General features: G+C 68.6%; 40 protein-coding genes. 25 read left to right on the top strand and 15 right to left on the bottom strand.

The window, feature by feature from the left end:
• Positions 1–78 precede the first annotated feature (78 nt).
• From surE to FCU40_RS12550, 3 genes are all read left to right on the top strand, one after another.
• Entirely contained in the window at positions 79–885 is an 807-nt protein-coding gene (gene surE / locus FCU40_RS12560; RefSeq protein WP_168075355.1) for a 5'/3'-nucleotidase SurE, read from the top strand.
• A complete protein-coding gene (locus FCU40_RS12555) occupies positions 882–1,550 on the top strand; it encodes a protein-L-isoaspartate(D-aspartate) O-methyltransferase (protein WP_004622941.1) in 669 nt (222 codons plus the stop codon). Before surE ends, FCU40_RS12555 begins: the two co-directional genes overlap by 4 nt.
• Before the next feature lie 95 nt (positions 1,551–1,645).
• Entirely contained in the window at positions 1,646–3,541 is a 1,896-nt protein-coding gene (locus FCU40_RS12550; protein ID WP_168075353.1) for a LysM peptidoglycan-binding domain-containing M23 family metallopeptidase, read from the top strand.
• A gap of 32 nt (positions 3,542–3,573) precedes the next feature.
• Here FCU40_RS12550 and FCU40_RS12545 read toward each other — a convergent pair whose 3' ends face one another.
• Together FCU40_RS12545 and FCU40_RS12540 are read right to left on the bottom strand one after the other, a co-directional pair.
• Positions 3,574–4,506: a retropepsin-like aspartic protease gene (locus FCU40_RS12545; protein ID WP_168075351.1), complete on the bottom strand. Its 933-nt coding sequence runs from the start codon at positions 4,504–4,506 to the stop codon at positions 3,574–3,576.
• Positions 4,507–4,535: 29 nt separating this feature from the next.
• Positions 4,536–5,375 carry an ATP-binding protein gene (locus FCU40_RS12540; RefSeq protein ID WP_168075349.1) on the bottom strand — a complete coding sequence of 280 codons (840 nt, stop codon included), beginning with the start codon at positions 5,373–5,375 and terminating at the stop codon, positions 4,536–4,538.
• A gap of 117 nt (positions 5,376–5,492) precedes the next feature.
• On the opposite strand from FCU40_RS12540, the gene yajC reads away from it, so the two are divergent.
• Genes yajC through FCU40_RS12510 form a run of 6 tightly spaced genes read left to right on the top strand, consistent with a single transcriptional unit; the run spans position 5,493 to position 10,205 of the window.
• Complete coding sequence (gene yajC, locus FCU40_RS12535) at positions 5,493–5,798, top strand: preprotein translocase subunit YajC (protein ID WP_004622945.1); 306 nt, start codon at positions 5,493–5,495, stop codon at positions 5,796–5,798.
• A 59-nt stretch (positions 5,799–5,857) separates the two neighbouring features.
• Positions 5,858–7,453: a protein translocase subunit SecD gene (secD, locus tag FCU40_RS12530; protein ID WP_168075347.1), complete on the top strand. Its 1,596-nt coding sequence runs from the start codon at positions 5,858–5,860 to the stop codon at positions 7,451–7,453.
• Between the two features lie 11 nt (positions 7,454–7,464).
• On the top strand, positions 7,465–8,412 hold the full coding sequence (gene secF, locus FCU40_RS12525; protein WP_004622950.1) for a protein translocase subunit SecF: 948 nt from the start codon (positions 7,465–7,467) through the stop codon (positions 8,410–8,412).
• The gene (locus FCU40_RS12520) at positions 8,412–8,765 is read left to right on the top strand and encodes an MTH938/NDUFAF3 family protein (protein ID WP_004622952.1); all 354 of its coding nucleotides are present in this window, start codon (positions 8,412–8,414) and stop codon (positions 8,763–8,765) included. Before secF ends, FCU40_RS12520 begins: the two co-directional genes overlap by 1 nt.
• Positions 8,766–8,825: 60 nt before the next feature.
• The gene (locus tag FCU40_RS12515) at positions 8,826–9,440 is read left to right on the top strand and encodes a urate hydroxylase PuuD (RefSeq protein ID WP_168075345.1); all 615 of its coding nucleotides are present in this window, start codon (positions 8,826–8,828) and stop codon (positions 9,438–9,440) included.
• Between the two features lie 51 nt (positions 9,441–9,491).
• Positions 9,492–10,205 (top strand): squalene/phytoene synthase family protein, encoded by a 714-nt coding sequence (locus tag FCU40_RS12510; RefSeq protein ID WP_168075343.1) that lies wholly within the window; start codon positions 9,492–9,494, stop codon positions 10,203–10,205.
• Positions 10,206–10,319: 114 nt separating this feature from the next.
• Here FCU40_RS12510 and FCU40_RS12505 read toward each other — a convergent pair whose 3' ends face one another.
• The gene (locus FCU40_RS12505; RefSeq protein WP_168075341.1) at positions 10,320–12,410 is read right to left on the bottom strand and encodes a S9 family peptidase; all 2,091 of its coding nucleotides are present in this window, start codon (positions 12,408–12,410) and stop codon (positions 10,320–10,322) included.
• Positions 12,411–12,697: 287 nt separating this feature from the next.
• Here FCU40_RS12505 and lpxC point away from each other — a divergent pair, with 287 nt between their 5' ends.
• From lpxC to FCU40_RS12480, 5 genes are all read left to right on the top strand, one after another.
• Positions 12,698–13,594, top strand: a complete 897-nt coding sequence (gene lpxC, locus FCU40_RS12500) for a UDP-3-O-acyl-N-acetylglucosamine deacetylase (RefSeq protein ID WP_168075339.1) — start codon at positions 12,698–12,700, stop codon at positions 13,592–13,594.
• 99 nt (positions 13,595–13,693) lie between these two features.
• Positions 13,694–14,626: an outer membrane protein assembly factor BamD gene (locus FCU40_RS12495; RefSeq protein ID WP_081612986.1), complete on the top strand. Its 933-nt coding sequence runs from the start codon at positions 13,694–13,696 to the stop codon at positions 14,624–14,626.
• 83 nt (positions 14,627–14,709) lie between these two features.
• Positions 14,710–16,407 (top strand): DNA repair protein RecN, encoded by a 1,698-nt coding sequence (gene recN, locus FCU40_RS12490; RefSeq protein WP_168075337.1) that lies wholly within the window; start codon positions 14,710–14,712, stop codon positions 16,405–16,407.
• 80 nt (positions 16,408–16,487) lie between these two features.
• On the top strand, positions 16,488–18,839 hold the full coding sequence (gene ligA, locus FCU40_RS12485) for an NAD-dependent DNA ligase LigA (protein ID WP_168075335.1): 2,352 nt from the start codon (positions 16,488–16,490) through the stop codon (positions 18,837–18,839).
• Positions 18,840–18,970: 131 nt separating this feature from the next.
• A complete protein-coding gene (locus FCU40_RS12480) occupies positions 18,971–19,390 on the top strand; it encodes a DUF2147 domain-containing protein (protein ID WP_004622968.1) in 420 nt (139 codons plus the stop codon).
• 6 nt (positions 19,391–19,396) lie between these two features.
• Here FCU40_RS12480 and FCU40_RS12475 read toward each other — a convergent pair whose 3' ends face one another.
• Entirely contained in the window at positions 19,397–19,870 is a 474-nt protein-coding gene (locus FCU40_RS12475) for a MarR family transcriptional regulator (protein ID WP_168075333.1), read from the bottom strand.
• A 127-nt stretch (positions 19,871–19,997) separates the two neighbouring features.
• Here FCU40_RS12475 and FCU40_RS12470 point away from each other — a divergent pair, with 127 nt between their 5' ends.
• Positions 19,998–21,338: a chloride channel protein gene (locus FCU40_RS12470; RefSeq protein ID WP_168075331.1), complete on the top strand. Its 1,341-nt coding sequence runs from the start codon at positions 19,998–20,000 to the stop codon at positions 21,336–21,338.
• Here the strand turns inward: FCU40_RS12470 and FCU40_RS12465 are convergent.
• From FCU40_RS12465 to FCU40_RS12455, 3 genes are read right to left on the bottom strand one after another with little or no spacing between them, the layout of a single operon-like run.
• On the bottom strand, positions 21,335–23,146 hold the full coding sequence (locus FCU40_RS12465; protein WP_168075329.1) for an aminopeptidase P family protein: 1,812 nt from the start codon (positions 23,144–23,146) through the stop codon (positions 21,335–21,337). The two genes, FCU40_RS12470 and FCU40_RS12465, sit on opposite strands and share 4 nt — an antisense overlap.
• 51 nt (positions 23,147–23,197) lie before the next feature.
• Entirely contained in the window at positions 23,198–24,064 is an 867-nt protein-coding gene (locus FCU40_RS12460) for a 50S ribosomal protein L11 methyltransferase (RefSeq protein ID WP_004622972.1), read from the bottom strand.
• Between the two features lie 40 nt (positions 24,065–24,104).
• On the bottom strand, positions 24,105–24,602 hold the full coding sequence (locus FCU40_RS12455; RefSeq protein ID WP_168075327.1) for a hypothetical protein: 498 nt from the start codon (positions 24,600–24,602) through the stop codon (positions 24,105–24,107).
• 66 nt (positions 24,603–24,668) lie between these two features.
• On the opposite strand from FCU40_RS12455, the gene FCU40_RS12450 reads away from it, so the two are divergent.
• Both FCU40_RS12450 and FCU40_RS12445 read left to right on the top strand, forming a co-directional pair.
• Entirely contained in the window at positions 24,669–25,838 is a 1,170-nt protein-coding gene (locus FCU40_RS12450; protein ID WP_168075325.1) for a low temperature requirement protein A, read from the top strand.
• Positions 25,835–26,428, top strand: coding sequence for a hypothetical protein (locus FCU40_RS12445; RefSeq protein WP_168075323.1), 594 nt, complete (start codon positions 25,835–25,837; stop codon positions 26,426–26,428). The genes FCU40_RS12450 and FCU40_RS12445 overlap by 4 nt, the downstream gene beginning before the upstream one ends.
• Before the next feature lie 28 nt (positions 26,429–26,456).
• Here the strand turns inward: FCU40_RS12445 and FCU40_RS12440 are convergent, their stop codons facing one another.
• Entirely contained in the window at positions 26,457–28,880 is a 2,424-nt protein-coding gene (locus tag FCU40_RS12440) for a UvrD-helicase domain-containing protein (RefSeq protein ID WP_168075322.1), read from the bottom strand.
• A 144-nt stretch (positions 28,881–29,024) separates the two neighbouring features.
• On the opposite strand from FCU40_RS12440, the gene FCU40_RS12435 reads away from it, so the two are divergent.
• Together FCU40_RS12435 and FCU40_RS12430 are read left to right on the top strand one after the other, a co-directional pair.
• Entirely contained in the window at positions 29,025–29,210 is a 186-nt protein-coding gene (locus FCU40_RS12435; protein ID WP_168075321.1) for a hypothetical protein, read from the top strand.
• A gap of 4 nt (positions 29,211–29,214) precedes the next feature.
• Positions 29,215–29,463, top strand: coding sequence for a hypothetical protein (locus FCU40_RS12430; RefSeq protein WP_168075320.1), 249 nt, complete (start codon positions 29,215–29,217; stop codon positions 29,461–29,463).
• Between the two features lie 12 nt (positions 29,464–29,475).
• Here FCU40_RS12430 and FCU40_RS12425 read toward each other — a convergent pair whose 3' ends face one another.
• From FCU40_RS12425 to FCU40_RS12415, 3 genes are read right to left on the bottom strand one after another with little or no spacing between them, the layout of a single operon-like run.
• The gene (locus tag FCU40_RS12425; RefSeq protein WP_168075319.1) at positions 29,476–29,706 is read right to left on the bottom strand and encodes a ribbon-helix-helix domain-containing protein; all 231 of its coding nucleotides are present in this window, start codon (positions 29,704–29,706) and stop codon (positions 29,476–29,478) included.
• Positions 29,707–29,716: 10 nt separating this feature from the next.
• Positions 29,717–29,893, bottom strand: a complete 177-nt coding sequence (locus FCU40_RS12420) for a DUF4169 family protein (RefSeq protein WP_004622982.1) — start codon at positions 29,891–29,893, stop codon at positions 29,717–29,719.
• Between the two features lie 21 nt (positions 29,894–29,914).
• Positions 29,915–30,820, bottom strand: coding sequence for a DUF6807 family protein (locus FCU40_RS12415; protein WP_168075318.1), 906 nt, complete (start codon positions 30,818–30,820; stop codon positions 29,915–29,917).
• A 162-nt stretch (positions 30,821–30,982) separates the two neighbouring features.
• On the opposite strand from FCU40_RS12415, the gene FCU40_RS12410 reads away from it, so the two are divergent.
• Positions 30,983–31,618: a glutathione S-transferase family protein gene (locus FCU40_RS12410; RefSeq protein WP_168075317.1), complete on the top strand. Its 636-nt coding sequence runs from the start codon at positions 30,983–30,985 to the stop codon at positions 31,616–31,618.
• A 138-nt stretch (positions 31,619–31,756) separates the two neighbouring features.
• Here FCU40_RS12410 and FCU40_RS12405 read toward each other — a convergent pair whose 3' ends face one another.
• Positions 31,757–32,959 (bottom strand): pyridoxal phosphate-dependent aminotransferase, encoded by a 1,203-nt coding sequence (locus tag FCU40_RS12405; RefSeq protein ID WP_168075315.1) that lies wholly within the window; start codon positions 32,957–32,959, stop codon positions 31,757–31,759.
• A 169-nt stretch (positions 32,960–33,128) separates the two neighbouring features.
• Positions 33,129–33,806 carry a ParA family protein gene (locus FCU40_RS12400; RefSeq protein ID WP_168075313.1) on the bottom strand — a complete coding sequence of 226 codons (678 nt, stop codon included), beginning with the start codon at positions 33,804–33,806 and terminating at the stop codon, positions 33,129–33,131.
• Between the two features lie 248 nt (positions 33,807–34,054).
• On the opposite strand from FCU40_RS12400, the gene FCU40_RS12395 reads away from it, so the two are divergent.
• The gene (locus FCU40_RS12395; protein WP_004622990.1) at positions 34,055–34,774 is read left to right on the top strand and encodes a TVP38/TMEM64 family protein; all 720 of its coding nucleotides are present in this window, start codon (positions 34,055–34,057) and stop codon (positions 34,772–34,774) included.
• On the opposite strand, the gene FCU40_RS12390 is transcribed toward FCU40_RS12395, so the two are convergent.
• Entirely contained in the window at positions 34,737–35,420 is a 684-nt protein-coding gene (locus FCU40_RS12390) for a TetR/AcrR family transcriptional regulator (RefSeq protein ID WP_168075311.1), read from the bottom strand. The two genes, FCU40_RS12395 and FCU40_RS12390, sit on opposite strands and share 38 nt — an antisense overlap.
• Before the next feature lie 51 nt (positions 35,421–35,471).
• Between FCU40_RS12390 and FCU40_RS12385 the strand changes: the two genes are divergently transcribed.
• The 3 genes from FCU40_RS12385 to FCU40_RS12375 all read left to right on the top strand — a co-directional run bounded on the left by FCU40_RS12385 (position 35,472) and on the right by FCU40_RS12375 (position 39,239).
• A complete protein-coding gene (locus FCU40_RS12385; RefSeq protein ID WP_168075309.1) occupies positions 35,472–37,427 on the top strand; it encodes an alkyl sulfatase dimerization domain-containing protein in 1,956 nt (651 codons plus the stop codon).
• A gap of 95 nt (positions 37,428–37,522) precedes the next feature.
• Complete coding sequence (locus FCU40_RS12380) at positions 37,523–37,579, top strand: hypothetical protein (RefSeq protein ID WP_106404407.1); 57 nt, start codon at positions 37,523–37,525, stop codon at positions 37,577–37,579.
• A gap of 85 nt (positions 37,580–37,664) precedes the next feature.
• Positions 37,665–39,239 carry a 2-isopropylmalate synthase gene (locus FCU40_RS12375; RefSeq protein WP_004622995.1) on the top strand — a complete coding sequence of 525 codons (1,575 nt, stop codon included), beginning with the start codon at positions 37,665–37,667 and terminating at the stop codon, positions 39,237–39,239.
• Positions 39,240–39,325: 86 nt separating this feature from the next.
• Here FCU40_RS12375 and FCU40_RS12370 read toward each other — a convergent pair whose 3' ends face one another.
• On the bottom strand, positions 39,326–39,814 hold the full coding sequence (locus FCU40_RS12370; RefSeq protein WP_168075307.1) for a hypothetical protein: 489 nt from the start codon (positions 39,812–39,814) through the stop codon (positions 39,326–39,328).
• 130 nt (positions 39,815–39,944) lie between these two features.
• Between FCU40_RS12370 and FCU40_RS12365 the strand changes: the two genes are divergently transcribed.
• The coding region (locus FCU40_RS12365) for an EamA/RhaT family transporter (RefSeq protein WP_168075305.1) at positions 39,945–40,621 on the top strand (677 nt) is incomplete at its 3' end.

Below are 40,621 nucleotides of genomic sequence, written 5' to 3'. Positions count from 1 at the left end.
CGCCGCTGAGCGCCCCCTCCGTCACGCTGCTTCGCATCGTGACACCTCCCCCGCGTGCGGGGGAGGAAGAAAACTCTGATGCGCATCCTCCTGACCAACGACGACGGCATCAACGCGCCGGGCTTGCAGAGCCTGGAGCGGATCGCCCGCGCCCTGACCGACGACGTCTGGATCTGCGCGCCGGAGTACGAGCAGTCGGGGGCCAGCCGGGCGCTGACCCTGTCGGACCCGATCCGTGTGCGGAAGCTGGACGGCCGCCGCTTCGCCGTCGAGGGCACGCCGACCGATTGCGTGATGATGGCCGTGCAGCAGTTGATCGACGGCCCCGCGCCGGGCCTGGTGCTATCGGGCGTCAATCGCGGCCAGAACCTGGCCGAGGACGTCACCCTGTCGGGCACGGTGGCCGGCGCCATCGAGGGCATGACCCACGGCATCCCGTCGATCGCCCTGTCCCAGACCATGACCTTCTTCCACGAGGAGATCGTCGCCCACTGGGAGACCGCCGAGGCCTTCGGGCCGGGGATCATCCAGCGCCTGTTGGAGGTGGGCTGGCCCGCCGACGTGATCATGAACGTCAACTTCCCGGCCGTTTCGCCCGACAAGGTCGCCGAGGTCGAGGTCACGCGACAGGGCTTCCGCGACGGCCTGCTGCGCACGATGGAAAAGCGCACCGACCTGCGCGGCCGCGACTATTACTGGATGGGCTTCTCGGCCAAGGCCTCGCAGCCGGCCGTCGGCACCGACCTGCGGGCGATCTATGAAGGCCGCATCTCGGTGACGCCGCTGCATATCGACCTGACGCACAACGAGACCGTCCACGCGCTGAAGGGCGTGCTGGGCGGGGCGCCGCCCAAGTCCGTCAAACCGGTTCGGGCGGATAGATGAGCGCACGCACGACCAAGGCCGCCGACGCCGCCAAGGCCGACCTGCAACGCCTGATGCAGGCCCTGCGCGACCAGGGGGTCAACGACGCCCAGGTGCTGCGGGCCATCGAGACGACGCCGCGCGATCTCTTCACGCCCGATCTGTTCAAGGACCGCTCTTGGGAGGATTCGGCGCTGCCGATCGCCTGCGGCCAGACGATCAGCCAGCCCTATATCGTCGGGCTGATGACTCAGGCCCTGACCGTCGAGCCGCGCTCGCGGGTGCTGGAGATCGGCACGGGCTCGGGCTATCAGACCACGATCCTCAGCAAGGTCTCGCGCCTGGTCTATACGATCGAGCGCTACCGGACGCTGATGAAGGAGGCGGAAGCCCGCTTCAACACGCTGGGCCTGACCAATGTCATCACCAAGTTCGGCGATGGCGGCGAGGGCTGGGCCGAACAGGCGCCGTTCGACCGCATTATGGTCACGGCGGCGGCCGAAGATGACCCTAAGAAGCTGCTTTCGCAGCTGAAGCCCAACGGCGTGCTGGTCGCGCCGGTGGGCAAGGGGCCAGTTCAGAGCCTTCGTCGCTATGCCGGCGATGGCAAAGGGGGCTTCCGGGTCGAGATCCTTTGCGACGTGCGCTTCGTGCCGCTGCTGGCCGGCGTGGCCAAGGATCAGTGACGGGTTGGAGGGCGCGGCGTCTCGCGTCCTTTGGTGTTAAAGGTTGGTTTACCCTGGCGGAGCCTTCTGGCGGCTCCGGCGGGAAAGGAGAGGCTATGAGGCAGTTGTGGACGCAAGCGGCGGTGGTCGCGCTGACGGCTGGAACACTCGGCGCCTATGCGGGGAGCGCGGACGCCGCGGGCCAGCGCTTCACGCCGAACTTCCCGATCACCCAGCCCGCCGCGCCGCCGGCCGATCAGCCGGTCGCGACCCAGCCCGCGACGACGACCGTCGCGCCGGGAGCCAGCGAAACCCTGCCCAGGCCAACGCCGATCCCGGTCGCTAGTCCCAGCGCCCCGGCGGTGACCCAGTCCGCCCTGCCGCCGCCGCCGGCCGCCCATCCGGCGCCGACCCGCGCCGCCTATCAGACCACCGCGCCCGCGCCGACTCTCCGCGCCGCGCCGCCCAAGACCGTGGTCACGACCTCGGTGACCGGTCCGGTCGTTACGGTGAAGGGCAAGCCCCAGGTGCACGTGGTCGAGTCCGGCGACGCCCTGGACGCCATCGCCCGCGGCATGGGCTCGACGCGCGCCGAGCTGGTCGAGATCAACAAGCTCAAGGCCCCGTATCACCTGAAGCTGGGCCAGAAGATCAAGGGCCCGGCCAGCGAACAGAAGGCCTATGTCGTCCAGCAGGGCGACACGATGTTCTCGATCGCCAAGCGCTTCAACGTCACCGCCGCCGCCCTGGCCGAGGAGAACGACCTGAAGGCCAGCTCGGCGATCAAGAAGGGCCAGAAGCTGGCCCTGCCGGACGGCTTCAAGGACAAAGGCCCGATCAAGACGACCCAGGTGATCCCGGGGACGCCCGCCAGCCAGGCCGCCGAGACCGCGCCGGAGACCGCGACGCTCGCGCCGGCCCCGACCCGTCAGGCCTCGTCCTCGCGCGTCAGCCGCCAGATCCCGACCGCCGAGACGGCCGAACCGGCGACGGTCAGCACCACCACCGTCCGCGCCGGCGGCTCGGTGATCACCGTGGACGGTCCGCCCGAGATCCACGTCGTCAAGTCGGGCGAGACCCTGACCTCGATCGCCAAGCGCTTCGACGTCAGCGTCAAGGACCTGGCCGACGAGAACGACATCAAGACGACCAAGGCCCTTCGCCCCGGCCAGCGGATCAAGGGTCCGCCGACCGACCAGAAGGCCTATGTGGCCCAGGCCGAGGACACCCTGGCCGACGTCGCCAAGCGCTTCAATGTCAGCGTCAGGACGCTGGCCGCGACCAACGGCCTGCGGGCGGGCGCGTCGCTGAAGAAGGGCCAGAAGATCCGCCTGCCCAGCGGCTATCGCGACAAGGGGCCGATCCGCACGACCACCGTCGTGTCCCGCCCGTCCGCCGAGCCGTCGAACACCTACGCCAAGGTCGAGACCCCGACCACGCCGCCGTCGACCTCGCGGCCGATCTATCCGTCGACGCCGTCGTCTCCGGTTCCCTACACGCCGTCGCCCTCCACCAGCTATCCGCGTCCCAGCGCGCCGGTCACGGCCCAGCCGACCACGCGCCCGATCATCGAGAGCAGCGCCGCCCCGACCGAGGCCGAGATCGTCGCCTCGGGCAAGGGCAAGTTCGCCTGGCCGCTGCGCGGCGAGCTGATTTCGAACTTCGGCGTCAAGGGCACGGGCCAGCGCAATGACGGCCTGAACATCCGCGCCGCCCAGGGCACGCCGGTGCTGGCCGCCGGCGACGGCGAGGTCGCCTATGCCGGCAACCAGGTGCAGACCTTCGGCAATCTCGTTCTGATCAAGCACGCCGACGGCTGGGTCACGGCCTACGCGCACCTCTCCAGCATCAATGTGAAGATGCGCCAGCAGGTCAAACAGGGCGAGCAGATCGGCGCCGTCGGCCAGACGGGCGGCGTCACCGAGCCGCAGCTGCACTTCGAGATGCGCTACGCGCCTTCGGTCAAGGACAAGGCCAAGCCGGTCGATCCGAACCTGGTGCTGCCGCGCTGATGATGTAAGGGCCCGCGTCGTAAGAGGCGGGCCTAACCGCACGCGCCGTGGAAGACCAAGCGCTTTCCGCGATAGTCGAACAGCACCTTCAGCTTCAGGTCGGCCATCAGCTTGTTGCCGACATTGGCGACGCGAGTGTCGGTTGAACCCGCCTCGGAATAGACGCTCATCGCTGTCTCGGTTGCGACGAAGGGGCCAAAGCCGACCGGCGCCTTGAAGATATAGGACTTGGACTTGGCCTCGCCGCGCGCCCCGGTGCGGGTCACCGAGCCGTTCTCCGACAGGTTGGCCCGCACGCCGGGCAGGGCGAGGGCGCTCTTGAACAGGCTGACCGCGCCGTTCGAACCGGTGTCCAGGCTGACAGGCGCGCGCGAAGCGCCGAATCGGAAGCCTGGGATGATCGGGAAGCTGTCGACGGTCTTTAGCGGCGCGCTCCAGCGCTTCCGGCAGGTCGCCGTCAGGCGCTGGGCTTCATTCCCCCGGTTCAGGAAGGCGACCGTGTGGTTCGGATAGTCGATCAGCACGGTCTTGTCGGCCAGGAAGCTGTAGCCGATCACGCCGTCCAGCGACCGACCATAGCCCGCGGACAGGCCGCCCATGTCCGACACCACCGTGTCGAACGGCGCGAACGCGCGGCCGCCGATCGTCAGTTGATCGATGACGCCTGGAAATACCTGGGCGCCCTTGCCGTCGCCGAAACCCGTCGCTTCCCCGCCGTCGCCGCGATCGATCCGCAAGCCCAAAGCCTGCGCCCGGCCAAGGTCGATCACTGAGGGATCGACGCCGGTGTCCAGGATCACCCGCAGCGGCTGGCCATGGACCTTGACCTCGATCTCGATCGCCCCGCGCGAGAAGTCGAACGGGACAACGAGCGGCGGGGCCGGCGGCGCCGGGCTGGCCGCCGCCGAGCCGGCGAGGCACGCCGCCATGATCAAGGCGCGGCGGGGAAGGGCGGCGATGTTCATGGCTTCATCCTCTCACATCGGCCGGACGATCAGCCCGGCAGCTTGACGCCCAGCTCGCCGGCCAGGTCGCGGACGAACTGCCAGGCCACGCGGCCCGAACGGGCGCCGCGCAGCTGCGACCACTGCAGGGCGCGGCGATCTAGATCCTCGACCACCAGGCCGAAGCGCTCCGCATAACTCCGGATGGCGCCCAGATAGGTGTCCTGGTCCATCGGCGGGAAACCGATCCACAGGCCGAAGCGGTCCGAGACGCTCATCTCTTCCTCGGCGTTCTCGGCGGCGGCGATGGCGCCCTTCTGCTCGACGTGGTCGCGCGGCATCAGGTGGCGGCGGTTCGAGGTGGCGACGAACAGAACATTGTCCGGCGGGCCCGAGACGCCGCCCTCCAGCGCCGACTTCAAGGCCTTGGCCGCCGCCGCGCCGTCCTCGAACGACAGGTCGTCGCACAGCACCACGAAGCGCTCGGAGCGCGCGCGCAGCAGGTCGAACAGCGGCGGCAGGGCCGCGACCTCGTCGCGATCGACCTCGATCAGCTTCAGCGCCGGATAGGTGTCCGCCAAAGTCACGAAGGCGGCCTTGGTCACCGAGCTCTTGCCCGTGCCCCGCACGCCCCACAGCAGAACGTGGTTGCAGGGCAGGCCCTCGGCGAAGCGGCGCAGGTTCTCGACGAACCGGGCCTTCTGGCGCTCGATGCCGATCAGCACGTCCAGCGGCAGCGGATAGTCGGCAGCCGGGACGAAGGCGCCGCTGGCCGGCTCGTGCCGGAAGAGGCGGGCGGCGCCGAAGTCGGGCGCGGCCGGCGGCGGCGGGGCCAGGCGTTCCAGGGCGTCTGCGATGCGGGCCAGCAACGGTGCGGTCATGTCGGTCATGGCCCGTTCCTTACCCTCGCGCGCTCGCATTGCAAAAGGGGAGGCGAACGCATAGCTTCCGCCGACTTGGCGCGACCCTGTGTCTGGCGGCGCGCTCAATGGTTTCTTGGAGACGTTATGTCCGGTCTGAACGCCCAGCTCGTGCAGTTCGCGCCCATCCTTCTGATGGTCGTGCTGTTCTATTTCATGCTGATCCGTCCGCAGCAAAAGCGCCAGAAGGAGCATCTGAACATGCTCAACAATCTGAAGCGCAACGACACCGTGGTTCTGTCGAGCGGCGTGATCGGTAAGATCATGCGCGTCGAGGACAAGGAAGTGGGCGTCGAGATCGCCACCGGCGTGACCGTCAAGGTCATCAAGGGCATGATCACCGAGGTCCGCGCCAAGGGCGAACCGGCCGCCGCCAACGACGCCAAGAGCTAAGGCGACCATCGAACCCCGCGTGAGGCGTTCTAGCGACGTCGCCTGAAAGTCACGGATCCATGCTGACCCTTTCCCGCTGGAAGATCATCGCCGTCACCCTGTCGGTGATCTTCGGCATCCTGTTCTCCCTGCCCAACGTGCTCCCGCAGAGCGCGCTGGACGCCATGCCCGGCTTCCTGCCGCACAAGAAGCTGAACCTCGGCCTCGACCTGCAAGGCGGGTCGTACCTGCTCTACGAGGTCGACACCGACGCGCTGCATCGCGAGCGCCTCAACAACATGGTGGAGGACGTCCGCACCCAGCTGCGCAACGAACAGATCCCGTTCGGCGAGCTGGGCCTGCAAGGCGACGTGGTCAGCGTCCGCATCGGCGATCCGTCGCGCTACAACGACGCGGTCAACCTGCTGCGCAAGAACATCGGCGCGCCGCTGGCCGGCGTGATCGGCGGCAAGGACGTCGCGGTCAACGGCAAGGGCGACAACCGCATCGAGCTGAACTTCGTGCCGGAAGCCGCCAAGGCCGACGCCGCCAAGGCCGTCGAGCAGTCGATCGAGACCATCCGTCGCCGGATCGACAGCCTGGGCACCAAGGAGCCCTCGATCAACCGTCAGGGCGAAAACCGGATCATGATCCAGGCGCCGGGCGAAAGCGATCCCAGCAAGCTGCGCGACATCGTCGGCAAGACCGCCAAGCTGACCTTCCAGATGGTCGATGACACGGTCACGCCGGAGGACATCCAGGCCAATCGGATCCCGCCGGGCTCGGAAGTGCTGCCGGGCGACCGCTTCGCGCCGTTCTACGTGGTCAAGAAGCGCGCCGTCGTGTCCGGCGAGGAGCTGACCAACGCCTCGCAGAGCTTCGACCAGAACGGCCAGCCGGCCGTGGCCTTCGCCTTCAATGGCTCGGGCGCCAAGAAGTTCGCCGACATCACCACCCGCAATCGCGGCAAGAAGTTCGCCATCGTCCTCGACAAGCGCGTGCTGTCGGCGCCGGTGATCAACGATCCGATCACCGGCGGCAGCGGCATCATCACCGGCAGCTTCACGGCCCAGAGCGCCAACGAACTGGCCCTGCTGCTGCGCTCGGGCGCTCTGCCGGCGCCGCTGAACATCGAGGACCAGCGCACCGTGACCGCCGAGCTCGGCGCCGACGCCGTGAAGGCCGGCTCGATCTCGCTGGCCATCGGCGCGGTGGCGATGTTCGTGTTCGTGATCCTGGCCTATGGTCTGTTCGGCGGCTTCGCGGCCATCGCCCTGGTGGTCAACGTGCTGCTAATCATCGGCATCATGTCGATGACCCAGGCGACCCTGACCTTCCCGGGCATCGCCGGCCTGATCCTGACCCTGGCCGTGGCCGTCGACGCCAACGTGCTGATCTACGAGCGGATGCGCGACGAGGCCAATGCCGGGCGAACGCCCATGGCCGCGGCCGACCATGGCTACAAGCTGGCCCTGACCTCGATCCTGGACGCCAACATCACCAGCCTGATCTCGGGCCTGATCATGTTCAGCTTCGGTTCGGGTCCGGTGAAGGGCTTCGCCTGGACCCTGGTGATCGGCGTGTTCACGTCGCTGTTCACCGCCATCTTCATCACCCAAGTGCTCATCGGCTGGTGGTTCAAGGCCACCAAGCCGAAGAAGCTGCCGATCGCATAGGAGACCCGACCATGCGTTGGCCCCTCATTCGCTACATCCCGCGTTCCACCCATTTCCGCTTCGTGCGCTGGGCGCCGGTCGCGGCGGTCGTCTCGGCCGTGCTGATCGTTGCCTCGATCGCGTTGCTTTTCCTGCAGGGCCTGAACCTGGGCATCGACTTCAAGGGCGGCAACGCCCTGGAGATCACCATGTCGCGCCCCGCGCCCCTGGGCGAGCTGCGCGCGGCCATGGGCCAGATCGGCGCCCATGACGCCCAGGTCCAGGGCTTCGGCTCGCCGAACTCGGCCATGGTCAAGTTCCTGCCCAACAAAGGCGAGAAGGCCAGCGACGCCTCGGCGCGCGTCGAGGGCGAACTGATCAAGCGCTTCCCCGACCTGAAGGTGAAGAGCCGCTCGGAAGTCGGCGCCAAGGTTTCCGGCGAACTGCTGATGTCCGGCTTCAAGGCGCTGGGCGTCGCCCTGCTGCTGACCCTTGGCTACATCTGGTTCCGCTTCGGCCTGTCCTACGGCACCGGCGCGGTCGTGGCCGTGCTGCACGACATCGTCCTGACTCTTGGCCTCCTGTCGGTCGCGCGCATCGAGTTCTCGATGACCGAGATCGCGGCCCTGCTGACCGTCATCGGCTACTCGATGAACGAAAAGGTCATCACCTTCGACCGTCTGAAGGAAAACCTGCGCAAGTACCGCACCACGCCGCTGCGCGACGTCATCGACCTGTCGGAAAACGAGCGTCTGTCGCGGACGATCATCACCGGCACCACGGCCCTCCTGGCCCTGGGCGGCACGATGGCGTTCGGCGGGCCGGTGCTGTACCCGCTGGTGTTCACGATGATCTTCGGCATCGTCATCGGCACCTATTCGTCGGTCTATATCGCCCTGCCGATGATCCTGATCTGGGGCGTCAAGCGGAACGACGAAGAGGCGACGCCGGTCAAGTTCGGCGCGGCCTCGCGGCCCTGATGCGCCAGCCGCCGTCCATCGACGCCTGGGGCGGCGGCGGCTTTCGAGTCGCCGGCGTCTGGCGGCCCGGTTCGCTGCTGGTCCTCGACGATCAGCCCGCCGACTGGGCGGCGACCCGGCTGGCCGATCTGACGCCCGAGGATTTCGCCCCGGTCTTCGCCGCCGGCGGGGCCGTGGAGTTCGTCCTTCTAGGGACGGGTCTCGTCAACGCCCTGCCGCCGCGCCCGGTCCGCGACTCCCTCAAGGCCGCCGGCGTGGGCCTCGAGTTCATGAGCACCGAAGCCGCCGCGCGGACTTACAACGTCCTGGCCAGCGAAGGCCGGCGCCTGGCGGCGGCGCTGATCGCGGTCTGAGCGCTTTTGCCCATCGCCCCGAACACCCCTAAGCTCGCTCGGGCAACGAGGGGGAAACCGATGTCCAGACTGCTGTCGAACTTCCGCAACACGATGATGCTCAGCTTCGCGCTGGCCCTGGTGATCATCGGCGGCTACGCGCACGGGCCGCAGGGGCATGGCGCGGTCTTCCTGCAGGCCGTCTTCCGTTGGCTGCACGTGCTGTTCGGCGTGCTGTGGATCGGGCTGCTGTACTATTTCAACTTCGTACAGATCCGGGTGATGCCCCAAATCCCGGCCGAGCTGAAGCCGGCGGTCAGCAAGTACATCGCGCCCGAAGCCCTGTTCTGGTTCCGCTGGGCGGCGCTGCTGACCTGGCTGATGGGCGTGGTGCTGGCCTTCAGCCGGGGCTATCTGCTCGAGGCGGCGACCCTGGGCCTTTGGCAGGGCTATACGCCGGGCGTCGACATGCAGTTCACCTTCATCGGCACCGGCATGTGGCTGGGCACGGTGATGTTCGTGAATGTGTGGGCCTTCATCTGGCCGAATCAGAAGATCGCCCTGGGCCTGGTCGAGGCCGACGCGGACGCCAAGGCCAAGGGCGCGCGTCTGGCCATGCTGTTCTCGCGCACCAACGTCCTGCTCAGTCTGCCGATGCTGGCGACTATGGCGATGAACCAGACGATCTTCGGCTGATCTCACCGCGAAATGCTGTAAGGGGAGGACCCCTTTCCGCTGCCGAAGACCATGGCCGACACTGAAACCCTCGACGACCTCGTCCGCCGCGTCGACCCGGACCGCTGGCTGGCCAGCCGGTTCATCGGCGACGCGGCCGCGCGGGCCGACGTCATCGCGCTCTACGGTCTCAACTATGAGCTGGCGCGGGTGGCGGGCGGCGTCTCCAACGCCCTGATGGGCGAGATTCGCCTGACCTGGTGGCGCGAGGCGATCGAAGAGATCGCCGCCGGCAAGACGCCGCGCAAGCACCCCAATGTCGAGGCCCTGGCCGCCGCGCGCTTCGATCCCAACGCCCTGGCCCTCCTGGCCGAGGCGCGCCTGGCCGACCTCGACGAGGGGCCGCTGAGGGACGAAGCTGCCGTGTTGGCCTATGTCGACGCCACGGCTGGGGCCCTGGCGGTGCTGGCGGCGCGGCGGCTGGACGCCAGCGCCGATCCGCATGCGGTCAAGGGCGCGGCGCGGGCCTGGGGCCTCTCGGGTCTCTGGCGGCTGAAGCAGGCGGGGCGCTCGCGCCTGCCGGAGGCCTGGACGCGGGCCGACGTGGCCCAAAAGGTCGAGGACCAGCTGAAAGCGGCGCGAGGCGAGGTGAGGGGGCTGCCCGTGGCGGCCTTCCCGGCCATCGCCCCGGCGGCCTTGGCGCGGGCCTATATGGCCGGGCGCGAGATGGGCGACCTGGAGAAGAAGACGCGGCTGACCTTCGCCACCGCGACGGGGCGGCTGTAGCGCCCCCTCCATCTCGTCGCGTATTCGCGCCGATCCACCTCCCCCGCGAGCGGGGGAGGAGACGGGTCTTGCTCCTCCCCCGTGAAGCGACGGAGGGGGAGCCGAGGCCGGCGATCACTTCCCCGGCCGGTTATTCCCCGTCCACTGGTCCAGCCAGTCCAGCACTTCCTTGTGCCACTGCACCGAGTTCTGGGCCTTCAGGACCCAGTGGTTCTCGTTGGGGAAGTACAGCAGCTTGCTGGGGATCCCCTTGCGCTGCAGGGCCGTGAACGCGCCGATGCCCTGCTCGGCCGGAATGCGATAGTCGAGTTGGCCCTGAATGATCAGGTGCGGCTTGGACCATTCGGCGATGTGGTTGACAGGGTTGAACTTTTCGTAGGTCGTGTTCGGCTGCCAGGGCGATCCGCCGTTTTCCCACTCGCTGAACCAAAGCTCCTCGGTCGAGTAGCCCATCATCCGGGTGTCGAAGACGCCGTCGTGGGTGACCAGGCACTTCCAGGGCTGGTTCCAGTTGCCGGCGATCCAGTTGATCATGTAGCCGCCGTAGGAGGCGCCCAGGGCGCAGGCGCGGTCGGCATCAAGGAACGAATATTTCGCCAGAGCGGCGCTCCAGCCCTTTTGCAGGTCTTCCAGCGGGCGGTCGCCCCAGTGCTGGCTGATCGCGTCGGTGAAGGCCTGGCCGTAACCGGTCGAGCCGTGGAAATCGACCATCACCACGGCGTAGCCGGCGTTGGCGTAGATTTCCGGGTTCCAGCGGTACGACCAACTGTTGCTGAACGAGCCTTGCGGGCCGCCGTGGATCAGGAAGGCGACCGGATACTTCTTGGCCGGGTCGAAGTTGGCGGGCTTGACGATGAAGCCATGCACCGTCTCGTCGTTCCAGCCCTTGAAGCTGAACTGCTCGGGTTCGCCCCAGGCGACGTCTTTCAGCGCCTGTTCGGAGACGCTGGCGATCTTCGCCGTCGGACCCTTGGCCGGCAGGAAGAATAGCTCCGAGGGGCTCTTCAGCGAGTCCGACGCGTAGACGATGCCGTTGGGACCGACGTCGAAGGCGGTGACATGGCCCTCGCCGGTCAGGGCGGTGACCTTGCCGGTCTTGACGTCGATGGCGAACAGCTTGCCCTGGCCGACGTCCAGCGCGGTGGCGTAGATCGTCTTGCCATCGCGGCTCCAGGCGATGGCGTCGGGCGAGCGGTCCCAGGTCGGCGCCAGTTCGCGATCCTGCTTGGTCGTCCGGTCACGAATGATGATCGCGAAGCGGTCGGCCTCGAAGCCCGGCCGCTTCATGGCCCGGTAGGCGGCGAACTTGCCGTCGGGCGAGATGACCGGAACCGTGTCCCACGCCTTGTTGGCCTCGGTGCGGTTGCGCGGGCGCTCCGACCCGTCGAGCTTCACGGCCCAGAAGTCGTAGTTGGTGGTCCAGGCCTCGTCCTTGCCGGCGACCTTGGCGGTGAACACGACCATGTCGTTTTCCGGCGTGATGGCGAAGTCCGCGTCGTCGCCATAGGGCTTGGTCGGGGTGTCGCCGTCGAAGCCCTTCATCAGGTCGATCGGCTGGCCTGTCGCCACGCCATTGGCGTCCAGGCCATAGGCGAACAGGTGGTTCTTCGTGCCGTCGTTCCAGGTGTCCCAATGCCGGATGAACAGGCGGTCGAACACGACGCCGGTGGCCTTGGTCGCCTTCTTGGCGTCCAGCCGCGCCTGGGTGCAGGCCAGGTCCGGGCAATCGGGGAAGACCGCCATGCCGACCACGATCGTCTTGCCGTCCGACGACACCTTGAAGGCCTGGACGTCGAACGGGGTCGAGGTGACGCGGGTGGCGGTCTCGCCATTGACGTCGGTCCGGAACACCTGGTCGGTCCCGCCCTCGCGCCCCGAAACGAAATAGATCGCTTTGCCGTCGGCGCTCCAGCGGCCGCTTGAGGCGCCGCCGTCCGAGATCTTCAGCCGGCGCGGGGCTGTCTTGGCCTCCAGGTCGACGATCCACAGCGACATCGCGGCCTTGTTGGCCGGATAGTCCAGGGTCCGCACCGAATAGAGCACGTAACGGCCGTCGGGCGAGACGCGCGGATCGCTCAGCCGGTCGAGGCTCGCCATGTCCTTCGGGGTGAAGACATGTGGCTTTTGCGTGGCCTGGGCGTGGACTCCGGAGGCGGCGAGCGTCAGGGCGAGCGCCGAGGCGGCGAGGCGCAATGTCTTGATCATGAAACCCAAGGTCCTGGAAACGGTTATTCCCGAATGGCGGCGAAGCCTAGCGCCGCTTTTCGCCCGCGCCTAGGGGAGGCGGGCAAGGGATTCCCGGGCGCGGATCGTCGAACGGCGATCTGTTTGCGAAGCCGTGTTGATATGACAAAAACGAAATAAAGTCAGTCGCTTAAGGCGTAACAATCGGAAACAGGACTTGCGTTGCCGCGACGCAGCATCACGCCTAGATGCTAGGTCGGGGCGATAGGGTGACCGCAGAGTCATCCGTCCAACGATAAGGGTCTCTGGTGTCGGCTTCGGGTTATTTTCAGCACACGGTCGCGGGACCGGTGATCTTCGCCGGGATCGGCCTGCACACCGGCGAACATGTTCGCGTCGTGGTGCGCCCCGCCGCCGCGGACGCCGGGATCGTCTTCGTGCGGACCGATGTGCAAGACCGTGACAACCGCGTCCCCGTTTCCGCGGAGGCGGTCTGCCAGACGCAGCTGGGCACGGTTATCGGCAACGCCGCCGGCGTGCGCGTCTCGACCATCGAGCACCTGATGGCGGCCCTGGCGGCCCTGTCCATCGACAATGGCGTGGTCGAGCTGGACGGCCCGGAAGTGCCGATCATGGACGGCTCGTCCGAGCCGTTCGTCCAGATCCTGGACCGCGCCGGCCGCCGCAAGCAGGAAGCCGTGCGCCAGTACATCGAGATCCTGGCCCCGATCACGGTGGAGGAGGGCGACAAGCGCGCCAGCCTGCTGCCGTCCGACCGCTTCGAGGTTGCTTTCGAGATCGCGTTCGATTCTAAAGCCATCGGCCGTCAGGCCGTCGACCTGGCGATCGACGAGGATTCGTTCCGCGCCGAACTGTCGGCCTGCCGCACCTTCGGCTTCCTGCGCGAGGTCGAGGCCCTGCGCGCCATCGGCCTGGCCCGGGGCGGTTCGATGGAAAACGCCGTGGTCATCGACGGCGATCGGGTTCTGAACCCGGAAGGCCTGCGCCGTCCGGACGAGTTCGTTCGCCACAAGGCGCTGGACGCCGTCGGCGATCTCTATGTGCTGGGCAAGCCGATCCTCGGCCGCTTCGAAGGCGTTCTGGCCGGTCACGGCCTCAATAACGCCGTGGTTCGGGCGTTGCTGTCCCAGCCGCGCGCCTGGCGCCTGCGCGCCCTCGCGCCGGCCCTGGCCCAAGCGGTCTGATAGCGTCTCCGGGAGTCGGGGCTCGGCGTTCGCATTTGCGCCTTCGACGGCGTGGTGTAGAAGCCTTGCACGGCGCAGGGGCGCGCGTTTGGTTCGAGGGTGAGAGACTCCGTGCTTCGTAATTTCCAGGGACGTCCGGCCGTCGTGATCGCCGCCGTGCTCGTGGCCGTGTCGGTGGCGGGCTGCGCGGGCAAGTCCAAGAAGCCGACCCTCGCCTACGAAGAGCGTCCCGTCGAACTGCTGTACGCCACCGGCGCCGACCGCCTGGACCGCGGCAACTGGAACGAGGCCGTCGACTATTTCCGCGAGGTCGAGCGCCAACACCCCTATTCGGAGTGGTCGCGCCGTTCGATCCTGATGACCGGCTACGCCCACTACATGGGCAATAACTACACCGACGCGATCGGCGACGCCGACCGGTTCATCTCGCTGTATCCGGGCAATCCGTCGGCCAGCTACGCCTACTACCTGAAGGCCATCTGCTATTTCGAGCAGATCGTCGACGTGAACCGCGACCAGGCCGCCACCGAGCAGGCCCTGGCGGCGCTGCGCGACGTCGTCGTGCGCTATCCGAACACGGAATACGCCACCGACGCCCGCCTGAAGATCGACATGGTCAACGACCAGTTGGCCGGCAAGGAAATGGCCATCGGCCGCTACTATCTGCGCAGCGGCAACACCCTCGCCGCCATCGGTCGCTTCAAGACCGTGATCGAGAAGCACCAGACCACGTCACACACCCCCGAGGCGCTGTATCGCCTGGTCGAGGCCTATCTGACGATCGGCCTGACCGACGAGGCCAAGCGCAACGGCGCGGTGCTGGGCTACAACTTCCCCGGCGATCGTTGGTACGCCGACGCCTACAAACTGTTGAACGACAATGGCCTGCGCCCGGCGGTCGAGCCGCTCAAGGCCGGCGCCAAGCGCAACGCTCTGGAGCGCCTCCTGTCGCACGACAAGCAGACGACCCTGCCGCCTCCTGGGACCAAGAAGGACAAGAAGGGCGGCCTGATGGGCGTCCTGGGCATGTAGTTTGGACGGGCGGAACGGGTTTGTGCTCGTTCCGTTCTTCCAGGCTATTTCAAAAACCCTGATTCCCGGCGATCCTGCGCGCCATGCTGATCGGCCTTTCCATCCGTGACGTCGTGCTCATCGAGAGCCTGGACCTCGCCATCGGCGAGGGCCTGACCGCGCTGACCGGCGAGACCGGGGCCGGCAAGTCCATCATCCTGGACGCCCTGGGCTTGGCGACCGGCGCGCGCGCCGACGCCGGGCTGGTGCGCCGGGGCGCGACCGGCCAAGCCTCGGCGACGGCGATCTTCGCGCTTCCCGCCGACCATCCGGCCTTCGCCTATCTGGACGACAAGGGCCTGGACTATGCCCGCGACGAGGACCTCGTTCTTCGCCGCCAGCTGTCGCCCGACGGTCGCAGCCGGGCGTTCGTCAACGACCAGGCCACCAGCGTCGGGGTGCTGAAGGATCTGGGCGCGCTGTTGTTGGAGGTTCACGGTCAGCACGAGACCGTCGGTCTGCTGGATCCCAAGACCCACCGGAGCCTGCTGGACGCGTTTGGCGGCGTCAGCGTCGGCGCCGTGGCCTCGGCCTGGAGCGCCTGGCGCGCCGCCCGCGAGAAGGCCGAGGGTCTGCGCGACCTGGCCGGCCGCGCGGCCGCCGAGACCGAGGAACTGACCCTGCGGCTCTCGGAGCTGGACCGCCTGGATCCCCGCGAAGGCGAGGAAGCGACGCTCGCCGAGGAGCGAGCGCTGCTCAGCTCGGCCGAGAAGGCGATGATCGACATCGCCGCCGCGCAGGACGCGCTGGGCGGCGACAGCTTCACCGGCAAGCTCGCCCAGGCCTATCGCGCGCTGGAACGCGCGCGGGACCGGGCCTTGCAGGCGGGCGCGCCGGCCGACGGCTCGGCCATGACGCGCCTTTCGGCGGCTTGCGAGGCGGTCGACCGAGCGCTGGTCGAGGCTCAGGAAGCCAGCGCCGCGATCGATTCGGCGGCCGAGACCTTCGAATTCGAGCCGGACCGTCTGGAAAAGGCCGAGGAACGCCTGTTCGCCCTGCGCGGCATGGCCCGCAAGCTCAACGTGCTGGTCGAGGACCTGCCGGCCAAGCGGGCCGAGTTCGCCGCGCGGCTGCAGGCCATCGAGACCTCCGAGGACTCGCTGCGCGCCGCCGACAAGGAGGCCGCCGAGGCGCGCGAGGCCTATCTGTTCGCGGCGGAGGCGCTGTCCAGCGAGCGTCGCGCCGCCGGCGACGCCCTGGCCAAGGCCGTCGAGGCCGAGTTGACGCCGCTGAAGCTGGAAAAGGCCCGTTTCCGCGTCGCCCTGGAGCCGCTGGGCGAGGAGCGCGCGGGGCCGACGGGCCTGGACCGCGTCGCTTTCGAGATCTCGACCAATCCCGGCGCGCCCTTCGGGCCGATGGAGGCCATCGCCTCGGGCGGCGAGCTGGCGCGCTTCGCCCTGGCGCTGAAGGCGGCTTTGGCCGGACGCGGCGGCGGTCCCCAGCCGCTGATGATCTTCGACGAGGTGGACCAAGGCGTCGGCGGGGCCGTGGCCGACGCGGTCGGCCTGCGGCTCAAGCGATTGGCCCAAAACGCCCAGGTGCTCGTGGTGACCCACTCGGCCCAGGTCGCCGCGCGCGGCGACGCCCATTGGCGGATCTCCAAGTCCGGCGACGACACCGCGACCCGCACCAAGGTCGAGCCCCTCGGCCCCGCCGAGCGCGAGGAGGAGATCGCCCGGATGCTGTCCGGCGCCGAGGTCACGGAAGCGGCGAGGGCGGCCGCCCGGGCTTTGATGGCCTGAAAGCCTGTAAAGCCGCCGTCGCAAGGGCCGCGCCGCGTTGCTAACCTGCGCCCCACGTCCCGCATCCGGATTCGCCGCCCGTGTCTCAGATCGCCGTCGCCGACCTCACCGAAGCCCAGGCCGCCGAGGAGCTGGAGCGCCTCGCCGATGATCTGGCCGCCCACGATCTGGCCTATCACCAGCACGACGCGCCGATCATCACGGACGCCGAGTACGACGCTCTCAAGCGCCGGAACCTCGATATCGAGAGCCGTTTTCCGCACCTGGTGCGTGAGAACTCCCCGTCCATGCGGGTCGGCGCGGCGCGGGCCGAGCAGTTCGCGCCGGTCGAGCATGGCGTGCCGATGCTCAGCCTGGACAACGCCTTTTCCAACGACGAGGCGATCGAGTTCGACGCCCGGGTCCGCCGCTTCCTGCGGCTGACGCCCTCCGACACCGTGGCCTACACGGCCGAGCCCAAGATCGACGGCCTGTCGGCCTCGCTGCGCTACGAGAAGGGCGTGCTGGTCCAGGGCGCGACGCGCGGCGACGGCCGGGTGGGCGAGGACGTCACGGCCAACCTGCGGACCATCGCCGACATCCCGCATCGCCTGAAGGGCTCGGGCTGGCCCGACGTGATCGAGGTGCGCGGCGAAGTCTATGTCGAACTGGCCGCCTTCGCCGCCTTCAATCAGGCCGCCGAGGACGCCGGCCAGCGCACCTACGCCAATCCCCGCAACTTCGCCGCCGGCTCTTTGCGCCAGATCGATCCGAAGATCAGCGCTCAGCGGCCGCTGCGCTTCTTCGGCTATGCCTGGGGCCTGATCTCCGAACCGTTCGCCGAGACGCAGTGGGGCGCGCTGGAAAAGCTCTCCGAATGGGGCTTCGTCACCACGGCCCCGCCGGCCAAGCGGGTCGAGAACGCCCAGGGGCTGCTTGACGTCTACGCCCAGTTCGAAACCCTGCGGCCCACGCTGGGCTTCGACATCGACGGCGTCGTCTACAAGGTCGACGAGCTGGAGCTGCAGCGGCGGCTGGGCTTCGTCTCGCGCTCGCCGCGCTGGGCCATCGCCCGCAAGTTCCCGGCCCAGCGGGCCCGCACCCTGCTCGAGGCCATCGACCTGCAGGTCGGTCGCACCGGCGCGATCACGCCCGTGGCGCGGCTGAAGCCGGTGACAGTCGGCGGCGTTTCGGTGACCAACGCCACCCTGCACAACGCCGACGAGATCGCGCGGCTGGACGCCCGTATCGGCGACACGGTGGTGATCCAGCGGGCCGGCGACGTGATCCCGCAGATCGTCGAGGTGGCCCTGGACGCGCGCCCCGATCCCGCGCCGGCGCCCTATGAATTTCCGCATGTGTGTCCGTGTCCGCTCCAGACGCCGCTGGCCCGCGAGGTCACGGCCTCGGGCCAGGAGTCCGTGGTGCGCCGCTGCACCGGCGAATTCGCCTGTCCGTTCCAGCGGGTCGAACACCTGCGCCATTTCGTGTCCCGCCGCGCCTTCGACATCGAGGGCCTGGGCGAGAAGCAGCTTCAGGCCTTCTTCGACGAGGGCTGGATCACCGAGCCGGCCGACATCTTCAAGCTGGCCAGGGACGAGGAAAAGCTAGCGGCCCTCCGCGACCGCGACGGCTATGGGGAGACATCGGTCAACAATCTGGTGAAGGGCATCGAGGCGCGTCGCGTGATCGGCATGGACCGGATGATCTACGGTCTGGGCGCGCGCGACATCGGCGAGACGACATCGACCGTGTTGGCGCGCAATTTCGACCGCTTCGAGGATCTGCGCGCCGCCGCCGAGGCCGCCGCCAAGGGCCTGCCGGGCGAGACCTATCTGGAGCTATCCACCGCCCCGGGTGTCGGCCCCAAGGCGCTGGATCTGCTGATCGAGGCGGGGAAGGGCGGTCCTCTGGCCGATCCTTGGCCGCAGACCGACGATCTGGAGATCAAGATCGGCCACGCCGTGCCCAAGCTGACCAAGCCGGCCCGAGCGGCCCTGGCCCAGCGCTTCGGAAGCTGGACGGCCTTCGCCGAGGGGTTGGCCGCGGCCGCGTCCGGCGCGCCGGGGGAGGACTATTTGCACCTGGCCGCGATCGACGGGGTCGGCCCGGTGGCGGCCCAGTCCCTGGCCCGGTTCTTCGCCGAGGCGCACAATCGCGCCAAGGTCGCCAATCTGGTCGCCGAGCTGGATATTCAGCCCGTGGCCAAGCCCAAGACCGACACGGCCGTGGCCGGCAAGACCATCGTCTTCACCGGTTCGCTGGAGAAGATGACGCGCGACGAGGCCAAGGCTCAGGCCGAAAGCCTGGGCGCCAAGGTCGCTTCGTCGGTGTCCAAGAAGACCGACCTCGTCGTGGCCGGTCCGGGCGCGGGCTCCAAACTGAAGACCGCGACCGAGCTGGGCGTTCAGGTGATGACCGAGGACGAGTGGCTGGCCATGGTCGGGCGCTGACGGGAACCGATCGAAAGTTCGTCCCTTTTCGAATTCCCGCCTCGTTTTCGTGTGAAGGCTTGCCGTGAGGGACGAGATCGCGCAACGAGCGTTCGAACGCGCATTTGAAGCGTGACCACAGGGAGTTCTGGATGTTCCGCACCACCATGATCGCCGTCGCCGCCCTCTGCGCGTTGGCGACCCCGGTCTTCGCCGCCGACGCTACCGGCCTTTGGCAGACGCCGACCAACGGCGGTCAGGTCGAGATTTCCCACTGCGGCAATCGCCTGTGCGGCAAGCTGGTGACCTCCGACCACATCAAGGCCGATCCGACGGTCAAGGACGAGCACAACCGGGACCAGACCCAACGCGGTCGCACGCTGAAAAACCTGCAGATGCTGTACGACTTCACCGGCGGTCCGACCAAGTGGACCGGCGGCAAGGTCTATAATCCCGACGACGGCGGCACCTATTCGGGCACGATCGAGCTGATCAGCGACAACCAACTGAAGCTGAAGGGCTGCATCGTCGCGCCGTTCTGCAAGACGCAGGTGTGGAACCGCGTGAAATAGACCTCTTCACGCGCCGCCGGCCGGGGCTGGCGGCGCGATCCGGCGCGCGGTTTCGGCGATCTCGGTCAGGATGTCCGCGCCTCGGCTCAGCTGGGCCAGGTTGCGCCGCGAGATCGCCGCGATTACCGCTTCGCCGCGCGGACGCAGGGTCAGCGCCACGCGCCTGCGGTCCGTCTCGAACGGGCGGCGCGAGACCAGGTCGCGCTCGACCAGCCGTTCCACGAGGCCGACCGCGCTGTGGTTTTTGATCAGCAGGCTGTCGGCCAGTTCCCCGACCGACATTGGTTCGGGTCCCGGATGACACCGGATCGCCAGCAGCGCCTGATGCTGCTGCGTCGTCAGGCCATGCGCGCGCGCGCCGGCCTCGCTGAACGCCAGAAATTCGCGAACCGCCCGACGGAAGGCGCCCAGGGCCTGATAGTCCGCCTCGCGCAGCGGCGTTGTGTCTTCCATCGCGAGGTCGGTCGGGGCTTGGGGCAAGGGGCTCTCGGCTCAAGGAGGTTTCAATCGCCAGAGGCCTTTCGGGCCCCTGATGCGTTGACGCCGCTAAACGTCCGCGTTAGCAGAAATATCGTATCACGATGTATTTGCAAGGCGATCGGTTCCCATGTCCCTATCCCCGCTCGAAGCCCTGGCTCGCCAGAGGAAGCTCGTCCGGTTACGGGCCCGCCGCTCGTTGCGAACCGGGGCGGTGATCGCCGCCGCCGTGGCGGCGGGCGCGGCGGCGGTCGGCTTCGCGCGGCTGTGCGACGAGGCCATGGCGCTGCATCAGTCGTGGATCGAGGGGCGCGCCTGGCTGGGGCCGATCCTGCTGGTCGTCGGGATGCCGCTGTGCGTCTGGCTGATGCGGCGCCTGGCCCCGGCCTCGGCCGGCAGCGGCATTCCCCAGGTGATCGCGGCCGGTGACATCGGCCGGGGCCGCGACGCGTTCGGGGTCAAGGTCCACGACGACCGCGTCTCGATGAAGACGGCCGGGGTCAAGGTGGCGCTGGCGGCTCTGCTGCTGGTCTGCGGCGGCTCGATAGGCCGCGAGGGACCGACGGTGCAGGTGGTCTCGGCGATCATGGTGTTCCTGACCGGCTGGCTGCGCGGCGGTCCCGATCGCCGGACTCTGCTGATCGCTGGCGGCGCGGCCGGCGTGTCGGCGGCCTTCAACACCCCGATCGCCGGCATCGTCTTCGCGGTCGAGGAGCTGGCGCGCGGTTTCGACAAGCGGGCCAACACCGTGGTGATCCTGGCGGTGGTTTCGGCCGGCGTGGCGGCCTATGCGATCGGCGGGGACTACGCCTATTTCGGCGACATGTCGGGCTCGGCCGGCTGGAACGCCTGGATCAGCGCGCCGATCCTGGGCGCGATCTCGGGCTTCGCGGGCGGTCTCTTCTCCCGCGCCCTGGCGGCGGTGCTGGTGGGCGACAATCCGGTTCGGCGCTGGCGCGGTAAGCGGCCGGTGGCGTTCGCGGCGCTGTGCGGCCTGGCGGCGGCCGGGGCGGCGGCGCTCAGCCACGGCGCGACCTATGGCGCGGGCTACGCCCAGGCGCGGGCGCTGCTGTATGGCCATTTCGGCTCAGGCTTCGCCCTGGCGGTGGGCAAGTGGACGGCCACGCTGGCGGCGGCGGCCAGCGGCGCGCCGGGCGGGATCTTCGCCCCGTCGCTGGCGGTGGGCTCGGGGATCGGCGCTCTCTTCTCGCACATCGCGCCGTGGTCCAGCGGTCGAGACGCGGTCACCCTGGGCATGGCCGGATACCTGACCGGCGTCGTCCAGGCGCCGCTGACCAGCGCGGTGATCCTTATGGAGATGACCCGCGATCCGGCCCTGGTCGGGCCGTTGCTGACCTGCGCCCTGGTGGCGCGGCGGTGCTCGGAAGCGGTCTCGCCGACGCCGCTCTATCACGCCCTGGCGCGGGCCTGGACCCGCCCGCGCCGCCGGGCCGACGATCAAGTCGCTTAAAGCGGCGCGCAGGCCGCTTCCAGCCAGGCGCGGACTTCGGGCTCCACGCGGGGGCCGATCTCGCGCAGGACGCGGGCGTGGTAGGCGTCGAACTGCGCGATCTCCTCGTCGGTCAGCAGCGTTTTGTCGATCAGCCGGCGGTCGATCGGCGCCAGGGTCAGGGCATCGAAGCGGTGCATCGGCCGATCGCCCCCGGGGATCGGCTCCGCGGGCATGACGACTTCCAGGTTCTCGATGCGGATCCCGTATTCGCCGTCCTTGTAGTAGCCGGGCTCGTTCGAGACGATCATGCCTGGCTGCAGGGGAATGGTGTTGGGCGCCTTGGAGATCCGCTGCGGCCCCTCGTGGACGCCCAGATAGACGCCGACGCCATGGCCGGTGCCGTGGTCATAGTCCAGCCCATGCGCCCACAGGGCCGCGCGGGCGAAGGCGTCGATCGCCGAACCCGTTGTGCCGGCCGGGAAGCGCAGGCGTGCGATGGCAAGGTGGCCTTTCAGCACCAGCGTATTGCGCTGGACCATCTCCGCGCTCGGTTCGCCGATCGCCACGGTGCGGGTGACGTCGGTCGTGCCGTCCAGATACTGGCCGCCGCTGTCGACCAGCAGCAGCGAGCCCAGCTTCGCGCGTTCGTTGCTGCGCTCCGTCGGGTGGTAGTGGGGCAGGGCGCCGTGGCCGTTCGCCGCGCCGATGGTGTCGAAGCTTAGATCCCTGAGCACGCCGGTGGCTTCGCGGAAGGCTTCCAGCTTGGCGACCGCCTCCTTCTCATCGGGCGGATTGACCTGGCCCTCGGTCGCCAGCCAGTGCAGGAACCGCGTCAGGGCCGCGCCGTCGCGGCGGTGGGCCTCGCGCGTACCCTCCAGCTCGACCGCGTTCTTGCAGGCGCGGGGCAGGGTGCAGGGGTCCATGGCGCGCACGACCTTGGCGCCGGCGGCGGCCAGCTGGTCGAAATACCAGGCCGAGGACTGGGCCGGGTCGACGACCACGGCCTTGCCCGACAGGTCGCCCAGCGCCTCCTCCAGCCTGTCCGGGGTCTCCAGCGAGACCGCGTTGCCCAGCCAGGCCGGCAGGTCGGGCGTGACCTTAGCCGGGGCGACGAACAGGCGCGCCGAGCCGTCGGCGTTGATGATGGCCTGCGACAGCGGCAGGGGCGTGCGGATGACGTCGCCGCCTCGGATATTGAACAGCCAGGCGATCGAGGCGGGCGCGGTGATCACGGCGGCCTCCGCGCCGAGGGCCGCGACGGCCTGGCCGATGCGCGCGCGCTTGGCGCTGGAGGGCTCGCCGGCGTACTCGACCGGCTGGGGCGTGATCGGCGCCATGGGCTGGGCCGGGCGGTCCGCGCCCCAGGCCTGATCCAGCGGATTGACGGCGACGGGCTTCAGCGTCGCGCCGGCCTTGGCGGCGGCGGCCTTCAGGCCGTCCAGGGCGGCGGGGCTGTGCAGGCGGGCGTCGTAGCCGATCACCGCGCCCTTCTCGACCGTCTCCAGATAGGCGGGTACGCCGCCCTCGACGAGGTCGCGGATCTCGAACACGCCTTGGTCGACCTGCTCGCGCACCTGTAGGGTGTAGCGGCCGTCGACGAACACGGCGGCGCGGTCCTTCAGGATCACGCCCGCGCCGGCCGAGCCGGTGAAGCCGCTGGCCCAGGCCAGGCGATCGTTGGCGGCGGGCAGGTATTCGTTCTGGTGCTCGTCCTCGTGCGGCACGAGGAAGCCGTCCAGCCCCTGGGCCGCCATGGCGGCGCGGATCAGCGGGACGTGCTTGGGGCCGAAGGAGGGATCGGTGGATTCGTCGAAGGTCTGGCGCATGGTGAGGATGTATCCCAAACCCTCTCTCAAAGAGAGAGGGATTTCAGAGCCTTACGGCCGCGTCAGCACCAGCGTCGCCCAGGCGTCGCGGTGGATGCGGCTCTTCACCTTGAAGCCGCGCGACAGGTAGGCGGCCTTGACCATGCGTTCCTGGGTGCGCAGCAGGCCCGACAGGATGACCGTGCCGCCCGGAACCAGGGCGCGCTTGATGTCCTGGGCCAGACTGATCAGCGGACGGGCCAGGATGTTGGCGAAGACCAGGTCGTAGGGCGCGTTGCGGGCGACCAGAATGTTCGACAGGCCCGAGGCATGGACGAAGCGGGCGTTGGCCTTGTTGACCTTCGCGTTCTCCTTGGAAATCCGCACGCTGGGCTTGTCGATGTCGGTGCCGACGGCCAGCTTCGCGCCCGTGCGGGCGGCGGCGATGGCCAGCAGGCCCGTGCCGGCCCCGACGTCCAGCACCTTGTCGAACCTGCGCGCCTTGATCAGGCGGTCATAGGCCTGCAGGCAGCCGACGGTGGTGCCGTGGTGGCCGGTGCCGAACGCCGCGCCAGCCTCGATGCGCAGGTTGACGGTGCTGGCCGGGGTGCGGCCGCGATCGTGCATCCCGTAGACGAAGAACCGGCCGGCGCGCACCGGCGGCAGGCCCGACAGCGCCATGGCCAGCCAGTCGGCGTCGGCCAGGGTGTCGCGCGTGACCTTCAGGTCATAGTCGGCGAGCAGGGCCATCAGCCCTTCGTCTTCTTCCTCGGTCGTCGGGAAGGCGTCGATGCGCCAGATGTTCTTGTCCTCGTCCTCTTCCAGGATCGAGTAGGTCGCGCCTTCCAGGCCCGGATGGTTGTCGATGGCGTCGGCGGCGGTCTCGGCGTCGAGACGCGCGCCACGGGCGACGATCTGTTGCGGCGTATAGTCGGTCATGCCGCTCCGTTAGCGGCAAAGGGGCGAAAAAGCGAGCGCTTCAGCGCGTCGTCATACCCGTGGCGGCCGCGTCGGCCATCGTCAGCGCCGTCACCCCCGGCTTGCGATCCTCGGGCAGGGAGACGTTCAGGATGTCGCCGTCCCGCGAGGCCGCGCCATAGCTGTCCGGATCGGGCGGCGGCGTCGCCGGACCGTGGCGGCCTGGCGTGTAGGGCGGCATATCGGGCGCCGGCGGGAGGGCGTCGCTCGGCGCATAGGCGACCATCTGGACTGGCGGCGCGCGCGTGGCCTGAATGAAGTCGGTCCCGACCACATAGTCCGGCGTGTTACCGGCGGGCCAGGCGGTCGGCTCGGCCACGGCCTCGAGCTGGGGCCGAGCGGGTTCCATCTGGGGCGTGAAGCCGGCGTCCTGGGGGCCGGTCCGCAACGCGAACCCGGCCAGTAAGCCGACCAGCGCGCAGATCGGCGCGCCACAGGCGACGGGAGGGCTGAGGGCGAAGGTCCTCAGGCGATCGAGGGTCGGGTCCAGACGTTCCATTTCGCTAGAGCGCGTGAAACGGCGGATGGTTCTGGCCTCCGTGTCCTGGCTGTGGTCAACCACGGCATGGCCGACACCAAGACACCGCTGCTTCGAGAGCGCAAAGCCGACGAACATGCCCGCGTGACCTATGCGGAACTGTTCTTCGACCTGGTGTTCGTGTTCGCGGTCACCCAACTCTCGCACGCGGTGCTGCGCCATCCCGACGGCCCCGGTCTGGTCCATGCGACCCTGCTGCTGCTGGCGGTTTGGTGGTCATGGATCTATACCGCCTGGGCGACCAACTGGCTGGATCCGGAGCGCGGGCCGGTCAGGTTGATGTTGTTCGCGATGATGGCCGCGGCCCTGGTGCTGGCGGCCGCCATCCCGGACGCCTTCGGAGAGCGAGGGCTGGCCTTCGCGGCCGGGCATGTCATCATGCAGGTCGGGCGCACGGCCTTTTTCCTTTGGAGCGCCTGGCGCGCGCCTCAGCATCGCGCCAATTTCGCGCGCATCCTCTGCTGGCTGACTTTCGCCGCCGTCTTTTGGATCGCCGGGGGCTTCGTCCAGGGCGAAGCGCGACTGGCGATCTGGGGTCTGGCCTTGGGGATAGAGTATCTCTCGCCGGCCGTCGGCTTCTGGACGCCCGGTCTTGGCCGCACCAAGAGCGAGGAGTGGAAGGTCGAGGGCGGTCACATGGCCGAGCGCTGCGCCCTGTTCACGATCATCGCCCTGGGCGAGTCGATCATTGTCAGCGGCAGCACCGTGATGGGAATGCCCTGGGATCCTCCCGTCATGGCGGCGTTCGCCAGCGCCTTCATATGCAGTCTGGCGATGTGGTGGATTTACTTTTCCTCGACCGCGGAGGCCGCCAGCAAGGCCATCGAGGAGGCGAGGGATCCCGGCGCGATCGCGCGCGTGGCCTACACCTACGCCCACATCCTGCCCGTGGCGGGCATCATCGTGGCGGCGGTCGGCGACGAGTGGGTCATCCACCATCCGCTGGGCTCCGCCGACATCAAGGTCGTGGCCGCGGTGATCGGCGGCCCGGCGTTGTTCCTGTTCGGGACTTTGGTCTTCAAGCTGGCGGTGTTCCGGAGGGGATCGCCGACCCGCCTCATGGGGCTGGTCATGCTGGCCGCCATGGTTCCCGTGGCGGGACTGGTAAGCCCGCTGACACTTTCGATCCTGACGAACCTTGTTCTCGTGCTGGTCGGCGGCGGCGAGACGTGGCTGATCGCGCGGAGGAGGACATGAGCGACGCGGGCGAAGCCATCGCACTGAGCGGCCGGCGGATCGCCGTGCTCGGCAATTCGGGCTCTGGCAAGTCGACCCTGGCCCGGGCCCTGTCCGCCCGCCTGGATATCCCGCATGTCGAGCTCGACGCTCTGAACTGGCAAGCCGATTGGCGAGGGCTCAGCACGGACGCGCCCGAGGAATGGGCTCGCGTCGTCGGCGAGGCCATCGCTGGCGAGGCCTGGGTCACCGACGGCAACTATTCCAAGGGCGCGCTGCCCCAGATCCTGCCCCGCGCCACCGACATCATCTGGCTGGACTATTCCCGCGCCGTGATCATGGGCCGCGTGCTGCGGCGCTCGTTCCTGCGGGCGTGGTCCGGACGCGAGCTCTGGCCCGGCACGGGCAACCGCGAGGACTTCCGACGCTGGCTGCGCAAGGACCACCCGATCCGCTGGACCTGGGACACGCACCTGTCCGCCAACGCCAAGCGCGAGGGCTATTGGGCCGATCCGGCGCTGGCGGGGGCCCGGAAACACCGGTTCAAGACGCCGGCGCGGACGCGGCGGTGGCTGGAGGCGATCCCACCCACGCCGCGCGCTCCCGACTGATCCGCGCCGAAGGTTGTCGCCCGCGCGCTCAGGCCTTTTCGACGAAGCTGTCGATGACCTTCTTCTCGCCCGCCTTGTCGAAGGCGACGGTCAGCTTGTTGCCTTCGATCCCCGTCACCTTGCCGTAGCCGAACTTGACGTGGAACACCCGGTCGCCGCGCGAATAGGCGCTGTTGCTGGGCGCGGAGACCGCGACCAAGCGGCCTTCGCCCTCGATCGGAGCAGAGCGAGCCGAAGAGCCGGAGCGGACGCCGGCCGCGCCGCGCCAGGCCGCGCCGCGCTCGCCAAAGCCGGCCGTGCGCTCCTGGGCTCGTTTCCAGCCCGGGCTGTCATAGCTGCTGCCGGCCTGGAAGGCGGACGTGCCGGGATCGTCCCAGCGCGAGGCCGCCGTCGACTGCATCCCCGGACCGCCGCCGTAGTAGCCGGTCTCCGACGCCGCATCGACGTGGGCGATCGGCAGTTCGTCGACGAAGCGACTGGGCAGCTGCGACGTCCAGCGACCATAGACCTGACGGTTGGCCACGAAGCTGATCCGCGCCTCCTCGCGGGCGCGGGTGATGCCGACATAGGCCAGGCGCCGCTCTTCCTCGAGGCCCTTCTCGCCCTTGTCGTCCATGCTGCGCTGGCTGGGGAACACGCCTTCCTCCCAGCCGGGCAGGAAGACCAGCGGGAACTCCAGGCCCTTGGCCGAGTGCAGGGTCATGATCCAGACGGCGTCGCCGGTGGCCTCGCGGTCCAGGTCCATGACCAGCGACACGTGCTCCAGATAGGCCTCCAGCGTGTCGAACGCGCCCATGGACTGGACCAGTTCCTTCAGGTTCTCCAACCGCGTCTGGCTGGTCGGGCCCTTGTCGAGGCGCAGGGCGTCGGTATAGCCGCTCTCCTCCAGCACGGTCTCCAAGAGGCGCTGGTGGTGCAGCGTACCGACCAGCGAGCGCCAGCGGTCGAGATCCCGGATGAAGTTGCTGAGCGCCGTGCGGGTGCGAGCCGGCAGGTCGTCGCCGCCGATGATCACGCGGGCGGCCTCGACGGTCGAAATCCCCTCTAGCCGGGCGATCTGCAGCAGCTTCTGCACCGAGGTGTCGCCGATGCCGCGCTTGGGCGTGTTGACGATCCGCTCGAAGGCCAGATCGTCGTCGGGCGACTGGATCAGCCGCAGATAGGCGTGGGCGTCGCGGATCTCGGCGCGTTCGAAGAAGCGCGGGCCGCCGACCACCTTGTAGGGGATCTGCAGCATCACGAAGCGCTCTTCAAAGGCGCGCATCTGGAAGCTGGCGCGGACCAGGATGGCCATCTGGCTGTACTTGCGGCCGGCCTTCTTGGCGCGCTCGATCTCGTCGGCGATCAGGCGGCTTTCGGCCTCGCCGTCCCAGACGCCTGACACCTTGACCTTCTCGCCGCCCTTGGCCGGGGTCCACAAGGTCTTGCCCAGGCGGCCCTTGTTGGCGGTGATCAGGCCCGAGGCGGCGGCCAGGATGTGCTCGGTCGAACGGTAGTTGCATTCCAGGCGCACGACCTTGGCGCCCGGGAAGTCGCGCTCGAAACGCAGGATGTTGTCGACCTCGGCCCCGCGCCAGCCATAGATCGACTGGTCGTCGTCGCCGACGCAGCAGACGTTCTGGCGGCCCTGGGCCAACAGGCGCAGCCACAGGTACTGGGCGACGTTGGTGTCCTGGTACTCGTCGACCATCACGTATTTGAAGCGGCGCTGGAACTCGTCCAGCACGTCCGGATGGCCGGTGAACAGGCTGATGTTGTGCAGCAGAAGGTCGCCGAAGTCGCAGGCGTTCAGGATGCGCAGCCGCTCCTGGTACTGGCGATACAGGCTGATCCCCTTGCCGTTGGCGAACTCGCCGGCCTCGCTGGTCGGCACGCGGTCGGGCGTCCAGCCTCGGTTCTTCCAGCCGTCGATGATCTGCGACAGGATCCGGGGCGTCCACCGCTTGGCGTCGATGTTCTCGGCCTCGATCAGCTGTTTCAGCAGCCGTTCCTGATCGTCGGTGTCGATGATCGTGTAGTTCGACTTCAGGCCGATCAGCTCGGCGTGGCGGCGCAGGATCTGGGCGGCCACCGAGTGGAAGGTGCCCAGCCAGCGAAGACCCTCGGCCTCCGGGCCGATGATGTGGGTGATCCGCTCGCGCATCTCGCGCGCGGCCTTGTTGGTGAAGGTGACGGCCAGCAGCTCCCACGGGCGGGCGCGGCCGGTGGCCAGAATATGGGCCAGGCGGGTGGTCAGGACGCGAGTCTTGCCGGTGCCGGCGCCGGCCAGGACCAGCAGGGGCCCCTCGGTCGTTTCGACCGCTTCGCGCTGCTCGGGATTCAGGCCGTCCAGATAGTCGGGCGGGGACGCGCTCGTCGGCGGGCGGGCGCGGGCGAGGTCCGAAATGCGCGGGGAGGGCAGGTCGCCCGGGAACCCTTGCGAGGATTCCGGCGAGTCGTCGTCAGGAAACATGGAACATATGTAGCACAAACCGCGCGGGGCTTAAGTCCCTTCGCGGTCCGCGCCCGCCCGCCCCCGCGGCGGCGAGGGGAGGAACCTCCCGGCTCGCCTATCGTTGTTCCGCCAGAAACAACCTCAATGAATAGGGAGGCCCAGATGGCCGAGGAAACCAGCGGCGGCGGCAACAGCGGCTTGGCCTTCATCGTGGGGGGCCTGGTGGTCCTGGTGGCGGTGCTCGCCTTCTTTATGTTCAACGGCGGCTTCAGCCACAAAAAGCAGGTCGACGTGAACATCTCGGCCTCGGCGCCGAAGCTGCCCGACGCGCCCAAGCCGGCGGGGTAAGGTCGTGAAGACCCTCGCGCGGGGCGGCCGCTCAGCCCAGCGGCGTCCGCGCGGCGGGATGATCTGGGCCTTGGCGCTGGTCGTCGCGGTGGCGATGGCGGTGTGGGGCGCCTGGCGCCTCGGCGTCATGGCCGGTGATCAGGCCATTTGGCGCCAGGCCCTGCCCGCCGCGCCCCGGATCGCCCGGCGCGCGCCCAATCCGCAACCGATCCCGCTCCCCACGCCACGGAAGCCGGGCGTAGAGCGGCGGTGATCGGCGCCAGGCTTACAGCGCGTTCGGTGGGTTCTGGCCGCCCGCCCGCGACAGCGCGAACACCCGGCAGGCCGAGGCCAGAGGCCGCCCGCCGCGCGCGCTGTCGATCCGCTGGACCAAGGCGGCCAGGCTGAGCCCCTCGGCCGAGGCCGCATCGTCCAGCACCGCCCAGAACTCGGGCTCCAGCGCCAGCGAGGTGGCGTGGCCGGCCAGGTTCACCGACCGCTTCTTCAATCCAGCCATCGAACGGGCCTCAGTCCTCGCGCTTGGCGCCGTCGAGGTCGCGTTTGAGTTTTTCGGCGCGCGCGGCGTCGAGGGTCTTCTCGCCCTTGGTGCGGCCGAACCGGACCCGGTTCTCGGCGGCGCGAGCCTTGTCGTCGGCCTTGGCCTTGGCCTTGCGCGCTTGGTTCAGATTGACGATGTCGGCCATTCTTCGTGGTCTTTCGGGCGCTTACGGGGTCTTCTTCCGGCTGGCCGGGCGGATGACCAGCGTTTCTTGCAGGCGCAGCGTCTGATCCTTCCTCAGCACCAGCGGAGCGCGGCCCGGGAAGACGCAGTTCTGCATCGAGCGCTCATTATAGAGCATCCAGCGCGTCACCGCCTGTCCGTTCGCCCTGCAGGCCAGGCCCACCGTCCAGGCGGGCGTATTCGAGCCGCCTCGCCAGGCAAAACCCATCGATGGACCAGCGTCCACGGCCGCGCCGCCCGGCGCGATCGGCTTGCCGCCGGAGGCGAAGGTCAGGTGCTCTGGCTCCACCAGCCGCATCGAGAAGCCGCCGAAGCCGCGATCGTCGTCGCTGCCGCCTAGCCCCAGGGCGTCGACGCGCGACGTGATCGCCGTGTCGAACTCGACGCGCCGCGACCCGGCGGTCAGCGGCCGCACGGTAATCCGGGTCGTCTCGCGAGCCACATAGACCAGTTCCGGACCCGAATTGACCATCCAGTCGACGTCGACCGTCAGGGTCCCGCCGCCCTGAGGGTCGCCGAGGAAACGCTTCTCGCGGACGAAGTAGGACAAACCCTTCATGTACCAGCCGTCGGCGACCGACTTGCCGTCGGTCTGAACCTTCATCCAGGCCCACCAGATCCCGCGCTGATGGGGATGATCGCCGGGACCATCCTCGATTAGGGCGGTTCCGTCGGGGGCGTAGAGCGCGCCGACATAGTTGGCGCGGCCGGGTTCGGCGGCGGGATCCAAGGGCTTGGCGCGATAGACCAGCACCGTCTTGCCGGCCTCGGTCAGGGTGACGGCGTCGTCGGCGAAGACAGCGTCGACCCGCTTGCCGATCGCCGGATCGGCCAGGGCCGGTCCGGCCATGACGAGCAGCAGGGCGGCGAGAAGAGCGCGAACGGACATGGGCGCCTCCGAACGGTGGGGAACGTATCAAGAACAATCTTCGCGGGCATGGCAAGCGAAACTTGACCGCTGAGGCGGCGGTTTCATGTCCAGCCCGGGCCTTTGGCTTGACCCTCTCTGGGAAGCAGCCGCTTATCCCGCCGCATCGCGCGGAGGGTTTCGATGTATAAGCTCTATGGTTCACCCAGCACGGCCGGCACGGCCATCCATTGGATGTTGCTGGAGCTTGGCGTCCCGTTCGAGCTGAAGCTGCTGGATTTCGACAAGGGCGAGCACAAGACGCCGGATTACCTGGCGCTCAATCCGGACGGCGTCGTGCCGACGCTGATCATCGACGGCAAGCCGGTGACCCAGATGGCCGCCCTCGCGACGCTGCTCGCCGAGCGTCACCCGGAAGCGGGTTTCGCGCCGGCTCCGGGTTCGGCGGAGCGGGCGGCCTATCTGAGCTGGAGCTTCTGGCTGGCCAACAGCTTCCAGCCGCACTTCCGCGCCTGGTTCTATCCGCACGAGCCCGCCGGCGGCGACGCCGTGGAAGCGGTGAAGGAAGCGGCCCGCTTCCGCATCGAGCAGGGGCTGGCGCGCCTGGACGCGCATCTGGCGGATCGCGACGTCATCGTCGGCGATCGCTTCTCGACGGTGGACCTGCTGGCCACGATCCTGTGCCGCTGGACGCGCAACATGCCCAAGCCGGCGACCGCGTGGCCGAACTTGAAGCGCTACCTAGACCGCATCCGCCAGCGGCCGGCGCTGCGCGAGGTCCATGCCCGCGAGGGCCTGACGGACTGGATTGATGGGTAGGGGTTACAGGATGCTCCCCCGCGATGCGGGGAGCTGTCGCGGAGCGACTGAGGGGGCAAGTGCTGCTTAATCCGAGCTAGCCCCCTCCGGCCCTCTGGGCCACCTCCCCCGCGTCGCGGGGGAGGAACTATCAAGCGTCTACTTCACGCTGGCGCAGAAGCGCTGGATGCGCGCGCAGGCGTCTTCCAGGACCTCGTTGCTGGTCGCGTAGCTGATGCGGAAGAACGGCGAGAGACCGAAAGCCGCGCCGTGCACGACGGCCACGCCCTCGGCTTCCAGCAGTTCGCCGGCGAAGTCCTCGTCGCTCTCGATGACCTTGCCCGAGGGCGCGGTCTTGCCGATCAGGCCGGCGCACGAGGGATAGACGTAGAACGCGCCTTCCGGGGTCGGGCAGTGCAGGCCGGCGGCCTGGTTCAGCATCGACACGACAAGGTCGCGACGCTCCTGGAACAGCTTGGCGTTCGGCTTGATGAAGTCCTGCGTGCCGTTCAGCGCCTCCAGCGCCGCCCACTGCGAGATCGAGCAGGGGTTGGAGGTCGTCTGGCTGATCATCTTGCCCATGGCCTTGATCAGCGGCTCGGGACCGCCGGCGTAGCCGATGCGCCAGCCGGTCATCGAATAGCCCTTCGAGACGCCGTTCATCGTCAGGGTGCGGTCATAGAGCTTGGGCTCGACCTGGGCGATGGTGGTGAATTCGAAGTCGTCGAACACCAGGTGTTCGTACATGTCGTCGGTCAGCACCCAGACCTGCGGGTGGCGCAGCAGCACCTCGGCCAGGGCGGCCAGTTCCGCGCGGCTATAGGCGCCGCCCGATGGGTTCGAGGGGCTGTTGATGATCAGCCACTTGGTCTTCGGCGTGATCGCCGCTTCCAGCGCGGCCGGGGTCAGCTTGAAGCCGCTCTCGGCCGTGGTCTCCACCGAGACCGGCGTCCCGCCGGCCAGCAGGGTCATGTCCGGATACGACACCCAGTACGGCGCGGGGATGATCACCTCGTCGCCCGGGTTCAGGGTGGCGACCAGGGCGTTGTAGATCACCGGCTTGCCGCCCGGGGCGACGTGGATCTGGCTCGGCTTGTACTCCAGGCCGTTCTCGCGCTTGAACTTGGCGCAGATGGCGGCCTTCAGCTCGGGCATGCCGTCGGGGTCGGTGTACTTGGTCTTGCCGGCCTTGATCGCCTCGATCGCGGCGTTCTTGATATTGTCCGGCGTGTCGAAGTCCGGCTCGCCCGCCGAGAGGGCGATCACGTCACGGCCGGCGGCTTTCAGCGCGCGCGCCTTGGCGCTGATGGCGATGGTGGCCGACGGCGCAATGCGCCGCAGGGCGGCGGACTCGAGCGACATGATGCAGGACTCCCCTGTGCTTGCCTGGCCCTTCGCGTGGGCCGTTTCAGGATTGCGGGGGTCTTTACGCCCCCGTTCGCCGCGGCGCAACGCGGGCGAGGACGTTTCCAGGGGCGTCGAAGGCGTTTTGGGCGCGCGCGCGAAAAGCGGCGTTCGCGCGTCGCGATCGCTAGCGCTGGCCCGCCTGGGCGGTCAGGCTGGGGACAACCTCGCGGCCCATCAGCATCGGCGCGATCTGATCCCAGAGGCGGGTGATCTCCTCGGCCGCGGGCGAGCCCGGCTCCCATTCGCAGACCGACCGTCCGTGGGCGATCGACTGCTGGAAGACCGCGCGGGCGCGAATGCCCACCGTGGCCAGCGGCATCCCGGTGAAGCGCAGCGCCTCGGCGGCCTTCAGCACGACCGACGGCTCGGCGTTGTTGCGCCGGGGCGGCGCCTGGCTCAACACGATCACGCCCTTGCGGCCCAGGCGGCGCACGGCCTCGGCGGAGCGCACCGCCGAGGCGATGTCCAGGAAGGTCGGGCGGCAGACCAGCACGCAGAGATCGGCGCTGTTGACCGCCTGCAGGCCGTCGGTCTCGGGCGCGGCGGGTGTGTCGATGACCATCAGGTCCAGTCCGGCCTGTTGGGCCTGCACCTTGGCGGAGAACAGCTTGCCGGCGGTGATCTCGGCCAGGGCCGGTCCATCGCCGTTGCGGGCGCGCAGGACGTCCGAGGCCGAACGCTGGGGGTCGATGTCGGCCAGCATGGTCTTCAGGCCCGCCAGGTGGGCGGTAATGGCTAGATTCACGGACAGCGTCGTCTTGCCCGCGCCGCCCTTGCGAGAGATGACAGCCAGGGTTTTCACGTCCGCGACTCCTTACAGGGCCAAGGTTTTCCGTGACCTACGGCCTGTGGATAAATAACGCCATCCTGTGAAGAACACGCAACCGAAATATCGCGACCGACGAGTATTGGCGTCCCCGGATCGTGGTCCGGCGCTTTAACCTTCTGTTACGAAGAAGGACATTCGCGGTCTTTGCCCGAAATTCGCCTGTTTCCATTGCAACCAGCGCGGGCGCTTGACCCGGATGGCCGGTTGGGCGAGGAGGGCGCGTGATCCGCCGTATCATCGACTTCGTGACGAACATGGACGCCCGCGCCTGGCGGACGATCGCCGTGTCGTTCGTTCTGTTCGGCGGGGTCGGGGTCGTCTTCCTGTTCGGCGCGCAGCTTCTGGGCGTCAACGGCGAGGCGGCGGTTGAGCACTGGCTGGGCGCGGCGACCGGACCCTGGGCCTTGCCGGTTGCGGTGGCGGCCTTCGCGGTCATGGCTTTCCTGGGCGTGCCGCAGTTCGTGCTGATCGCCGCGGCGGTCGTCGCCTTCGGACCCTGGGCGGGTTTCGCCTACAGCTGGATCGGCACGCTGGTCTCGTCTCTGGTCGGCTTCTGGCTGGGCCGGGCCTATGGCGCGAGGATCCTGCGCGACTTCGCCAGCGAGGGCGTCAACAAGTTCATGCGGATGATCGGCAAGAACGGCTTCATGGCCAGCCTCATCGTGCGCCTTGTGCCCTCGGCGCCGTTCATCGTGGTCAACATGGCCGCCGGCGTCACGCCGATGAAACTGAAGGATTTCGCCCTGGGCACGGCCATCGGCATCGTGCCGAAGATCGCCCTGACCGCCTTCGCCGGCAATTCGATCGTGCAGGCCCTGAAGGGCGGCGGCAAGCAGCACATCGTGATGATCGCCCTGGCCGTCGTGATCTGGCTGGGCATGGGCCTGATCAGCCGCGCCTGGCTCAAGAAGCGCGAGGCGGCGGCGGAGGAACAGGGCTGACGCCCGCCGCTCTGTAGGTGGCCTCGCGCCAGGCCCGGACGATCTCGCCGAACCACAGCGTCCGCGTGGCGTCGTCCATGCCGTCGGTTTCCTCGACCCCGGCCGCCCAGGCTTCGATCACGAACGGCATGAAGGTGCGCGCCGCGTGGCGGCAGGTTAGACGCGCGGTCTCCGACGCGCCGGGCGGCGGGGCCACGAACGGCTCGATCAGTCGGGTCAGCAGGGTTTCCAGCGCCTCGCGCCAGGCGGCGGCCTCGGGCGCGCCCCGGGCGTCGCGCAGCAACAGCAGCGCCAGCTTCGGATGGGTCGCGCGCGACATCTCCACCAGCCGCGCGATGCTGGAGCCGTAGCCGCCCCACGGCTGATCGGCCGACGCCTCGATCCGCGCCAGCAGGTCGCCGAACAGGGCGTCGATCAGGCTCTGGCGCGACGGATAGAGCCGATAGATCAGGATCTTGGCCACGCCCAGGCGGTCGGCGACGTCCTGCATGGTCGCCGCCTGCAAGCCCTTGTCGGCGAACACTTCGATCGCCGCGTCCAGCACGGCCTGGCCACGCGCAGCCTTGTCGACGCGGGGCTTCGGTAAGCCTGGCCGACCTCGCGGGACGGGGGGCTTGGGGCTAGGGGCTTTCGCGACTCCGCTCATCGGTGCTATGTAGAATGAAACTACAAAGTTTCAAAATATCGGAGGGACGGGATGCGCGGGAAGATGCTGGCGGGGAGCGTGCTGGCTCTGGCCATGGCGAGCACGGCGGCGAGGGCGGGCGATCCGGCCAGCCCGATCACGGTCGAGGCCCAAAAGGTCTTCGCGGCCAGCCTGCCGGCGGACGACCGCCAGGATTTCGAGTTCGCCGAGCACGGCTTTCTAGGCACGCGGGCCGATCCGCTGATCAAGCGCGAGGACGGCCAGACGGCCTGGGATCTGTCGGTCTACGACTTCCTCAAGAAGCCGGCGCCCGCCACCGTGAACCCCAGCCTGTGGCGGCAGGCGCAATTGCTGGCCAAGAACGGCCTGTTCCAGGTCTCCGACCGCGTCTGGCAGGTGCGCGGCTTCGACATCTCCAACATCACCTTCATCAGCGGCGACACCGGCTGGATCATCATCGACCCGCTGACCATGAAGGAAACCGCGCGCGCCGCCCTGGAGCTGGCCAACGCCAAGCTAGGCGCGCGGCCGGTCAAGGCGGTGATCTACACCCACAGCCACAGCGACCACTTCGGCGGCGTGCGCGGCGTGGTCGACGAAGCCGACGTCAAGGCCGGCAAGGTCGCCATCGTCGCGCCCGAGGGCTTCATGAAGGAGGTCGCGGCCGAGAACATCCTGGCCGGCAACGCCATGAGCCGCAGGGCGCAGTACCAGTTCGGCGTCATGCTGCCGCCGGGCGTCGAGGGGCAGATCACCTCCGGCATCGGCCAGAACATCGCCAAGGGCTCGATCACCCTGATCCCGCCGACGATCACGGTGGACCATACGGGGCAGGAGCTGACGCTGGACGGGGTCAAGATCCGCTTCCAGTACACGCCCTCGACCGAGGCCCCGGCCGAGATGAACCTCTATTTCCCCGACCTGCGCATCGTCGACATGGCCGAGAACGCCAATGTCTCGATGCACAATATCCTGACCCCCCGGGGCGCGCTGGTCCGCGACAGCAAGGCGTGGGCCGACGACCTGACAGAGTCGATCCGCCTGTTCGGCGACGTCTCCGACACGATGATCACCAGCCATGGCTGGCCCCGCTTCGGCGGGGCGGTGGTGCGCGCGTTCCTGGCCGACCATCGCGACGCCTACAAGTATCTGCACGACCAGACGGTGCGGATGATGAACGAGGGTATGACCGGCGACGAAATCGCCGCCGCCATCCAGCTGCCGCCGACCCTGGCCAAGGACTGGTTCAACCGCGGCTATTACGGGTCGATGAGCTTCAACAGCCGGGCGGTCTATCAGCGCTACATGGGCTGGTACGACGGCAATCCGGCTCACTTGGCGCCCCAGCCGCCCGCCGACGCCGGCAAGCGCTATGTCGCGGCCATGGGCGGCGCGGCCAAGGTCCGGGCGATGGCCAAGGACGCGATCGGCAAGGGCGAGTACGCCTGGGCCGCCACCTTGCTCAATCACGCCGTGATGGCCGACGACGGCGACAAAGAGGCTAAGGTCTTGCTGGCCTCGACCTACGACCAGCTGGGCTACCAGGCCGAGAACAGCCTGTGGCGCAACATGTACCTCACGGGCGCCGACGAGCTACGGGGCGGGGTGCGCAAGCTGCCGGGCTCGCTGACGCCGCTGGACATGATCGCCGCGCTGGATAGCCAGATGATCTTCGACGTGCTGGCCGTGCGCCTCAATCCCCAAAAGGCCGGCGACGCGCGGCTGAAAATGATCTTCGCCTTCCCGGATCGGAACGAGCGATTCCTGGTCGAGGTGCGAAACGGCGTTCTCGTCGCGCAGACCGCGAAGGGCGACGAGAAGGTCGACGCCAGCCTGACGGTCGCGCGGCCGCTGTTCCTGGACTCGCTGTTTCGGGGGACCTCGCTGGTTCCGAAGATCATGACGGGCGAGGTCAAGCTCGAGGGCGATCGCGCGGCGATGGGGCGTCTGGTGGGGTGGTTTGACGCCTTCCCGCCCGACTTCCCGATCGTTACGCGCCCCAACTAAGCCGGGAGTGGAATAAAATTGCGCCCGCCGCGACCGATTGCCCGGCGGGCGCAAATTGCTTGCTCGATTCCAGGGCGCTGTGTAGAAAGCGCCTTATGACCGTCGCGCGCGACCTGCTTCCGCTTCTGCTTATCAGCCCCTGGGCGCTCTAGGGGCCGCGCATCGTCGTGGCCGGGCGCACAGGGGACAATTGAACCCGCAGCCCGCACGCAGACACCCATTCGACGAGTATTCCCTATGACCTCCGTATCCGCCGGCGCTTCCGACAAGCGCGACAACGTCGTCATTTTCGACACCACCATGCGCGACGGCGAGCAGTCGCCTGGCGCCTCGATGTCGCTGGAAGAGAAGCTGGAGCTGGCCAAGATCCTCGAGGAGATGGGGGTCGACATCATCGAGGCCGGCTTCCCGATCGCCTCGAACGGCGACTTCGAAGCCGTCCGCGAAGTGGCCAAGATCGTCAAGAACTCGACCATCGCCGGCCTGTGCCGCGCCCACCAGGTCGACATCGATCGCTGCGCCGAGGCCCTGAAGCCCACCCAGCGCGGCCGGATCCACGTGGTCATCGCCACCTCCGACCTGCACATGAAGCACAAGCTGCAGATGGAGCCGGACCAGGTGATCGACGTGATCGCCCGCTCGGTCGGGCACGCCCGCAACCTGCGCGACGACGTCGAGTGGTCGGCCGAGGACGCCACCCGCAGCGATCGCCAGTTTCTGCGCCGCGCCGTCGAGACCGCCATCAAGGCCGGGGCCACGACGATCAACCTGCCCGACACCGTCGGCTACACCTATCCGTCCGAATACGCCGACCTGTTCAACTGGATGGTCAATAATGTCGAGGGCGCCGACAAGGTGATCTTCTCGACCCACTGTCACAACGACCTGGGCCTGGCCGTGGCCAACAGCCTGGCCGGGGTGCAGGGCGGGGCCCGTCAGGTCGAGTGCGCGGTCAACGGCCTGGGCGAGCGCGCCGGCAACGCCGCGCTGGAAGAGATCGTCATGGCCCTGAAGGTGCGCGGCGACCGGCTGCCGTTCCGCACGGGCATCGACACCACCCACATCACCCGCGCCAGCCGCTATGTCTCGGCCATCACCGGCTTCCCGGTGCAGTACAACAAGGCCATCGTCGGCAAGAACGCCTTCGCGCACGAGAGCGGCATCCACCAGGACGGCATGCTCAAGAACCGCGAGACCTACGAGATCATGACGCCGGAGTCGGTGGGCCAGGCCCCGTCGAGCCTGGTCATGGGCAAGCACTCGGGCAGCCACGCCTTCCGCGCCAAGCTGAAGGATCTGGGCTACGAGCTGGGCGAGAACGCGCTGAAGGAAGCCTTCGGCCGCTTCAAGGACCTGGCCGACCGCAAGAAGCACGTCTACGACGACGACATCATCGCCCTGGTCGACGACGCCCTGGCGCGCGGTTCGGAGAAGATCCGGGTGTCGCGCCTGCGCGTGGTGGCCGGCACCGACGGCCAATCGGCCGAGCTGACCCTGGACGTCGACGGCGTCTCCAGCACGGCCGAAGCCACCGGCGACGGTCCCGTCGACGCGGTGTTCAACGCCATCCACAAGATCGTGCCGCACAGCGCCGCCCTGCGTCTCTTCCAGGTGCACGCGGTGACCGAAGGCACGGACGCCCAGGCCCAGGTCTCGGTGCGTCTGGAAGAGGACGGCCGCATCGCCACCGGCGCGGCCGCCGACACCGACACCCTGACGGCCTCGGCCAAGGCCTATGTCAACGCGCTCAACAACCTCTTCGCCCGCAAGGAAAAGAGCCGCCCCGAAGCGGCGATCGCCAGCGGGTTCTAAAGGTCGCGCGGAAAACCCGGCCGGGCTTCAGCCTGGCCGGGTTCCCCACAAGCTCCCAACTCGGGATGGCTGTTGGCGCGCGCCGATCAGGCCGCGTGGCGTTTGCTGAACGGCCGGGTGGCCAGGATCTCGGCGCCCAGGTGGCCCTGCGGTTGCACGTCGAGACCCAGCTCGCGCAGGCTGTCGGCCAGGGCGCGGCGCGAGGCCTCGTCCAGCAGGGCGCTGGCGTCCACGACCATCGCGCCGCCGGGGCGCAGCATGGCGTAGGTCGCCGCGATCGTCGCGCGGGTGTCTTGCGTCGTCTGGCAATCCAGCACCAGCAGAACGTCGCTGCGCTCGTCGGCCGCCCCGCAGGTGGCCCGGCGCGCCGCCTCGACGCGCTGATAGCCGCGACGCCACAGCTGGCACATGGCCTCGCCGGCCCCGGGACCGGCCACGGCCACGAAGCTCAGCGGCGTGGCCTCGGCCAGGTCCAGCATACGGTCCAGGGCGGGGCGGATCCCCTCGGTTGGCACGCCCAGCAGGAACTGCGCGGCCTGGCGGATGGGAACCCATTTGGGCGGGCGGGGCGACATGGCTGAAGAACCTCATCAATGCGGACGTCGCGACCAAGGCGACGAACGCCGCCGTTCTTGCGCTCAAGGGGCGTAAGGGCTCCATACGAGACAGGGCCGCTCGACCTAAGGGCGGCATAAAGGTCAGCGGATGATCTGGATCCCCATCACCATCGCCGCCTCGTTCGCCCAGGTGGCGCGCAACGCGGCCCAGCGCTCGATCATGGGCGGGACAGGGCCCTGGGGCGCGACCCTGGTGCGGTTCCTGTTCGGTCTGCCGTTCACGGCGGTCTTCGTGCTCGTGGCCTTCGTCCTGACGCGGGGCGAGAATCCGCACGCCGGGGCGGGCTTCTGGATCCCGTCGATCGTCGGCGGGGCGGCGCAGATCTCGGCGACGGCGGCCCTGCTGGTCGCCATGCGCCGCGCGGGCTTCGCGGTCGCCACGGCCGTGCAGCAGAGCTCGATACCTCTGGCGGCCCTGCTGGGCTGGCTGGTCTATGGAGAGCGGCTGAGCGCTCTGGGCTGGACCGGCGTGGCCCTGACCAGCGTCGCCCTGCTGGTCGTCACCTGGCCGCGCGCCGGGGCCTCGGGCGACAAGCCGATCAGCGGCGGGCTGTTTGGGCTGGTGTCGGGGCTGGCCTTCGGCGTCTCGCTGAACGCCTTCCGGCAGGCGGGACACGCGCTGGAGCCGGCCCATCCGATCTTCGCGGCGGTGGTCACGCTGATCGCGGTCCAGGGGATGCAGACCCTGGCCCTTACGGCGTTCCTGGCCGCGACCGATCGCTCCGCCCTGGTCGCGGTGGCCAAGGCCTGGCGGGCGTCGCTGAG

This window comes from Caulobacter sp. SSI4214 (assembly GCF_012184455.1).
Classification (GTDB): domain Bacteria; phylum Pseudomonadota; class Alphaproteobacteria; order Caulobacterales; family Caulobacteraceae; genus Caulobacter; species Caulobacter vibrioides_E.
This window is presented reverse-complemented; position numbering and strand designations above follow the sequence as displayed.

Excerpts from the sequence above, each read along its gene's own strand:
- secD (WP_168075347.1), top strand. The coding sequence starts at position 5,858 with ATGCTGACCCTTTCCCGCTGGAAGATCATCGCCGTCACCCTGTCGGTG.
- FCU40_RS12505 (WP_168075341.1), bottom strand. The coding sequence starts at position 12,410 with ATGATCAAGACATTGCGCCTCGCCGCCTCGGCGCTCGCCCTGACGCTC.
- recN (WP_168075337.1), top strand. The coding sequence starts at position 14,710 with ATGCTGATCGGCCTTTCCATCCGTGACGTCGTGCTCATCGAGAGCCTG.
- yajC (WP_004622945.1), top strand. The coding sequence starts at position 5,493 with ATGTCCGGTCTGAACGCCCAGCTCGTGCAGTTCGCGCCCATCCTTCTG.
- FCU40_RS12460 (WP_004622972.1), bottom strand. The coding sequence starts at position 24,064 with ATGACCGACTATACGCCGCAACAGATCGTCGCCCGTGGCGCGCGTCTC.
- FCU40_RS12545 (WP_168075351.1), bottom strand. The coding sequence starts at position 4,506 with ATGAACATCGCCGCCCTTCCCCGCCGCGCCTTGATCATGGCGGCGTGC.
- FCU40_RS12520 (WP_004622952.1), top strand. The coding sequence starts at position 8,412 with ATGCGCCAGCCGCCGTCCATCGACGCCTGGGGCGGCGGCGGCTTTCGA.
- FCU40_RS12555 (WP_004622941.1), top strand. The coding sequence starts at position 882 with ATGAGCGCACGCACGACCAAGGCCGCCGACGCCGCCAAGGCCGACCTG.
- FCU40_RS12440 (WP_168075322.1), bottom strand. The coding sequence starts at position 28,880 with ATGTTTCCTGACGACGACTCGCCGGAATCCTCGCAAGGGTTCCCGGGC.
- FCU40_RS12425 (WP_168075319.1), bottom strand. The coding sequence starts at position 29,706 with ATGGCTGGATTGAAGAAGCGGTCGGTGAACCTGGCCGGCCACGCCACC.
- FCU40_RS12540 (WP_168075349.1), bottom strand. The coding sequence starts at position 5,375 with ATGACCGACATGACCGCACCGTTGCTGGCCCGCATCGCAGACGCCCTG.
- FCU40_RS12415 (WP_168075318.1), bottom strand. The coding sequence starts at position 30,820 with ATGTCCGTTCGCGCTCTTCTCGCCGCCCTGCTGCTCGTCATGGCCGGA.
- FCU40_RS12450 (WP_168075325.1), top strand. The coding sequence starts at position 24,669 with ATGGCCGACACCAAGACACCGCTGCTTCGAGAGCGCAAAGCCGACGAA.
- FCU40_RS12515 (WP_168075345.1), top strand. The coding sequence starts at position 8,826 with ATGTCCAGACTGCTGTCGAACTTCCGCAACACGATGATGCTCAGCTTC.
- FCU40_RS12445 (WP_168075323.1), top strand. The coding sequence starts at position 25,835 with ATGAGCGACGCGGGCGAAGCCATCGCACTGAGCGGCCGGCGGATCGCC.
- FCU40_RS12550 (WP_168075353.1), top strand. The coding sequence starts at position 1,646 with ATGAGGCAGTTGTGGACGCAAGCGGCGGTGGTCGCGCTGACGGCTGGA.
- FCU40_RS12370 (WP_168075307.1), bottom strand. The coding sequence starts at position 39,814 with ATGTCGCCCCGCCCGCCCAAATGGGTTCCCATCCGCCAGGCCGCGCAG.
- FCU40_RS12375 (WP_004622995.1), top strand. The coding sequence starts at position 37,665 with ATGACCTCCGTATCCGCCGGCGCTTCCGACAAGCGCGACAACGTCGTC.
- FCU40_RS12470 (WP_168075331.1), top strand. The coding sequence starts at position 19,998 with ATGTCCCTATCCCCGCTCGAAGCCCTGGCTCGCCAGAGGAAGCTCGTC.
- FCU40_RS12385 (WP_168075309.1), top strand. The coding sequence starts at position 35,472 with ATGCGCGGGAAGATGCTGGCGGGGAGCGTGCTGGCTCTGGCCATGGCG.
- FCU40_RS12455 (WP_168075327.1), bottom strand. The coding sequence starts at position 24,602 with ATGGAACGTCTGGACCCGACCCTCGATCGCCTGAGGACCTTCGCCCTC.
- FCU40_RS12510 (WP_168075343.1), top strand. The coding sequence starts at position 9,492 with ATGGCCGACACTGAAACCCTCGACGACCTCGTCCGCCGCGTCGACCCG.
- FCU40_RS12390 (WP_168075311.1), bottom strand. The coding sequence starts at position 35,420 with ATGAGCGGAGTCGCGAAAGCCCCTAGCCCCAAGCCCCCCGTCCCGCGA.
- secF (WP_004622950.1), top strand. The coding sequence starts at position 7,465 with ATGCGTTGGCCCCTCATTCGCTACATCCCGCGTTCCACCCATTTCCGC.
- FCU40_RS12465 (WP_168075329.1), bottom strand. The coding sequence starts at position 23,146 with ATGCGCCAGACCTTCGACGAATCCACCGATCCCTCCTTCGGCCCCAAG.
- FCU40_RS12480 (WP_004622968.1), top strand. The coding sequence starts at position 18,971 with ATGTTCCGCACCACCATGATCGCCGTCGCCGCCCTCTGCGCGTTGGCG.
- surE (WP_168075355.1), top strand. The coding sequence starts at position 79 with ATGCGCATCCTCCTGACCAACGACGACGGCATCAACGCGCCGGGCTTG.
- FCU40_RS12405 (WP_168075315.1), bottom strand. The coding sequence starts at position 32,959 with ATGTCGCTCGAGTCCGCCGCCCTGCGGCGCATTGCGCCGTCGGCCACC.
- FCU40_RS12410 (WP_168075317.1), top strand. The coding sequence starts at position 30,983 with ATGTATAAGCTCTATGGTTCACCCAGCACGGCCGGCACGGCCATCCAT.
- FCU40_RS12420 (WP_004622982.1), bottom strand. The coding sequence starts at position 29,893 with ATGGCCGACATCGTCAATCTGAACCAAGCGCGCAAGGCCAAGGCCAAG.
- FCU40_RS12435 (WP_168075321.1), top strand. The coding sequence starts at position 29,025 with ATGGCCGAGGAAACCAGCGGCGGCGGCAACAGCGGCTTGGCCTTCATC.